The sequence below is a fragment of the Burkholderia sp. 9775_39 genome, assembly GCF_015712225.1.
Lineage (GTDB): Bacteria > Pseudomonadota > Gammaproteobacteria > Burkholderiales > Burkholderiaceae > Burkholderia > Burkholderia cenocepacia.
The window spans coordinates 57672-112121 of sequence record NZ_JACCQC010000024.1; the positions used below are offsets into that span (position 1 = coordinate 57672).

Here is a 54450-nt window from a genome sequence, read left to right on the forward strand (position 1 = left end):
CGACGTCGCACGCCGAGAATTCGGCTTGCGCGTACCGGACGACCTGCGCGTGATCGGCTTCGACGACATCCCCGCCGCCGAGTACGACGCCTATCGGCTGACGACGCTGCGGCAGGACACGCGCGGCCTCGCGCTCGCGGCGATCGACCTGCTCGCGGACCGGCTGCAGACGTTCGACGGCCCGTCGCGCACGCGCGTCGTGCCGGTCATGCAGGTGGTGCGAAACAGCTGCGCGTGACGACGCAGGACCGGGCGCGGTCACCCCGCGCGTCACTTCAATCCGCCCGCGAACCCGCGCAACAGGTAGCGCTGCACGTAACCGGCCACGGCGAGCGTGGGCAGCGACGCCATCAGCCCCGCGCTCATCAGGTCGCCCCAGTCGATCCCGTTCTCCGTCACGTAGCCGGCGATCGCGAGCGGCAGCGTGAAGCGGCTCGGCGTCGACACGAACAGCAGCGCGATCAGGAATTCGTTCCAGGCCGCAATGAACACGAAGATCGCGGTCGCGATCAGCCCCGGCGCGCACAGCGGCAGCACGATCTGCACGAGCCGCCGCGCGAGCCCCGCGCCGTCGATGCACGCCGCCTCTTCGTACTCGATCGGGACGTCGCGCACGAACGCGAGCAGCATCCAGATCGCCATCGGCAATGCATAGATCTGATACGCGAGCATCAGGCCGAGCGTCGAATCGAGCAGGTGCAGCCGCTTCGCGAGCGCGAACAGCGGCACCGCGATCGTGATCGGCGGCATCAGCTTCAACGCCAGCACGAGCACCAGGAACAGCAGGTCGAGCCGCGCCGGAAACCGCAGCCGCACGAGCGCATACGCGGCCGGAAACGCGAGCGCCAGTGCGAGCAGCGTCGTGCCGAAGCCGACCAGCAGCGAATTGAACAGCGGCGCGCCGATACCGTTCGACCACACCGACGCAAAATGCTCGACGGTCGGCGCGGCCGGCCAGATCCGCAACGGATGATCGAGGCGTTCGAGCGTCGGCATGAAGGCCGCGCCGGCCATCCACAGGCACGGCAGCAGCAACAGTGCGAGCGCGACGATGCGCAGCGCCCACGGCACCGTTTGACCGAATGCGGCGCCCGTTCGGGCGCGCGGGATACCCATCGATCGCGTCGTCATGCGCGCCGCTTGCGAACCGTCTGCCATACGTACCCCGAGACCAGCAGCGCGGACGCCGCGAGCATCAGCACCGACGCGGCACTCGCCGGACCGACGTTGAAGAAGCGGAAGCCCGTGTCGTAGATATAGGTCGACAGCGTCTGCGTCGCGTTGCCGGGGCCGCCGCCCGTCAGCGCATAGACCTTGTCGAACAGCTTGAACGTGTCGATCGAGCGCAGCAGCAGCGCGAGGCCGATCTGCGGCGCGGCGAGCGGCAGCGTGATGTCGCGCAGGCACTGCCACTCGCTCGCGCCGTCGGTGCGCGCGGCTTCGTACAGTTCCTGCGGAATCGACTGCAGCCCGGCCAGCACGATCAGGAACGCCATCGGCGTCCACTGCCAGACGTCGACGAGCGCGAGCGACCACAGCGCGAGATGCGGATCGGACAGCCAGCGCACGCCTTCGATGCCGAACGCCGCGAGCAGCGCATTGAGGAAGCCGTCGAAGTTCAGCCAGTTGCGCCAGATCGCCGAGCACACGAGCGTGGACAGCATCATCGGCAGGATCGCGAGCGGCAATGCGATGCGCCGGCCCGGAAACGCGCGCACGAACAACAGCGCGAGACCGAAGCCGAGCGCGACTTCGGCGAGCGACGCGACGATCGTGAAGCGCAACGTGTTGCCGAAGCCGGCCGCGAACGCGTCGTCGCCGAGCACCGCGCGATAGTTCGCGAGCCCCGCGAACGCGCGGCGGCCGGCCGAGTAGTCGACCCGGCAGAACGAGTCGATCAGCACCTGCGCGACCGGATACAGCGCGAGCGCGGCGAGCACCAGCAGCGCGGGCCCGAGCAGCGCGACGAACGGCAGGCTGCGGCCGAACGCTTTCATGCGCGAGCTCCGGCCAGCGGATCGACGTGAGCCGTCACTTGCCAGCCGCGGCCGTCGCCTGCGCGATCTTCTGCTGCGCCTGGCGCAGCGCGGCGTCGGGCGCGGCCTGCCCCGTCAGCGCGAGCTGCAACTGATCGCCGAGAATGCTCTCGACCTGCTGCCAGTCCTTCACACGCGGCCGCGCACGGCCGGCCTCGAGCGCCTTCAGTTGATCGGGATACCAGCGGTACTGGCGCACCAGCGCCGGATCGTTGAACACGCTGCGGCGGGTCGGCGGAATGCCGATGCCGGCGAGGCGCGTCTGCGTGTCGCGCGCGGTGAGGTACGCGAGAAAATCCTGCGCGAGCTTCGCGTGCGGCGCGTCCTTCGGAATGCCCATCTGCCAGATGCCGAGCATCGGCGCCGGGCCCGCGGTCTGCCCCGGCGGCGGCTGCAGCGCGATCTGCCCGACCACGCGCGACTGCTTCGCGTCGTCGAGCGCCGGCACCCACGCCGGCCACACCTCGATCGACTGCGCGGCCGTGCCGCGTTGCAGCGCGTCGCGCACTTCCGCCGCGCCGTACACGTCGACGTCCTTCGGCGCGAACGCCTTCAGCGCGAGGAACGTCTTCAGCGCGGCCTGCGCTTCGCGCGAATCGATCGTCACGTTGCCGGCGTGGTCGAACACGTCGCCGCCGTACGCCCACAGGATCGGCAGGAAGCCCGTGACGACCGGGTTGCCCTTCGTGCCGCGGAACACGACACCCGACACGCTCTTGTCCGCGCCGCCGACGGTCTGCGCGATCTTCAGCACGTCGTCCCAGTTGCGCGGCGGTTGCAGCTTGTACTTCGCGAGCAGGTCCTTGCGGTACGCGAACATCTCGACGTTGCCGACGATCGGCAGCGCGTACAGCGCACCGGCCGCATTGCGGCCGAGCGCGACGGCGGACGGCACGAGATCGGCGTCCGCGAGCGCCGCGGGCAGCGACTTCAGCCAGCCGTTGCCGATGAATTCCGGCGCCCACGTGTCGTCCATCATCACGAGGTCGTACGCGCCGGTGCCTTCGCGCATCGACAGCTTGAGCTTCTGGTACAGGTTCGCGTTCGGCAGCTTGAGCAGCTCGATCTCGGTGCCCGGATGCAGCTTGTTGAAGCCGACGACGGCGTCGGCCAGGCCCTTGCCGTAGATGTCGTCGCGGCCCGCGATGACGAGATCCGCCGCGAAGGCGTGCGTGGCGGCAACGGATAGCGCAACGGCGGCGGACAGCGCGCGCAGGCGGCTCAGCAGGGTCATGTGGTCTCTCTCGATCGGCGTATGGAGCGGAACAATCATGCGTTGCACACGTGTGCAACGCCGGCGACGGGTCAAGTCGCCTGGAGCGTCGCCATTGTTCACGCAGACCGTGAAGGTATTGTGGCAAGCCGCAAGCCGGGCAACCTGACGCGCGGATGCCGTCGATCCGGGTCCATTCAGTCAAGCATACGGACGATTTTTTTCAAGCAAGGCTTTCCATCGATCGCCCGATGCCGCCCCATGCCCGTGAAGACCGCACGGCGGCACGCGACCGGCGTGCCACCGCCCGCCGTTCGAGGTCAAAAGTTCACACGAATCCCTGCCATCACCGCCAGCTGCCGGCTCGAATTGCTGTTCGCGAGCACCGGAATCTGCGCATAGTTGACCGCGTTGCCGCCCGCGTCGGTGCCGAGCCCCGTGCCGCTCGCGACCTGGCCGATCGCAACCGCATAGAGTGCGGTGCGCTTCGACAGGCTGTAGTTCGCGCCGACGTTCACCTGGTGGAACCGCGTCGTGCCGCGCCCGTCCGTATGCGCGGCGTTGAAGATGTACGCGACGCCGCCTTGCAGCGCCGGCGTGAACATGTATGTGACGTTCAGCTCGCCGATGTCGAACGTGAACGCCTGCGTGCGCGGCTGCGCGTCGGTCGAGAAATAGCGGCTGTCGCCGAGCCGCGTGTGCGTGTAGGTCAGCGCGACCGTCGCCGCGCCGAGCGTGACCGACCCGCCTGCGCCGAACGCGCGCATCGAGCCGGCATCCTGCAGCAGGCAGTACATCGCGCCCGGGTTGCTGCACGCGAAATCGCCGATATAGCCGCTCGCGCCGCCGAGCGCCGCGTCGAGCGGCTGGTGCAGGTCGAGGTAGCCGACCGAGAACGCCACCGGCGAGCGCGTGTACGTCGCGGCCACCGCATAGCCGCGCTTCGCGGAAAAATCGCCGGCCTGCCCGCCGAAGCTGAACGTGCCGCCGAACGTGAGGCCGTTGAAATCGGCGCTGGTGAACTTCACCGCGTTGTTGAAGTTGAACGCGGCATTCAGGTTGTCGACGTCGCCGAGATGCGAGCCGTACGGCGTCGCCCAGTTGTTGCTCGATACGTACGCGCCGAGCATGTCGGTGTACGAGTCGTACTGGCGGCCGAGGCCGAGCGTGCCGATTCCGTCCTGGCGCAGCCCGACCCATGCCTGCCGGCTGAATGCGGTGCCGCCCTGCAGCGCCTGCCCGTTCGCGGACAGGAACTGCTGCTCGAGTGTAAACACCGCGTTGAGGCCGCCGCCGAGCGGCTCGGCGCCCTGGAAGCCGAAGCGGGACGGCACGAGGTTGCCGCCGCCCATCTGCCAGGCATGGCCGCCGCCCGTGCTGCCGTCGACGCGTGTGAACTGCTGGTTCGTCGAATAGATGATGCCGGTGTCCACGGTGCCGTACAGCGTCACGCTCCCCGAAGTCTGCGCGTGTGCGTGCAGGCAGCCCAGCATGGCCGCGGCTGCGGTCAGTCGTCGTCCGTTCTTCATGTCCCGCCCCTCTGTGATCATCGATTCGTAGTGCGAACCGATGGTGTTTTCGATATGGGTGACAGGACTTTATCCAGCGAAAATTCCGGACCTCTATCGCAAATCGGCAAACGGTGGGGGGTGCGACCCGCGACGACGCCGGGCGGCGCCGTCGCGATGCGCGTGCGTCATTCGGGACGCGTGGTCTGGGAAGGCAGCTCGCCGAACAGGTCGCGATACTCGCGCGCGAAATAGCCGAGGTGCGTGAAACCCCAGCTCGCGGCGGCTTCGCCGACGCCGAGTTGCTGCGCCGATGTCGTGCGCAGCAGGCGACGCACCGCGTTCAGCCGGATCGTGCGCAGGTAGCCAACCGGCGTGACGTCGGCCACGCGCTGGAAGCTCGTTTGCAGCGTGCGGCGGCTGCAGCGCAGCGCGCGACACAGTTCGAGCACGGTGACGGGTTCTTCGGGCCGGTCGCGCAGATGCTTCTCGCAGCGGCTGACGATATCGCTGTAGGTGGCGTGCGTGATGTCGCGGCGCTCGACGCCGATACCCTGTTCGAGCGCATCGAGGAACATGCCGAGCATCGCGTCGCGAAACATCTTGCGGGTCGCCGCGTATTCGAGGCAGCCCGGGTTGCGCTGGGCCTCGTCGATCAGCGCCGACAGCCGCACGCCGAGCGCGACGCCCTGCGCGTCGGACAGCCGCGTCACGTGCCGCAGCCGGCGCGCGCCGGCCGCGCCGAATTCGGCTTCGCACAGCTCGTCGACCATGTCGGACGCCGCGCTGATCCCGACGAGCCCCATCCCTTCCGGCGTGTGGAATTCGAAATCCTCGCCGGCGCGCAGCGCGAGCAGCGCATAGCCGTCGACCGGCTGGCCCTGGAACGTGCCCGCGAGCGGCACGGACAGCGGCACCGCGAGCGACGTGCGCGCGACCGGTGCGAGCCCGGTTTGCGCGACGCGCCGGTTGGTCGTTTCGCGGAAGAAGTGGAAATCGTCGTACAGCACCTGCGTGACGGTGCCCTTGAAGCGGCCCGGCGTCATCTGACGGTAAACCTGATGCCAGCCCGCGATCGCGAGCCCGTGATCGTGCACGTCTTCGTGTGAGCGTGACTGGAACAGCATCGGCATCTCCGGTAAAACCCTGATTCCTGGATGCGGCCGCCGGGTTTGCGCGGCACGCATCGCCACAGCTTACCCTCGCAAAATCCCGTGTAGTGCGGTTTCGAACGCAAGACAGGCCGCCGACAGCGCGGCGGCCTGCTCGTCGATCAGCCTGACGTAGCGGCGAAACGACGGCATCCGGTTCACGATCTCGCTGCCGCCGAACGGCACGATCGCGAGCGTCCAGCGGCCGTCGCGGGCAACGCCGCCGTGTGCGTCGATGACGCAGTCGGTCAGGTGCAGCGGCCGCAGCGCGTCGGCCAGCGACGGCTCGGTGAGCAGCGCGGCCAGCGTGTCGATGAAGACCCGGTCGCATCCGGGTCCGGGCACCGCATCGACGCCCGTGCGGCGCAGCCAGCCGGTCTGCCGCACGCGCGCGCGGCCCTGTGCGGCCGGGCCGTTGGCGGCTATCGTCACCTTCACGCTGACCGTATGCATCAGGAACTGGCGCTCGACGCGCTCGTCGACGCTCACATGCACGCCGTTCGGCAGCCGCGCCGTGGCGCCGCCCACATCCGTATCGCGCACGGCCCGCAGGTCGGCGAGCACGCGCGCGGCGATCGCGCCGGGCCGATGGCCGGGCGGCGGCACATCGGGCGCCGCGCGCCGCGGGGCAAGCGCGGCCTTCACGACGCGACGTGCTCGTTGCGCAGCACGTCCTCGACCGGCACCGGCCTGAACGGATGCCGGCGCTGCACGACGAGCGTCCAGAACAGCGCGTACAGCGCGGTGAGCCCGAGCATCGCGCCGAACGGCACGTAGATGTCGCGCGGGTTCATGCCGGGCGGCGTGATGTACCAGATCGCGAGCACGATGCCGACGCTCGACACGATCTGCGGCAGCGGGAACAGCGGCGAACGGTACGGCCGCGGCAGGTCCGGGCGGCGGATGCGCAGCATCACGACCGACGCGGTGACGAGCAGGTACGCGGTGCCCCACGCGCAGGTCGCGGCGAGCACGAGATGCAGGATGCTGTCGAGATTGCCGTTGATCAGCCACGCATGGAAGATCGGCACGATCGCCGCCGCGACGATGCCGACCACCGGCGTCTTGAAACGCGGATGCAGGTACGCGAAGCAGCGCGGCAACGCGCCGTCGATCGCCATCCCGTACAGGATGCGCGGCAGCCCGGCCATCAGCGTGTTGATCGTCGCGGCGCCCGCGCACAGGAACGCGATGCCGAACCACACGCGGCCGAACGGCCCGAGCACCTGCAGCGCGAACGCGGGAATCGCGCCCGGCGTGTCGAGCAGGTGCGTGAGGCCGTCGGGGCTCACCGGCACGTTCGCGACCTGGCGGCGGATCGCCGCGCCGTACAGGAACATGCAGATCGCGACGCCGACGAGGCCGAGCGCCATCGCGCGCGGAATCGTGCGGCCCGGCGCCTTCATTTCCGGCGCGAGCGGCGTGACGAACTCGCAGCCGACGAACATGAACATCGCCATCCCGACCAGCGACAGCACGGCCGGAATCGACGTGCCGACTTCCGAGCCGCCGAACCAGCCGTCGAGATGCACGGCCGGCGCGGCCGCGAGCCCGAGGATCCCGAAGATCATCAGCGACAGCCACATGCCGGCCGTCAGCACGATCTCGAGCTTGCTGAACACCTTGATGCCGATGATGTTGGTGATCGCGAACGTGACCACGAGGCCGACGCCGACGAGCCACGAGCTGTTGTGCTGCTCGAACGCGGCGTTCAGCGATTCGAAATTCACGAGCGCCATGATGCCGCTCAGGATCGTCTCCGCCGTGCCGGCGAACACGTGCACGAGGAAATACGCGGAAATCGTGCCGGTGATCGCCCAGAAGCGGCCGAGCCCGCACGACAGGTAATCGTAAACCGAGCCGGCCGTCGGCAGCATCGCGGCGGCTTCGGAGAACGTGGTGGCCTGCGCCTGCATCATCACGAACGCGATGATCATCGCGACCGCGAACGCCCAGCCGCCCATCCCGAAGCCCGACGTCGCGGTGAGGATCACCGGGCTCGCCATGATGAGCCCGACGGCGCTCGCCAGCGCGGTCGGAAAACCGACCGCCCCCGCCTTCAACGCGGTGCCGCCGCCCGCTTCAGCCGGCGAGCCGCCAGGCGTATCGCCCGCGGCGCCGGTCACTCCTGACCATCCCGACATCGTTGTCTCCTTCGTAGGTTGGCCCGAACCGGCGCTTCGTCAGCTGCCGGGGGCCAGATGCTCTGCGGTCGGCCCCGGTCGGCGCTTCAGCGCTTCGATCCCGGGCCCCTGTCGATCACGGCGTGATCCGATGTCGAAAAAATACGCAGGCAAAATAATCCGGTCATAGCGCAAATCGGCAAACCCGCGACGGCGTTCCCCCTTCCGCCGCGGATTGGCCGTCATGCGATCACGCCGTTACGCGAACGGCACGGCCTCGAAGCCGGCCGCGAGCGCGTCGACGATCCGGTCGAGCTGTTCGCGCTGGATCACGAGCGGCGGCGACAGGATGATCTTCGTGCCGACCGGGCGCACCAGCACGCCGTTCTCGCGCGCGACTTCCGCGACCGCGTTCGCATAGCCCGACAGCGGATCGATCGGCTCGCGCGTGTCCTTGTTCGCGACGAGGTCGAGCGCGAGCATCAGCCCCTTGCCGCGCACCTCGCCGACCGCCGCGAAGCGCTCCGCGAACGGCTGCAGCGCTTCGAGCAGATACGCACCCTGCTTCGCCGCATTTGCCGGCAGGTCCTCCTTCACGACGATGTCGAGGCTCGCGATCGCGGCCGCGCATGCGACCGGATGGCCGGCGTACGTGTAGCCGTGCATGATCGCCCCGCCGAAATCGGCATTCGCGGCGAACGCATCCTCGATCCGCGCGTTCACGACCGTCGCGCCGAGCGGCACGTAGCCCGACGAAATGCCCTTCGCCAGACACATGATGTCCGGGCGCACGCCCCAGCCGCGACTGCCGAACAGGCAGCCGCTGCGGCCGAAGCCGGTCACCACTTCGTCGGCGATCAGCAGCACGCCGTAGCGGTCGCACACCTCGCGCACCAGCGGCCAGTAATTGGCCGGCGGCACGATCACGCCGCCCGCGCCCTGAATCGGCTCCGCGATGAACGCGGCGACCGTGTCGGGGCTCTGGAACTGAATCTCGCGCTCCAGCATTTCCGCGCAGATCCGGCCGAGTTCCTCCGGGTCCTGCGTGAACGGGTTGCGGTACAGCCACGGCGTCTCGACGTGGAAGCAGCCGGGCAGGTTCGGTTCGTAGTTGCGGCGGAACACCGTGTTGCCGTTCACCGACGCGCCGCCGAAGTGCGTGCCGTGATAACCCTGTTTCAGCGAGATGAACTTCGTGCGATCGGCCTGGCCGCGCACCTTCCAGTACTGGCGCGCGATCTTCAGCGCGGTCTCGATCGCATCGGAGCCGCCCGAGCTGTACAGCACGCGGCGCATCCCTTCCGGTTCGAGCAGGTCGATCACCTTCTTCGACAACTCCTCGGCGCGCGGATGCGAAATGCCGTCGAACAGCTGGAAGTATTCGAGTTCGTCGAGCTGGCGCACGATCGCGTCCTTCACTTCCTGGCGGTTGTGACCGACGTTCACGTTCCACAGGCCCGCGACGCCGTCGACGAGCTTGCGCCCCGCCTCGTCGAACACGTAGCAGCCGTCGCCGCGCACGATGCGGATCGGCTTGCGCTGTTTCATCTCGTTCGGGTGCAGCATCGGGTGCCAGAATTTCGCTTCGTTGTAGCTCATTGCAGTCTCCACTGTCGGATCGTTGAATCGGGTTCGTTCGGGTTCGAGCGTCGCGCGTCAGTGCGCGATGCAGACGGATTTGGTTTCGGTGAAGCCTTCGATCGCGTACTGGCCGAATTCGCGACCGATGCCCGATTGCTTGTAGCCGCCGAACGGCATCGACGGATCGAGCGGAATATGGCAGTTCACCCACACCGTGCCGGCCTCGATCTGCGGCACGAGGTTCATCACACGTTTCAGGTCGTTGCTCCAGACGCTCGCGGCGAGGCCGTACGGCGACGCGTTCGCGAGGCGCACCGCGTCGGCCGCGTCGTCGAACGGCACGACCACGATCACCGGGCCGAACACCTCGTCGCGCACGATCGCGCTGTCCGGATGCGGATCGGCGATCACGGCCGGCTTCACGTAATAGCCGGGCAGATCGTCGGCCGGCGTGCCGCCCGCGAGGAACGTGAGGCCCGCGCGGCGCGCGCCTTCGATGTGCTGGACGACCTTGTCGCGATGGTGCGCGGACACGAGCGGGTTGATCTGCGCGGTGGTGTCGAGGCCCGCGCCGAGCTTCATCGACCGCGCGACGCCCGCGAGGCCGTCCGCGAGTTGCGCGAACTTGCTGCGATGCACATAGATGCGCGACGCGGCCGCGCACACCTGCCCCTGGTTGAAGAACGCGCCGGCGGCGACGCCGTCGAGCGCCTGCGCGACGTCGACGTCGTCGAGCATCACGATCGGGTTCTTGCCGCCGAGCTCCAGCGAGAAGCGCGTCATGTTCTGCACGGCCGCCGCGCCGACCAGCTTGCCGGTCGCGGTCGAGCCCGTGAACGAGATCTTCGCGATCGACGGGTGGCTGGCGAGCGCCGCGCCGCAGACGCGGCCGCCCGTGACGACGTTGAACACGCCGGGCGGCACGCCGGCCTCGCGCGCGAGTTCGGCGAGGCGCAACGCGGTGAGCGGCGTTTCCGGCGACGGCTTCAGCACGATCGTGCAGCCGGCCGCGAGCGCGGGAACCAGCTTCCACACCGCGATCATCAGCGGGAAATTCCACGGCACGATCGCGGCGACCACGCCGACCGGCTCCTTGCGCGTATAGGCCGTATAGCGCGCGCCGGGCGGAAACGGGATCGACACGTCGAGCGTCTGGCCGGTGATCTTGGTCGCCCAGCCGGCCATGTAGCGCACGTATTCGACGCTCGCGCCGACTTCGATCGCACGCGACACGTGAATCGACTTGCCCTGGTTCAGCGTTTCGAGCTGCGCGAGCGTTTCGGCGTCGGCTTCGATCAGGTCCGCGAGTTTCAGCAGGATGCGTTCGCGGTCGGCCGGCCGCAGCCCGCTCCACACGCGCGCGTCGAACGCATGTCTGGCGCTGGCGACCGCGCGGTCGACGTCGTGTGCGTCGGCGTCCGCGACGGTGGCGAGCCGCTCGCCCGTCGCGGGGTCGTACACGTCGAGCCGCGCGGCCGCGTGCGCGGGCTGCATGGCGCCGTCGATGAAGAGGCCGAAATCGCGCGCAACGAAGGTGCGCACGGTGTCGCTGACGGCGACGAAGTTCGTGTTGCTCATGGGCGTCTCGTTGATTGTCGTGGCTGGACCGCGTGCGGGCGAGGCACGCGGGCGTCGGACCACTGTATCGACGAGGGATCACGCCCGGTGAGCGCAAATTGGCAGCGCGTGGCGCGCGGTAGCGGGTTCGAGCCCGCGACGCGGCCCGCGGGCGACGTGCGCGATCCGCCGGGGGCTGCCGTGGTTTGGATGCCGGACCGGGGTCCGGTCATTGAATCGTCAGTTTCTGAAACCGTGCGCCATCGACGCGAGGAAGTCGTACGCCTGGTAGTCCAGCCAATACACGCCGAGCGCAAGCGGGATCAGGAAGTACAGCGAGTCGTAGGTTCCGCTTCTGACCGTCCTGACGATGAAGATCGGCAGCGCGACGCTCAACGCGATGACCAAAATCGAAGCGGCAATGATCGCGACGCCCATGTTCCCGGCCCTTTTCTTGAATTGTTATCGATACGACGAGCGCGCATGGTACTGCACGATCTCGCGGGCCAGCTTGCAGAACGATTACAGGAACAGCGCGCCGACCAGCTCCGTGCGATTCGACACGCCGAGCTTGCGGTACATGCGCATCAGGTGGGTCTTGATCGTCGGTTGTCCGAGCGCGAGATCGCGCGCGATTTCCTTGTTCGAGCAACCGTCGCGCACGAGCCGCGCGATCTGCTCCTCGCGGTAGGTCAGCCGTTCCTCGCAACCGATCCGGTGGATCCCGCGCCCGGCGCGCAGCAGCGGGCCCAGCGCGGCTTCGGCGACAGGCTGCAGCCGCGCGAGTGCGTCGATCTCGCCGGGTGCGAAGCGTCCTGCCGTACCGTTGCCGGTGCGATTCGCGTCGCCCATGCCGAAGCGCAGCAGCGAAAACGCGCCGACCGTGCGGCCCGCGTCGCGCAGCCAGATCTCGACGACGTCGGCCACGTCGTGCCGCCGCAGAAAACGGGTCCAGTACGCGGATGCGTCACGTCGCTCGTCCGGCAATTGGGACGCGAGCGTGACGACCGCGCGGTCGCCCGCCGCGCAGCGCGACGGGTGCAGCGGATCGAGCATCCGGTAGCGGGCGACATAGGTGCGGTGCATCGATTCCGGCATCCCGAACAGCTCGAAATCGGCCGGTTCGCCGCTCTGGTCGAGCCGGTAGAACACGATCGCCGACGGGCTCGCGAACGCATCGAACGCGTCCACGCACGCGCGCAGCGCGCGTGGCCAGTCGGCGGGAGCGTGGTCGGCGGGAACGGATGAGGTCGGCATCGGAAATCGGCTGGGTGGCGAACGCGTCGAATTTCAACGTCCGGGCCAGCCTACCGGCGCCGAAAAGCGCCGGTGAGCACAAATCGGCAAATCGTCCCGGGCCGGCCAGGTGGCCTGTTCAGCCTGTTCAGCCGGGACGATGCCGGCGCGCGACGGTGCGCGCGCCTGGCTTCAGCGTGCGTTCGCGGCGAACGTGTCGCAGGCGCTCACCTCGCCCGACTCCATCCCGCGCCGCAGCCAGTACACGCGCTGCTCGCTGGTGCCGTGCGTGAAGCTTTCGGGCACGACGTAGCCCTGCCCTTGCTGCTGCAGCCGGTCGTCGCCGATCGCCGCGGCGGCCTTCAGTCCCTGCTCGAAGTCGCCGGGTTCCATCAACCGCTGGTTCGCGCGCTGCGCGTTGTTCGCCCACACGCCGGCAAAGCAGTCGGCCTGCAGCTCCATCCGCACCGACAGCGCATTCGCGCGCGCCTGGCTCGAGCGCCGGCGCGCGGCGTCGACCTTGTCGGCAATACCGAGCAGGTTCTGCACGTGATGGCCGACTTCGTGCGCGATCACGTAGGCCTGCGCAAAGTCGCCGCCGGCGCCGAAACGCTTGCGCAGTTCGTCGTAGAAGCCGAGATCGATGTACACGTTGCGGTCGCCCGGGCAGTAGAACGGCCCCATCGCGGTCTGGCCGGTGCCGCACGCGGTCGGCGTCGAGTTCGTGAACATCACGAGCTTCGGCGGTTCGTACTGCGCATGCAGCTGCGTGTTGAACACGCCCGTCCACGTGCGTTCGATGTTGCCGAGCACCTTGCGCGTGAACACCGCGCCGGCGTCGTTCGCCGGTGCGCCCTGGTGCTGGGTCGGCGCGGGCTGCGCCTGCTGCTGGCGGCCCTGCAGCGCCGATGCACCTTCGAGCACGACGCGCGGGTCGATTCCGAAGAAATACGAGGCAGCCAGCGCGATCACGATCGTGCCGATGCCGATCGTCGCGCGCCCGCCGCCGAACCCGCCGGCGCCGCGTCGATCCTCGACGTTCGTGCTTTCCCTTTCGTCGTCCAGCCTCATTGCCGGCCCCTCCCTGTTCTTTTGTCGATGGTCCGATCGCGCCAGCGCGCAACCGGGCGATACGCCGTGGCGACACGCTCCGTCGGCAGACGCGATACCTGCGCATCGAACGCCTGCTCGCGCCATTGCCGGCCGCGCCATTCGTACGACGGAATCGCGGCCGACGCGCCGCCCGTCGCTGCGCGCCCGCCCGCGCTATTTTGCCGGGCTTTCGTGGCTTATCGCAAAAATGTGGAGGATAGAGCGATTCGGCGTCGGACATCGTCAGCCTTTGCAAAATGGGCCAAGGCCACCGTGCCCGCCACGCCCGGCCGTTCGGGCGACCCGCGTTCATCCTTTCGGTGGATACCGGCGCGCGCCGGCGCCGCCTAAAGTGGCCGGAACGCCCCCCTTTCCGGAGAACGACATGACGCACCCGCCCCCCCGCACGATCGCCATTACCGGCGCCGGCACCGGCATCGGCGCCGCCTGCGCGCGCCGCTTCGCCCGCCGCGGCGACCGCGTCGTGCTGATCGGGCGCCGCCAGGCGCCGCTCGACGCGCTGGCTGCCGAAACGGGGGGCCTCGCGCTGGCCGGCGACGCCGCGAGCGCCGCCGACTGGGCCGGCTTCCTGCCGCGCATCGCCGCACGCTTCGGCCGCGTCGATGCGCTTGTCGCCTGCGCGGGCGGCCACGGCATCGGCCGCGCGGACGAAACCGACGACGCGCAGTGGCGCGCTGCGATGCATGCGAACCTCGACACCGCATTCGTCAGCGCGCGCGCGTGCCTGCCCGACCTGATCGCGCAGCGCGGCAATATCGTGCTGGTCGCGTCGATCGCGGCGCTCGCGGCCGGGCCCGGCGTATGCGGCTACACGGTCGGCAAGCACGCGCTGCTCGGCCTGGCGCGATCGCTCGCGCGCGACTACGGTCCGCACGGCGTGCGGGCGAACGCCGTCTGCCCGGGCTGGGTCCGCACGCCGATGGCCGACGCGGAAATGGAGCCGCTGATGGCCGCGCACGGCGATTCGCTCGACGGTGCGTACGCCCGCGTCAGCGCCGACGTGCCGCTGCGGCGCGCGGCCGATCCCGACGAGATCGCGGCCGTCTGCGCGTTCCTGGCGTCGCCGGACGCGTCGTTCGTGACCGGCGCGACGCTCGTCGCGGACGGCGGCGCGATGGTCGTCGACGTGCCGACGCTCGCGTTCGACCGGCTTTGACGCCACCCGAACGTGCGGCGCGTGCGTGCGCGCTTCCGAATCCGTTAACATCGTCCCGATCCGCCGCCTGGCGCGGCACCGCCTCACCGTTCGGAATTCGATGAACATCCGGTTTCTGGAAACCTTCGTCTGGCTCGCGAAGCTGGAAAACTTCCGGCTCACGGCCGAGAAACTGCATACGACGCAGGCTGCCGTGTCGAGCCGCATCGCATCGCTCGAGGAAGCGTTCGACGTGCGCCTGTTCGACCGCAACACGCGCTCGGCCACGCTCACGCCGGCGGGCCGGCGCATGCTGGCCTACGCGGAGCGGATCGTGCGGCTCGATGGGGAAATGCGGCGCGACATCGACGCGGCCAGCGATGCGGGCCTGATCCGGATCGGCGTGATCGAATCGATCGTGCACAGCTGGTTTCCCGCGCTGATGGCGCAACTGCGCGAGCGCTATCCGCGCCTCGACGTCGAGATCACGAGCGACACGACGCTGCATCTGATTCGCCTGCTCAGCACCGACGGCGTCGACCTGATCCTGCAGACCGACCCGGTGCCGGGCCCGGACTTCACGAACCTGCCGCTGTGCGAATTCCCGGTGCGCTGGGCCGCGAGCCCGCGCCTCGGGCTCGGCGGCCAGCCGCTCGACGTCGCGCGGCTGGCCGGTTTTCCGATCATCAGCTTCTCGCGCCATTCGGGGCCGCACGCGACGATCGAGCGGCTGTTCGCGGCGGTCGAACGGCCGGCCAGCATCAACTGCATCACGTCGGTCGCGGCGATGATCCGCCTCGTCGCCGACGGCTTCGGCGTGGCCGCGCTGCCGCCGGCGATCATCGGGCGCGAGCTGCACGAAGGTACGCTCGAACTGCTCGACGTCGCGCCCGAATTCCCGCCGCTGCCGCTCGTCGCGACTTACCGCAGCCAGGGGCTGCCGGTCGCCGCGCGCATCGCGGAACTCGCGAGCGAAGTGGCGCGCGCGATGGCGGCTGCCGGGAATCTCACGAAGCCGGCCGCCGAGCGCGTCGACGCAACGCTCGTCGATGCAACGCCCCCGCGCAAGGCGACCACGACAAAGACGAACGCACCGACGACAACGAAGCGCACGACGAAGGGGGCTCCGCCTGCCGCGCCCGCCGCAAAACGACGCCCACGCCGCTCATAAGAAAACCTGTTCACCGCGAATTTGTTTTCTTGTTGGACGGCCGCGCCCCGTCTTCGGGACACTGCAGTTCCTGCCCCACCGCGTCACGAGGAACCCCGCAATGACCCGCCTTTCCCTTCCGCACGGCCAGCTTTGCGTCTGGACGGATATCGACCCCGCGCACGAAGCCGATTTCAACGCGTGGTACGACCGCGAGCACATGCAGGAGCGTGTCGCGATTCCCGGCTTCACGCATGCACGACGGTTTCGTGCGACCGACGGCGGCCCGCGCCGATACCTCGCGCTGTACGTGACGGACGCGCTCGACGTGTTCCGCGGCGATGCGTACCGGCGCGCGTTCACGCAGCAGACCGCGTGGTCGCTCGCGAACTTCGAGCGCATGACGGGTACGCAGCGGCGCGTCGGCGAGCTGACGATCGAGGCCGGCGACGGCGAAGGCGCCCATCTCGCGCTGTTCGTGCTGCCGCCGGACCGCATCGACGTGCCGCACCTGCGCGCACGCTTCGACGCCGCACTGCAGGAACCCGGCATCCACGCCGCGCGGCTCTTCCGTACGTCACCGGACCTGTCCGCACCGATCGGCGCCGCTGCCGCCGCCCGCCCGGCCGCCGATGCGCTGGTGCTGATCGAAGGCAGCGACGCAACGGCCACGCGCCGCGTCGCCGCCACGCTCGCCGGACACGACGACGTGCGCACCTTCGACCTGCTGTGGCGCGCCGCCGCGCCGCTGCCGGCCCAGCGATGCGACGTCGAAGCCGAAACGGCCGCCGCCGCGACCGCTGCCGCCCTGCCTGCCTGAACGCTCGACGCCGCCGCCCACGCCGGCCCGCGCTTCATCCCGTCACCCGTCCCGACCTGCCCGATACCATGAGCACTCTCGTCCAGCCCGCCGCCCACGCGCCCCGCCGTGTCCGCAACAGCCGACTCGCGACCGCGAGCATGATCGGCACGTCGCTCGAGTGGTACGACTTCACGATCTACAACACGCTCGCCGCGCTCGTTTTCAACCATCTGTTTTTCCCGTCGGTCGATCCGCTGGCCGGCACGATCCTCGCGTTCTCGACCTATGCGGTCGGCTACGTGTCGCGCCCGCTCGGCGGCTTCGTATTCGGCAACCTCGGCGACCGCATCGGCCGCCGCGCGGTGCTGATGCTCACGCTCGTGCTGATGGGCGTGACGACCGCGCTGATGGGCGCGCTGCCGACCTACGCGCAGGCCGGCATCCTGAGCCCGATCCTGCTCGTCGCGCTGCGCTTCGTGCAGGGCGTCGCGCTCGGCGGCGAATGGGCCGGCGCGGTATTGCTGTCGGTCGAGCATGGCGACCAGAAACGGCGCGGGCTGTCCGCGTCGTGGACGCAGATCGGCCCGTCGTTCGGCACGCTGCTCGGCACCGGCTGCATCGCGCTCGTCACGCTGTCGACCACGTCCGACACCTTCCTGTCGTGGGGCTGGCGCGTGCCGTTCGCGGCCAGCGCGCTGCTCGTCGTGTTCGGCTTCTGGCTGCGGCGCGGCGTCGACGAAACGCCGCAGTTCGAGCAGCTCGCCGAATCGCATGCGACCGCCGACGTGCCTGTCGCCGACGTGCTGAAGTACCACTGGAAGCGCCTGCTGATCGCGGGCGGCTCGCGCATCGGTTCGGACGTGCTGTATGCGCTGATCGTCGTGTTCACGCTCACCTATGTGACGACCGTGCTGCACCTGTCGCGCCCGGTCGCGCTGACGGCCGTGATGATCGGCACGGCCTGCAATGCGCTCGCGGTGCCGTTCTTCGGCGCGTTGTCGGACCGCTTCGGCCGCCGGCCCGTGTATCTCGCCGGCGCGCTCGCCGGCATCGTGTGGGCGTTCGTGTTCTTCGCGCTGCTCGATTCCGCGCGCCCCGCGGCGATCGTCGCGGCCGTCGCGATCGGCCTCGTGATCCATGCGGTGATGTACGGCCCGCAGGGCGCGTTCGTGACCGAACAGTTCCCGACGCGCGTGCGCTACGCGGGCTCGTCGCTCGCGTACACGCTCGCCGGCATCGTCGGCGGCGGCTTCGCGCCGCTCGTGATCGCCGCGCTGTTCCGGCAGACAGGCACGACGACGGCCGTGTCGCTGTACGTCACCGCCGCGCTCGTCGTCACGTCGATCGCGCTCGTCGCCGCGCGCGAGACCGCGCACCGGCCGCTCGACGACTGAGCGCCGCCACCCGCCGACCATTCCTTCGCACTTCAAACGGATAGCCGCATGCCAACCCTGTCGTTCAACGTGATTTCCCTGCAACGCGCGCCGGCCGCCGTCGACGTCGACGTCGACGTCGAACGCGTCGTGATCGCCGGCTGGGCCGGCCGCGACCCGGCCGCGATCCAGGCGCACATCGACGAACTCGCGGCGCTCGGCGTCGCGCCGCCGTCGACCACGCCGTGCTTCTATCGCGTGTCGTCCGCGCTGCTCACGCAGGCGCCGTCGATCGGCGTGCTCGGCGCGCGCTCGGGCGGCGAGATCGAATGCGTGCTGGTCGACAGCCCGGCCGGCACGCTGGTCACGGTCGGCTCCGATCACACGGATCGCGAAGTCGAAGCGTACGGCGTCGCCGTGTCGAAGCAGGTGTGTGCGAAGCCGCTCGGCCGTGACGCGTGGCGTTATGCGGATGTCGCCGATCACTGGGATGCGCTCGAGATGCGTTCGTGGCTGATTGCGCGCGATGGCGACCGGGTGGCGTACCAGCACGGCGCGGTCAGCGGCCTGCTCGCGCCCGACGTGCTGTGGCAGCGTTTCGACGACCGCCGCACGATGCCCGCGCGCTGCGCGATGTATGGCGGGACCGTCGCCGTGCACGGTGCGATCGCGGCGATGGACGACGGCGACGCATTCGAGATGGAGCTGCACGATCCGGTGCTCGGGCGCAGTCTCACGCATCGCTATGCGGTCGAGGTGTTGCCGGTCGTGGCTTGACGGGAACGGGAAACTGCACGGCATACGGAGGCGACGGCGTTCAGTCGCCGTGCCAGCCCTACCGGTACGGCTGAAAGCAGTGATAGTCCGGAAAGTTGAACTGCGAGTTGTCGCAATACAGCACGCCGGCCAGATCCGTACACCCGCTCAATGCGAACATGATTGCGCCCGCAACCGACGCTTTCCATCCGAAATGCACCATCTCGCCCCCGTTTTCGCCCTATCGGTGTTGACCGACATGATGCGCATCCGACGCACGCGGGTATGTGGAGAATTGTGGTCCGGGGGCTTCATCGGTTCGCCGTGATGCGTTTCCATGCCCGGGCGCTGCCCGTGCTACCCACCGTTGCTCACCCGAGACACCCGAGCCCCGCCAGCGTCGCCTCCACCGCCGTATCGAGCGGCGTCACCGGCTCGCGGCCGAGCACCGCGGTCACGCGCGCGTTGTCCATCCGGATCGGTTCGCGCCACAGGTAACGCATCTCGAGCAATTCGCGCAGTGTCGTGACGAACGGCGCGGCCGCCCACACGAGCCACCACGGGAAATCGCGCAGCGCCGGCCGCATGCCGTGCCGCTGCGCGACGCGTTGCACGGCCTGCGCCATCTGCAGGCCGTCTTCATCCCAATGCCCGCCCAGATGAAAGCGCGCGAACGGCTCCAGCATCTCGCGCCGCTCGATCAGCTCGACCATCACGCGCGCCACGTCCGGCACATACGACCATTGGTGACCGACGCCGCGGCCCGGCACGCTGATGGCCGCGACGGGCCGCCCCGGCTTGATCAACCCCTGCGAAAACCAGCTGTTGCCGAGCTGCGGCCCGAAAAAATCGCCGGCGCGCACGACGATCGCCCGCACGCCGTGCACACTGGCGTCCTGCAGCCGCCGCTCCAGTTCGACGCGGATCGCGCCCTTGCGGGTCGCCGGATGCTGCGGCGCGTCTTCCCGCAGCACCGGAAACGCATCGGCGCCGAAGTTGTAGACCGTGCCCGGCAGCACGACGGTCGCCTGCGCGGCCCGGGCCGCCGCGATCGTGTTGTCCATCATCGGCAGCACCTGCGTGGCCCAGTTCCGGTATCCGGGCGGGTTCACCGCATGCACGATCACGCTGCAGTCGCGTGCGGCGCGCACCACCGCGTCGCGATCCAGCGCGTCGCCGCGCACCCAGGCAATGCCGTCGCGCTCCGCGATTTCGGCATCGAGCCCGCGCTTGAGCGCGCGCACCTGCCAGCCCGCATCGCGCAACTGCCGCGCGACTTCCCCGCCAATCCCGCCGCTCGCGCCGAGCACGAGTGCCAGTCGTTGCGTCCCGCCTGCGTCCGTCGTCATTGCCGCCCTCCTTGAATGGAACCGTCACGACACGCATTCTGGCGCGCCGATCACCATCAAGGAATTGCTGAACCCAGCAGATCAGCTATACATTTATGTATGACCACCGATCTGAACTGGGAACGCTACCGCACTTTCCTCGCGGTGCTGACGGAAGGCTCGCTGTCCGGCGCAGCACGGGCCCTCGGCATCACCCAGCCGACGGCCGGCCGCCATGTCGCGGCGCTCGAGGCCGCATTCGGCCAGACGCTGTTCACGCGCTCGCCGTCGGGCCTGCTGCCGACCGAAGCCGCGCTCGCGCTGCGCGGCCATGCGGAGGCGTTGCGCAGCGCGGCGGCCGCGTTCGAGCGCGCGGCGGCCAGCCACGGTGCCGGCGTGCGCGGCATCGTGCGGATCTCGGCCAGCGACGTGATCGCCGTCGAGGTGCTGCCGCCGATGCTCGCGCAATTGCGGCGCGACCATCCGGGGCTCGTGATCGAACTGGTGCCGACCGACCGCGTCCAGGACGTGCTCAAGCGCGAGGCCGACATCGCGGTCCGGATGGCGCCGCCTGCGCAGGACGCGCTCGTCGCGCGGCGCGTCGGCGCAATCGAGGTCGGGCTGTATGCGCGCGACGATTACCTGGCGCACCACGGCGCGCCGGCGACAACCGACGCGCTCGCGCATCACGCGCTGATCGGCTTCGATACGGTCACGCCGTTCATCCGCTCGGCGGGGCGCGGCATGCCGCTATGGAAACGCGACGCGTTCGCGCTGCGCACCGACAGCAACCTCGCGCAGCTCGCGATGATCCGCGCCGGCTACGGGATCGGCTTCTGCCAGACGGCGCTCGCGAAACGCGACGCGCGGCTCGTGCGCGTGCTGCCGGACGGGCCCGCGATTCGGCTGGAAACCTGGGTCGTGATGCATGAGGACTTGCGGGCGAGCCCGCGCTGTCGGGCCGTGTTCGATGCGCTGGCCAACGGGCTGCGTGCGTATGCGGACGGCGAAGTCGCCGAGTAGAAAGCGGCGTGCGTGAATCCGCGGGCCGCGCTATTCGTAGATTTTGCCGGCGAACAGGATGTCCGCGATGCGCCGCCACGGGTTGTCGGGCACATCGTAGAAACGCAGCCCTTCTTCCGACGCCTCCGCCCAGTCGATCATCGCTTCCAGGTACTCGCCGATCGACCGGTTTTCCCAGCCGAGCGCCGCGCGGGCGTACGGCGACAGCGGCGCGTCGGCCTCGAGTTGCCGCTCCGTGTGCCAGTCATGGCCGAGCACGCGCAGGAAGTGGATCAGCGAACGCTCGTCGACCACGCGCTCCAGCGCGTGCTGCAGCTTCGCGGCCATCTGGTTCTTCAGTTCGTCGTCGTTCATGCCTGTGGCCCCCTGGCGCGCCGCTTGGCGACGCGCCGCCGCATGTCGCGCGGCATGGTTTTACATCAGCAGTTGACGCGACAGCACCTCGCGCGCCTGGGTGACGGTCTCGCGTTCGCCCGGCAGCGGCGGCGTCAGCGAAAACACCGCGTCGGGCAGCGGCGGCAGCCGGTATTTCGTGCCGAGCCGCATCAGGCCGTCGCCGATCGCCGACGCGCACAGGCAACCGACCCCGAGCCCCGCCGCGAGCATCGACTGCAACCCGGCGACGCCCGACGCGCTATGCACGAGCACGTACGGCGTGTGCTGCTCGTCGAGCGAGCGCACCGCGACCTGATGCATCATGCAGTCGTCCGGCAGCAACACCAGCGGCAGCGGCTCCGGCAACTGCTCGGCGAGCTTGGGCGACGCGACCCACGACAGCGGTTCGCGCCGCAGCACCCAGCGCGTGTCGGCCGACGCCGGCCGGAACGGCCCGCTCGACATGTTCATCACGACGCCGAGATCGATCTGCCCGCGTGCGTGCGCCGCCTCGATCTCCACGCTCTTCATCGCGCTCACGTGCAGGCTCAGTTGCGGATAGCACTCGCGCAGCCGCGCCAGCATGCCGGCCACTTCATTCGTCCGGTAATAGTCGGTGATCGCGACGCGCAGCTCGCCCTTGATCGCCTGTCCGCGCAGCTCGTCGAACGCGGCCTCGTTCAGCGCGACGATGCGCCGCGCATGCTGCAGCAGCCGCGAGCCGGCGGGCGTCGGTTCGACGCCGCGCTTGCTGCGCACGAACAGCGGCACGCCGGCGCGCGATTCGAGCTTGCGCACCTGCTCGCTGACCGTCGATTGCGACAGGTGCAGCAGCGGCGCGGCGGCCGTCAGGCTGCCGGCGTCCGCGACCGCCGCGAACGTGCGCAACTGGTCCAGATCGAAACCGCGCATCGTCATTCCTTATCCATCGATTAACCCGATGGATGCTACCACTCTTTCCCGCTTTTCCGAAACATGAGCGATCCCCAGAATACGGGGTCAACGGCCTGCATCCGTCGATCGACTATCGGGCCCTAATTTTTTTGGATCCTGCTTTCATGACGAACAACACCCTCGCTCCCTGCGCGCCGGCCGGCGCGGCTGCCGCGGCGACGCCGCGCAGCCACCGCGGCTGGGCGCTCGTGGTCCTGCTGGTCGGCGCCATTCTGCCGCCGCTCGACTACTTCATCGTGAACCTCGCGCTGCCGGCCATTCGCGACGGCATCGGCGCGCGCCAGACCGAGCTGCAGCTCGTCGTGTCGGCCTATGCGTGCGCGAACGCGGTGGTCCAGATCACCGGCGGGCGTCTCGGCGACCTGTACGGACGCAAGCGCATGTTCATGATCGGCATGGCCGGCTTCGTGCTCGCGTCGACGCTGTGCGGGCTCGCCGGCAACGGCACGGTGCTGGTCGGCGGCCGCGTGCTGCAAGGCCTGTTCGCCGCGATCCTCGCGCCGCAGGTGCTCGCGACGATCCGCAGCGTGTTCAGCCCGCAGGAGCAAGTGCGCGTGATGGGCTTCTACGGGTTCGCGTTCGGCCTCGCGGCCGTGATCGGCCAACTCGGCGGCGGCGCGCTGATCAGCCTGCATCCGTTCGGGCTCGGCTGGCGCGCGATCTTTCTCGTCAATCTGCCGATCGGCATCCTGGCGCTGCTCGGCAGCTGGCGCTTCATCCCGGAAAACCGCCCGCCGCGCGGCCAGCGCATCGACGTGCCGGGCACGGTGCTGATGTCTCTGTTCCTGCTGATGCTCGTGTACCCGCTCACGCACGGTCGCGAAGCCGGCTGGCCGCTGTGGATGATCGCGTGCGGGGTCGGCGCGCTGCCGATGCTCGGCGCGTTGCTGGCAGTGGAAGCGCGCCGGCTCGCGCGCGGCCACGATCCGCTGCTCGACGTGCGCCTGTTCCGCAACCCGGTCGTCGCGCTCGGGCTCCTGCTCGCGTTCCTGTTCTACACGCTGAGCGCGTTCTTCCTGAGCTACGGGATCTATCTGCAGGGCTGCCTGAACTGGTCGCCGCTCGCGTCCGGGTTCGCGATCCTGCCGCTCGGGCTCGGCTTCCTCGCGAGCCCGCTGCTGATGCCGCGCCTCGTCGCCCGGTTCGGCGGCTATCGCGTGCTCACGCTCGGCTTCGCGATGCTCGCGGCGGGCGTCGCGATCGCCGCCGCGCTCGCCCGCGACGGCGCGCCGGGCCCCGGCTTCTACGCGGGCATCGCGGCGATCGGCGTCGGGCAAGGGCTCGTGCTGCCGTCGGTCGTGCGGATCGTGCTCGCGGAAGTCGATGCGGCCCGCGCGGGGGTCGCGTCGGGGATGGTCAGCGCGATGCTGCAGATCGGCGCGGCCGTCGGCGCCGCGACGATCGGCGGCGTGTTCTTCACGCGGCTCGGCGTGCATCCGGTCGCGCTCGATTACGTGCAGGGATTCAGGGCGTCGATGTTCACGCTGACGGTCGTGTTGCTGGCCTGCATCGCGCTGTCGATGGCGCTCGGCCCGCTGCATCGGCGGCTGCATGCGGATGCGTGACGCGCGACACGCGACGGAATCCGCACCGTCAGTGGAGGCGCGTGACACGGACACGGCGCATGCGCGGCGCGGCGAGACGGCTCGTCGGCCTCCGGTTCATCGGTGAGGCTCGCGCTGCGCCTGCCGCGCCTCCCATTCGGCCAGCTCGACGCGATAGCGCGCGAGCGCTTCGTCGTACAGGTCGAAGACGCACGGCGAGCAGCCGCTGTTGCAGCAGTCTTCCAGTTCGGGTTGGACAGGCGGGGTCGGACGGGGATCGTCGACGGACGGATCTCCGGAAACTTGGTTCGGCACGGCGTGGTCCGGTAAGGTGGAGTGGTCAGTATAGGGCGATCCGGGCCGCCGCCGCTTTCGGCAGGGCGGGCGGATCGACGATGAACGCGTCCATCATGGTGCGATCGTCGGGCGCCGCATGCCGCTGCGTTCGTCCTGTTTCCGTTCCATAGGAGCTGCGCGATGGCCGAAGCCGTGAATCCCCCGGAAGTCTGGGCGCCGTTCGGCGCGTTCTCGATGGCCATGATCCAGGGCGACGGCCGGATCGTGCATCTGAAGGGGCAAGTCGCGCTCGACCGCGACGGGCAGGTAGTCGGCGCCGGCGACATGCGCGCGCAGGTTCGCCAGACACTCGGCAATCTCCGCGACGTGCTGGCCGCACTGGGCGGGCAGATGCGCGACGTGATCTCGCTCGTCCATTACGCGACCGACATCGACGCATTCATGCAGGCCGGCGACATCCGCAACACGTACTTCGCCGCCCCCTATCCGGTGACGACGACCGTCCAGGTCGAGCGTCTCTACCATCCCGACCTGCTGATCGAGATCGCGGCCATCGCCGAGATTCCGCGGGCGCGGTTCCGTCGTCCCGAGACGGCTGCGTGAAACGCATCGGGCTCGCATGAAAGCGCGCGCCGGTCGCGGCATTCCCGGCCGGCGCGCGCACTTGCCTGCAGCCCGCCGGCTTACTTCGCCGGCGCGCCCGGCTTCATGGCCGTCGGCTTGTCGGCCAGCGGCTGCCACGCCGCGCCGAGCGAATACCAGTCGACGCGGCGCGTGAGCGTCATGATGCCGGCGAGAATCGCGAACAGCAGCAGCGAGCCGAGCATCAGTGCATTGTCCTCCGACAGCAGCAGCCCGTAGAGCGCCGCGTACAGCATCGCGAGCAGCGCGGTGAACGTCGCGCCGCGCTTCACGCTGTGCAGCACGAACGACAGGTAGAAGCCGAGCAGCCCGATGCAGGCGCCGCTCGCCGCGAGATACGCATAGCCGAACGCAATGTGTTCGGACAGGCTCAGCAGCAGCAGGAAAAACAGCGCGAGCGACAGGCCGACCAGCGTGTACTGGATCGGGTGAATGCGCAGCCGCTTCACGAGCTCGTACATGAAGAAGCTCGCGAACGTCAGCATCACGAACAGCGCACCGTATTTCGTCGCGCGCTCGGCCTGCAGATAGACGTTCACGGGTTCGATCACCGACACCGACGCCATCTCGATCCCGCCGTCGCCGTTGCCGTTGCCGGACGCCACCTGCTCGCGCGCCTTCGTGTTGAACGACGTCACGTGCCAGTTGCTGACGAAGCCGCGCGCGTCGATCGTGCGCTCGGCCGGCAGGAACTCGCCGCCGAAGCTCGGATGCGGCCACGTCGATTTCAGCGAGAAGTCGTTCTGGTCGCCCACCGGCGCGAACGCGACCGATTCCGCGCCGGCCAGCGGCAGGCCGATGCTGAACGGCACGACCGTCGCCCCGGCGTTTGCCTCCGCCAGCGCCGCGAGATCGACGTTCGCATGCACGCCCTGGCGCAGGCTCTCGAGCCGCGTGCCCTGCTCAACGTCGATCCGCTTGCCGCCGATGCGCAGGTCGGGCTGCGCCTTCAGCCCGCGCAGGTCGCCGATGCCGAGCGCGACGACCGCGCTGTCGATCTTGAAGCTCACGTGGCCGTCGGCCTGCGGCAGCTTCTTCAGGTCCGGCAGCGGCAGCGTGCCCGTCATCCGGCTGTCGAGCCCGTACACGAGCGCCTTGTGGATGCCGCGATAGCGCGTGCTGACCGACAGCGTGCCGTCGACGTTCAGCGTCTTCGGGAACACGAGCAGCCGTTTCGCCTCGCTTTTCAGGACGGTTTTCGCCTTGCCGCCGGCCCGCACGTCGTCGCTCGCGCGCGTGACTTCCGTGTAACGGACGACGAGCACCGGCCCCGTCACCGTCTGCGGCCCCGCATAGCTCGCCCAGATGCTCTGCAGCGCGCTCTGCCGATAGTCGGCGCGTTCCCGCACGATGCTCTGGACCATCTGCAGCGGGATCAGGATCGCCAGCGCGAGCAACGCGGTGATCATGGACTTGAACAACAGGACTCGATTCATTGCTGGGAGGTACCGGAGTGGAAGGTACGGTCAGCATGAGCGGCCCCGGTGAAGGGCGATTGAAGCCGGCGTGAAGCGAATGTGTGGCGGGCGTGAAGCGCGGTCAGCCCGCCGACGGCAGCGTGAGCGTCGCGCACGCGCCGCCTTCCGCGCGGTTCGCGAGCGCGACCTGGCCGCGGTGCAGCATCGCGACTTCGCGGACGAAACACAGCCCGAGGCCCGTGCTGCGATCCTGCCCGTCGGGGCGCGGCAGCGAATAGAAGCGTTCGAACACGCGCGAGAGCGCATAGTCGGGCACGCCGGGGCCGTCGTCGGCGACGCGCACGACCGCGACGTGCGCCCTGCCCGCCGGCTGCCGTTCGAGCGCGATCCGGATCGTGCTGCCCCGCGGCGCGAAATCCAGCGCGTTGTCGAGCAGGTTGCCGAGCGCCTGCCGCAGCAGGAACGGATCGCCGTCGACGACCGCCGGCTCGGCCGCGTCGTTCGCATCGATCCGCAGGCTCACGCCGCGCTGCCGCGCGCGCGGCTCGATATCGTCGACGAGCTGTTCGAGCACCGGCCGCAGCGCGACCGGCTCGTGCACCGACAGGCGCTGCTTCTGCTCGACCTCGGCCAGCGCGAGCAGCTTGCGGATCATCTGTTCGAGGCGGCCGGCCTGGCGGCGGATGTTCTCGGTGAAGCGCCGGCGGTTCGCGACCGGCATGTCTTCCTGCAACAGCTCGGCCGCGCCGCTGATCGCGGCCAGCGGGCTCTTCATCTCGTGCGTGAGCGTGTGGATGTAGGTTTCGACGTACTGCCGGTCCTCCAGCCGCTGATGCATGCTTTCCACCGCGCGCCCGAGCTCGGCCAGCTCGTTCGCGCCCTGCAGCGGCATCGACGCGCGCTCGCCGGCCGCGATCGCGCGCGCATAGCGCTGCAGGCGCCGCAGCCCGAGCACCAGCCACCACGTGCACGCGGCGCCGATCAGGATCGCGCCGCCCATCAGCAACGCGCCGTACAACATGATCTTGCGCTGGCTGCGCGCGATGAACGGCGCGACCGTCTGGTTCGGTTTCGCGATCGTCAGCACGCCGATGATCTCGTCGCCGCGCCGGATCGGCGCAGCGACGTGCATCACGGTACTGCTGTCGTCGTTCGGATCGCTGCGCGTGCTGCGCGCGCCGTATTCGCCGCGCAGCGTCCGGTACACGTCGTTCCAGCGCGAATAATCCTGCCCGACCGCGCTGCCGGACGAGTCGTAGCGAACGATGCCGTGCGCGTCGGTGATGTAGAGGCGGTAGCCGATCGCGTTCTTCTGGATGCCCCACACGTTCGCGCTGACCGGCCGCTCGTGCAGTTTCCCGAGTTGCCGCGCGAAGGCGCCGTCGGCGATATGGCCGTTCGCCATGTCGTCGGCGGCCAGCGTCGCCAGCACCTGCGCGGTGTCGACGAGCGTGTCCTCCATCGCTTCGCGCACGCCGGGCTTCACCTCCTGCACGAACACGCGCAGCGTGATCAGCGCGGCCAGACCGACGATCAGGAAAAAACCGAAGAAGATGCGCAGGCCGATATGCATGGGTGGTGCCGGTCGTTACGGTTGCAGCGAATAACCCATCCCGCGATGCGTGCGGATCGGGTCGCGCTCGGGATCGATCGCGCGCAGCTTGGCGCGCAGCGTCTTGATGTGCGTGTCGACCGTGCGGTCGGCCGAGTCGAGCGCCTCGTGCCAGACGAGATCCATCAACTGTTCGCGCGAGTAGATGCGCCCCGGATGCCGGACCAGCAGCGCCAGCAGCCCGAATTCGTAGCGCGTGAGGTCCAGCGCGTGGCCGAGCCACGACACGCGCGCGCCGTCGGTGTCGAGCGTGAAGCCGGACGCGACCGGTGCCGGCGCATCGGCCGGCGCGGTTGCGGGTGTCGGTTCCGGCGCGGCCGTCCGATGGAAGCGGCGCAGGATCACGCGCACCCGCGCCGCCAGCTCGCGCGGCGAAAACGGCTTGACGACGTAGTCGTCAGCGCCGATCTCGAGCCCGACGATCCGGTCGATCTCGTCGTGCCGCGCGGTCAGGAAGATCACCGGAACATCGGTGAACGTGCGCAGCCGCCGGCATACCTCGAAGCCGCTGAGGTCCGGCAGGCCGACGTCGAGCACCACGAGATCGACACGCGTGTCGCGCAGGCAGTCGAGCGCCGCCTGCCCGAGCGTGCAGTGGACGGTCTGCATGCCGTCGGTGCCGAGGGCGTAGACGATCGTATCCGCGATCGCCTGTTCGTCTTCGACGATCAGGATGGTGGGCTGAGTCATGGGTTCGGGTCGCGCAATCCGGTGCGACATTGTACGCACGCCCGGACCCGACGAGCCCGCCCTCGGCGCACTACGCCACGCGGCCGCTCACCGGAATCGACGCACCGGTGATCGCCTGCGCGTCGGCCGACAGCAGGAAGCCGATCGTCGCCGCGAGCTGTTCGGGCCGGACCCAGCGCGAGAAGTCGGCGTCGGGCATGTCCTTGCGGTTCGGCGGCGTGTCGATGATGCTCGGCAACAGCGCGTTCACGGTCACGCCGCGATCGAGCAACTCGGCCGCCAACGCCTCGGTGAGCCGCGCGACGCCGGCCTTCGCGGCCGCATACGCGCCCATCCCCGCGCCGGCCTTGAACGCCGCGCCCGCGCCGATGTTGACGATGCGGCCGGCCTGGCTCGCGATCAGGTACGGCAGCGCGGCCTTCGACGCGTTCAGCGCCGTCTTCACGTTCAGTTCGTACATGCGATCCCACGTGGCGGCATCGCCGTCGGCGATCGTCTGCCACACGAATGCGCCGGCGATGTTCAAGAGCGCGTCGACCCGGCCGAATTCGCGGTTGACCGTTTCGAGCGCCTGCGCGGCGGCCTGCGGGTCGACGAGATCGATGCCGCCGATGCGCAGCGCATCGGCCGGCACGCCGGGCAGCGCCTGCGCCGCCGGGGCCGCGCCGCGGCCGATCAGCGCGACGCGCGCGCCGCGCGCGCCGAGCCACGCGGCCGTCGCGACGCCCAGATGACCGAAGCCGCCGGTGATCGCGACTGCCTTGCCGTTCAGGTCGTGTTCCATCGATGTGTTCTCCTGGATCGAGGGTGATGGGATGAAATGCCGACAGCGTAGCGCCGTTCACGCGTTCGTGCGAACGGGATGACGGTGGGCCAGCGCAGTTCCGCTGTCGTTTCGCCGTGGCTATCGGGCGCCAAGCGCGGTTGGCGGCATCGCGAGATGGATCGCGATCCATGCGGCGCGGGGCGCCGCGACGTCGCGGACGCGGCTCGACGAGCGCGCGGTCGCACGGCCGGGCATAATGCGCGATGCCACGCCAGGCGTGGCGCGCGGCACGACAGTCGGACCAGCGTGGCCCGCCCGACGGCCTGCGCCACTGCGGACGCGCATCCCGAACCTCAACCCGTCCATCCCATGCAAGTACTCGTCATCGGAACCGGCAAGCTCGCCAACGAGTTGCTCGGCTCGCACCGGCTCGACCCGGCCACCTGTCGCGTGATGCCGTGGTCGGACGCCACGCGAACCGACGCCCGGTCGATCGTCGTCCATGCCGGTTCCGGCCGCGAACTCGCCGCGGCGATCGCGTTCTGCCAGGCCACCGCATCGCCGCTCGTCGAGTTGTCGACCGGCTCCGACCTCGAAACCGGGACATACGGCTTTCCGGTCGTGCTGTGTCCGAACACGAACATCCTGATGCTCAAGTTCATGAGCATGCTGGAAACCAGCGGCCACCTGTTCCGCGACTGCGACATCAGCGTGACCGAGTCGCATCAGGCCGGCAAGACGTCCGTCCCCGGCACGGCCGTCGGCATCGCCGAGTCGCTCGGCGTGCGGCCGGCAGACATTCGCTCCGTACGCGACCCGGCCGTGCAGCGCGGCGAATTCGGCATCCGCGACGATCAGCTCGGCCGCCATGCGCTTCACCGGATACGCATCGACGACGGCGCATGCAGCCTGCAGTTCGAATCGCGCGTGTCCGGCGATACGCCCTATGCGGATGGCGTATCGCGCATCGTCGAGGCCGTCCGCCGGCACGATCTCGAGCATCGTCGCTATTCGATCGTCGAGTTCATCCGCAACGGCTGGCTGTAGTCGCGGCGGGCGCGTGTAGCGCGGCCCTCCATGGCGTGGGTCGCACGCCTACGCCGACACGGCCTCGACGCTTCCCCCCTCGCGGGCTTACCGCTACCCGTCCGCCAGCACCGCCCCGCTTTCCGGCAACGTCGCTCCGCCGTCGACGACGATCGTCTGCCCGGTGATGTACGCCGCGTCGGCCGACGCGAGAAACAGCATCGCGTTCGCGATGTCCTCCGGCTCGCCCATTCGTGCCAGCGGAATGTCGCGTGCGATCTGCGCCGCGACCGATGCGTCGCCGAGATTGCCGGCCGCCGGCGTGCGGATCATCCCCGGCTCGACGCCGTTGACCGTCACGTGGCGGCGCGCCAGTTCCAGCGCCGCTGCGCGAATGAAGCCGTTCACGCCGGCCTTCGACGCCGCGTAATGCGCGAGCCCCGGATAGACGACGCGCGGCCCGGTCACCGACGACGTGACGAGCAGCCGCCCGGCCCCCGCGCGCTCGAATGCCGGCAACGCAGCCTGCGCGAGCCAGAACAGCGCCGACAGGTTGACCGACAGCGTCCGGTCGAGCGTCGGCGCGTCGATCTGCTCGAACGGCGTCAGCGGAAAATACGCGGCATTGTGGACGACGACATCGAGCCGGCCGCCGTCGCGCTCGACTGCCGCCACGAGCGCATCCAGTTCGTCCCGGCTCGCGGCGTCGACCTGATACGCGCGTGCCTCGCCGCCCGCGCTGGCCAGCGCCTCGGCCTGCTCGGCGGCTGCTTCGCGGTTCAGGTCGGCCACCGCGACGAATGCGTCGGATTCCGCGAAACGGCGCGCGATCGCCGCGCCGATCCCTTGCGCAGCGCCCGTGACGAGCACGACGCGTCCGCCGAAATCCGCACGCAGGCGGCCGCTGCCCAGCACGGCAGTCATCGTTGCGCCTCGCCGCCGAGCGGATGCACGGTTTCGTTCAGCACCTGCGCGTAAGCGCCGATCTGGAAATTCGACAGCGTGCCGAAATCGCCGCCCTGGTAGCCGAAGATCTTGCCGTCGGTCTTGCGCTGCGCGAGGTCGATCAGCACGACGCCGAGCGTCGGCACCACCTTTTCGCGCCACACGAACAGATACAGCTCATCGGCCATCTTGAAGTAATGACAGCGGTCGACGTCGGCCAGCCCGCCTTCCACGCCCTGCAGGCACTGCCACGCGTAGAAGTTCTCGTTCAGGTAGATATGCTCGTAGCATTCGGTCGGGCTGTAGCGGTACATCGTCCGCTTGCCGATCAGCTCGCGCGTGGGCGCATGCAGCGGCCCCGGCCGGGCGTGGCCGCCGAGCGTGCCGTGCCGGAATTGCGCGTCGACGGCCGTCAGCGGCAGCCCGCGCGCGACGCGCGTGAACGCATCGATGCGCGTGTCGGCTTCCGTCGGCAGCGTACCGACGACCGACGTCCACACGCCGTTGTCGAGATCGATCACGAGGCTGACCGACGTCGCGCGGGCAGTGGTATCGATGTAGTCGACGAAGTACAGACCGTCGCGCAGCCGCGTCACGCGGCACGGCGCGCGGCCGCCCGTATCGGTCGCCGCATCGCGCCACTGCAACGCGCCCGGCTCGAACGTATGGACGCGCCATGCGCCCGATGCGTCTTCGAGCGCCAGCGTCCGCCCGACGAGCGCGTCGACGGGCGCGAGGGTGTTCGCCTCCGGCGCGAAGCCGTCCGCGAGCGCGCCCACCTGAATGAATACCGGATCCTGTCGTTCCACCTGCCGTCTCCCGCGCAGCTTCAGGCCCGGCGGGCCGTGTACGCTGCAGATGTGCACATGGTGCGGGCTGCGCGCGCCGCGCGGTATCCGCCAAAAGGATGAAGGGCGCACGGCGCCGGAACGCGCTAAAGTGCACGTGATCCGCGCCGCGACCGGCGCGAGGAGCGCACATGCACCGTGTCACCCACTACCGACGCACCGGCGAAGGCATCGAGGCGATCAGCCTCGAATCCGATCGCGCGTTTCCGCGCCACGCGCACGACGAATTCGGGGTCGGCGTGATCGTCAGCGGTGCGCACCGGTCGTGGAGCGGCCGCGGGCAGGTCGACGCGCTGGCCGGCGACGCGATCATGGTCAACCCGGGCGAAATGCACGACGGCTCGCCGCTCGAGGCCGGCACCGGCCGTCGCTGGCGGATGCTGTACCTCGCGCCGGCGCTGGTCGCGGGCGTCGCGGCGGAAGAAGGCCTCGGCGGCGTCGAGCTTGCGCACCCGGCCGTGCGCGACGCGCGGCTCGCGGCCGCCGTCGGCCGGCTGCATGCACGCATCGTCGCAGGCGAAACCCAGCCGCTGGCTCGCGACGAAGCGCTCGTGATGCTCGTCGCAGGGTTGCTCGCCCGGCACGCCAACCGCACGCTGCCGGCGGCCGGTGTCGCGCCGGCGGTCCGCGTCGCCCGGGAGCGGCTCGACGCAGCGCCGGCCGTACCCGTATCGCTCGCCGAGCTGGCAGACCTGAGCGGCGTGAGCCGCTTCCAGTTGCTGCGCGGCTTTGCGCGCGAGCTCGGCATCACGCCGCACGCCTATCTGGTTCAGTCGCGCACGCGGCTGGCGCGCGCGTTGCTGGCCGGCGGCCTGCCGATCGCCGAGGCCGCGGCCGAGGCCGGCTTCGCCGATCAGAGCCACCTGACGCGCGCGTTCGCGCGCCAGTTCGGGATCACGCCGGGGCGGTTCACGCAGGCGGATCAATAGCGCTGTCGGTGCGCGGTGCGCGGACCGCCGCGCGCATTGCATTCGACGGCGGTTGCCGCCTAGACGTCAGCCGTGACCTCTTGCGTCGGTGCATGTCGACGGCGCACCACATTCGACGCCCGCCCCGCTGCAATTTCGTTCAAGACGCCCCCCACCGCCGTACGCGACGATGCGGCGCATGAAGACACGACTGATCGGCTATCTCTATCTCGCCGCCGCGATGGCGGGCGTCGGCAGCACCGTCATCGCGAGCCGTCTCGCGGCCGGCGGCCTGCCGCCGTTCGCGGCCACCGCGCTGCGTTTCCTGATCGCGACGCCGCTGCTGTTCGCGCTGATGCGTGCGCAGCGCATGCGCTGGCCGCGCATTGCCGCACGCGACGCCGTGCTGCTCGTCATCCAGGCCGCGGCGGGCGGCGTCGGCTATACGGTGCTGCTGATCAGCGGCACGAAACTGTCGTCGCCGCTCGATGCCGGCGTGATGCTCGGCACGCTGCCGGCCATGTCGACGCTGATCGCGGCCGTCGTGCTGCGCGAGCGGCAGACGCCGCGCGACTGGCTGGCCGCCGCGCTCGCCACGGCCGGCGTGCTGTTCGTCACGTTCGCGCCGGGCCACGCGATGCCGTCGCTCCGGACGCTTGCCGGCGATGCGCTGGTGCTGGCGGCCGTCGCCTGCGAAGCGGTCTTCATCCTGCTCAACCGGCGGCTTGCCGCGCCGTTGCCGCCGCTGGCGCTTTCCACCGCGATGTCGGGCCTCGGCTTCGTGCTCGCACTCGTGCCGGCCGCGTTCGAATCGCGCGCGGTGGCGAGCGGCTGGACCGTCGGCGCCGTGTCGGCGATCGTCTACTACGCGTTGATTCCGACCGTGCTCGGCTACCTGTGCTGGTATGCGGGCTCGGCGCGCACGAGCGGCACCGAGGCCGCCCTGTTCACGGCGGTCGCGCCGGTTTCGGCCGTGCTGTTCGCGGTCGCGTTGTTCGGCGAAACGCTGACCGGCACGCGTGTCGCGGGCATCGCGCTCGTCGTCGCCGGCATGCTCGTCGGCGCGACGCGGCGGCGCGAGCCGCCCGTCGAATCACCCGCCACGCTCGCCGCGCGGACCGCCACCGATTGACTCGCGTTCCTTGGTCCCGCCGAAAACGATGGCGGCGCCTTCCCGTCGCACCGCCTTCGACCGCCGCCTTCCGGCCATGCAGCCAACGACTGTAGGAATGTGTCCGCGCCCCGCAAAACCGTTGCGCACGACTGCGCAAGATGCAATATTCGCGTGGCCGGACCCTTTGACAACCATCGAACAACAATCCGCCAGATCAAGCAATGAACAGGAAGGAAGCCAAAACAAGAATCGCGGTGCTGCTGTCCGCGGGAACGAGGAAGGCCGACGCACTGGCCGAGCTGTCCGGACAGGGGCTCAAGGCTCGCGTGCTCGCGCATCTGATCGCGTCGCGCCCGGACCCCGAACGCTGCCGCAAGAACAAGGTGCACATCCGGATCCTGATCGCGCTCGGCATCGCGCAGCTGGTCATCAGCCTGATGCTCGCGTACTACTTCTTCGCGTCCGGCGCCGGCGGCGTGCTGGTCACCGTGTTCCTCGCGTTGACCGTGCCGCTGTCGCTGCTGTTCATCTGGGGTTTTGCGACCCATCGTGTCGGCGCGTATCACGCGTTCATTCTGCTGTCGCTGCTGCAGGTACCGAAGACCGTCGCCGATCTCGGGCGCGATCCGTCGGCCGCGCTGCCGAGCCTTGCGATCACGGTCGTGCTGGTCGGCTACGTATGGTTCGTCCGCAACCGGGTGTTCCCCGACTACGGCTGGTTCACGCCGCGCAAGGTCGACGGCCGCTACGCATTCGTCGAGCGCGCCTGACGCCGCCGGCGTCGAGTCGGGCGCAAAAAAAGGCGCCGCGCCTCCCCGCAACCGCGGGAAGGCCGGCGCCTTCTGCATGCCGGAACCGGTCGGCTTACTTGGCCTTTTCAGCCGAATCGCTGATCGCCTGGCCGCCCTTCGAAATGTCCTGGCCCACGCCGGCGACCGTATTGCACCCGGCGAGCGCCGCCGTCACCACCAGCAGCATTGCAGCAATCGTACGCGTCATTCTCATTCTCCTTCGAATCAACATGCCCGATCGGGCGAATCGTGTGCGGCTGGCGCCCGGCACGCTGCCGGACACGGGGCCTGACCTGATTATACGGAGACGCACGCCGCGCGCCAGTACGGCCCCGCCGAGTGTCATGCGCGCCACACCCCGCTTGCACGCAGATTTTTCTTGACTTCATTGCGCCAGGAACTAATATACGCACCGCGTATATTTTCCGCCCAGGAGCCGCCGATGACCGTTCCCCAGCAAGCCTTCCTCCGCGACGCGATGCGCCGCCTCAACATGACCCGCGAGGCGTTCGCGAATCGCATCGGCGTCAGCCGGCGCGCGCTGGATACCTGGCTACTTCCCGACGATTCGCAGGAATCGCGCGGGATGCCCGAGATCGTCGAGCGCTTCGTGTCGGAGATCGTCGAGCGCTCGGCGCCGGATGGCGAGAACTATACGCAAAGCGTAGACAAACAAGGGCTCGCGAAGCAGTTCCTGTTCGAAGGCAAGCCGCAATTGATCTCGGTCGACCAGTTCTCGCGGGATTCGGTCGAGGCGCTGTTCCGCGTGGCCGACGTCATGCAGCCGATCGCGCGACGCCACAAGATTTCGCGCGTGCTCGAAGGCGCCGTGCTCGGCAACCTGTTCTTCGAGGCCAGCACGCGTACACGCGTGTCGTTCGGCGCGGCCTTCTGCCGGCTCGGCGGCTCGGTGTGCGACACGACGGGCTTCACGTTCTCGTCGATGGCCAAGGGCGAATCGATCTACGACACGAGCCGCGTGATGGCCGGCTACGTCGACGCGCTCGTGATCCGCCATCCCGAAAAAGGCTCGGTGGCCGAATTCGCGCGCGCGACCAACCTGCCGGTGATCAACGGCGGCGACGGCCCCGGCGAGCACCCGAGCCAGGCGCTGCTCGACCTCTATACGATCCAGCGCGAGTTCTCGCGGCTCGGCAAGATCGTCGACGGCGCGCACATCGCGCTGGTCGGCGACCTGAAGTACGGCCGCACCGTGCACTCGCTCGTCAAGCTGCTCGCGCTGTACCGCGGGCTGAAGTTCACGCTCGTATCGCCGCCGACGCTCGAGATGCCGGCGTACATCGTCGACCAGATCGCGACGAACGGCCACGTGGTCGAGCAGACGAACGACCTCGCGGCCGGGCTGCGCGGCGCGGATGTCGTCTACGCGACGCGAATTCAGAAGGAGCGCTTCACCGACGAGTCGTTCGAAGGCTACACGCCGGATTTCCAGATCAATCAGGCGCTCGTCGACTCGGTATGCAAGCCGGACACGCTGATCATGCACCCGCTGCCGCGCGACAGCCGGCCCGGCGCGAACGACCTGTCGGTCGACCTGAACCGCGACCCGCGTCTCGCGATCTTCCGGCAGACCGACAACGGCATTCCGGTGCGGATGGCGATCTTCGCGGTGCTGCTCGGTGTCGAGAATCTCGTCCAGCATTCGATGCGCGACGCGACGTGGCGTCCGCCGGCGTACCTCGGCCCGGAAGACGCGGTGTTTCACGGGATCGATTGACGCCACTGCGAAACGCTCGCGCCCTGCCGCCGTTGCGTCAGGGAACGAGCCTGATGGTTCGATTCAAAACGCGCCGCCACGCACGGCGCGTTTTGCATTTCGGCACGCCAAAAGAACCGGCGATCGCGAACCGGACGGCCCATGGATCGATGATGCGCAGCCCCAACGCCTGGAACGGCGCGACGTCGCGTGTGGCCACGATCGAGCCGTTTGCCTCGGCCGTCGCGGCGATGTAGCCATCGGCGACCGCGATCGCGTTGCCCGCGGCACGCGTCCGCGCGCAAAGGCTCGCACGCCCTGCTCGCCGCGTCGTCGAACGGCAGGATCCGACCGCGAAACAGCGGCAGCACACGCTGCCCGATACTCTGCTGCGGCCAATCCCGCCTGCGCCCTTCCGGCAATGCAGCCACGCCGAACCGCAATTCCGCGAGACTGATCGCCGCGAGATACAGCGTCTCGACGTTCTGCGCATCGAGCCACTCGATCACCGCCGCGTTCGGCTCACGCCGCAGCGGTTCGGGCATGACGTTCGTATCGACAGGGATCATTCAAAGCTCATCGGACCGGTTGGCATCTCGTCGCACAGCACGCCGATATCGACATCGCCCGCTTCCCGCCCGATTTCCGCGAGCAGCGTTCCGAGCTCGAGCCGCCCGCCCGGCAGAACGGCCTGCTCCAGGATGTCGCGCACCTCCGCTTCCGTACTGCGCCCGTGTCGGGCCGCACGGATCCGAAGCGCGCGGCGCACTTCATCGGGCAAATTTCGAACGGTGATCACCGGCATGACGCGCCCCCTACTATCACTTTGCTGTCATGGCGAGCGTCGCGACACAACCAATCCAATCCGACCTGCCGGTCCGTCATATCCAGCCATTCGGCCATGCTTGCGCCTCCTGGGCCGCCTCGCGACCACCCCGTCACATTCGTCAACAATTCCCACACAAACGCGAACAAGAACGCTTCTCATTTAACGGGAAATTACATAGAATGCCGCCTGAAAACAAATCGTAATAATTCCCGTCGGCGTGCACATTTCCGCAGCGCACTGCCCCGGGGCCACACCGCGAGGTCGAAGCGCACCATGAAGTCCCGTCCCGACGAGCTGAAGCTCGGCAAGTTCACCACCCTCTGCAGCGTGCTCGCCGCCAGCCCCGCGTTCGCCGACGGCACGCCGCCCGCGGCGCCCGCCAGCACCGAAGGCCATCTCGCGCCGATCGAGATCCAGGGCAAGACCGAGCACAGCTACAAGGCCGACTTTTCCGCTTCCGCGAAATTCACCGCGCCGCTCGTCGACACGCCGAAATCCGTCACCGTGATCCCGCAGGAACTGATCCAGAGCAGCGGCGCGGCGACGCTGACCGAAGCGCTGCGCACCGTGCCCGGCATCACGTTCGGCGCCGGCGAAGGCGGCAACCCGCTCGGCGACCGTCCGTTCATCCGCGGCTACGACACGCAGGGCAGCATGTTCGTCGACGGCATGCGCGACACCGGCGCCACCACGCGCGAGATCTTCAACACCGAGCGCGTCGAGATCACCAAGGGTTCCGACGGCGCGTACGGCGGCCGCGGCGGCGCCGGCGGCAGCATCAACCTGATCACGAAGGCCCCGCATCTCGGCACGACGGCCGCCGCGAGCGCGGGCCTCGGCACCGACCGCTATCGCCGCTTCACCGCCGACGGCAACTGGCAGTTCGCCGATCACGCCGCGTTCCGCCTGAACCTGATGAGCCACAACAACGACGTCGCCGGCCGCGACGCCGTCAACAACGAGCGCTGGGGCGTCGCGCCGTCGATCGCGTTCGGCCTCGGCACGTCGACGCGCGTGACCGCGAGCTACTACCACCTGCAAACGGACGACATGCCCGACGGCGGCATCCCGTACTTCTACACGACGTCGAACAAGCCCGCGAACGTCGACACGATCTATCCGGCGCCCGTCGATCGCCACAACTTCTACGGCCTGATCGACCGCGACTTCCGCAAGACCACGTCGGACATCAGCACGATCAAGATCGAGCACGACATCACGCCCAACCTCACGGTGCGCAACACCACGCGCTACACGGAATCGACGCAGGACTACATCTGGACGCAGCCGGACGACAGCCAGGGCAACGTGGTGAACGGCAAGGTCTGGCGCCGCAACAACAACCGCAACAGCTCGATCAACAGCCTCGCGAACCTGACCGAGCTGTTCGGCGAATTCCGCACGGGCCCGTTCAAGCACAGCTTCACGACCGGCATCGAACTGTCGCGCGAATGGGGCAAGCGCGATTCGTACACGGTCGCGACAGACAAGGGCACGATCTGCCAGAAAGGCATCGGCGCGCCGTCGGGCTACAACTGCACGAGCCTGTGGTCGCCGAACCCGAACGATCCGTGGGCCGGCTCGATCACGCGCAACAACGACTATGCGCATGCGCGCACCACGACGAAGTCGATCTACGGCTTCGACACGATCGAGATCACGCCGCGCTGGCAGGTCAACGCCGGCGTGCGCGTCGACGACTACTCGACCCGCTTCACCGATACCAAGGCGAATGGCGGCAAGACGTACACGCGCGACGACACGCTCTTCAACTGGCAGGCAGGCCTCGTGTTCAAGCCCGCGCAGAACGGCAGCATCTATGCGTCGTATGCGACGTCGTCGACGCCTGCCGGCATGCTGCTCGGCGAAGGCAGCGAAACGCAGTCGCTCACGCCGGGCCGCGGCGGCGTCGGCCCGAACGCCGATCAGCTTTCGCCGGAAAAGAACCGCAGCATCGAACTCGGCACGAAGTGGAACGTGCTGAACGACAAGCTGTCGCTGACGGCCGCGCTGTTCCAGATCGACACGACGAACGCACGCGTGACGCTGCCGAACAACCAGTACGCGATGGTCGGCAACAAACGCGTGCAGGGTCTCGAGCTCGGCCTCGCCGGCCAGATCACGAAGCAGTGGCAGGTGTTCGGCGGCTACACGTACATGAAGAGCGAACTGCGCGACAACGGCAAGGACACCGCGAACAACGGCAACCGCTTCCCGAATACGCCGAAGCACAGCCTCACGATGTGGTCGAACTACGACGTCACGCCGAAATTCACGGTCGGCGGCGGCGCGTTCTACATGTCGGAAGTGTTCGGCGATCCCGCGAACCTGCGCGCCGTACCGTCGTACTGGCGCTTCGACGCGATGGCGCAGTACCGGATCAACAAGAAGCTCGACCTGCAGCTGAACGTGAACAACCTGTTCAACCGCACCTACTTCGATCAGGCGTATCCGGCGCACTATGCGTCGATCGCGCCGGGCCGTTCGGCGTTCGTCACGCTGAACGCGCGCTACTGATCGATGGAGGCCGTATCGCTGAAGGCGCTCGCGTCGGTATCGCCGCGCGAGTTCGCCGACATCCTGGCCGGGCCGCCGGAGCGCGCCGCCGCGTGGGTCGCGGCGGCGGCCGAGCACGGCATCGTCGATGCGCAGGCCGTCTACGGGCAATACCTGCTCGACGGGCACGGCGTCGCACGCGATCCGGCCGCCGCGTTCAACTGGTTCCGGCACGCGGCGCGAGCCGGCCACCCGATGGCGATGAACATGCTCGGACGCTGCTACGAGTTCGGCTGGGGCACGGCCGCCTGCGCGCCGGTCGCCGTGTACTGGTACCGGCTGGCCGCGCAGGCGGGCCTCGACTGGGGCATGTACAACTACGCGACCGCACTCGCTCTCGGCAACGGCGTCGACGAGAACCGCACCGACGCGCTCGACTGGTTCCGCCGCGCGGCCGCGCTCGGCCATGCGAAATCGATCAACCTGATCGGCGGTTTCTACGAGGACGGATGGGTCGTCGCGGTCGACACCGACGCCGCGTTCGACCACTATCGCCGCGCGGCCGTCGCCGGCGACTTCCGCGGCCAGTTCAACTATGCGCGGCTGCTCGCCGAACGCGGGCGCGTCGACGAGGCGCTCGTCTGGCTCGCGCGGGTGCCGGCCACCGCGACCCCCGCGTTCATCGCGAAAATGCGCGCGTATCTCGTGTCGTCGCCGCTCGATGCTTTTCGTTCGGCGGCCATGCAACTCGCGCCGCACGCAATGGAATCCGCATCATGATGCTTCACATCCCCGGCGTACTGACCCAAGCGCAAGTCGCGCAATGCCGCGAACTGCTCGATGCCGCCGAATGGGTCGACGGCAACGCAACGTCCGGCGCGCAGTCGGCGCTCGCGAAACGCAACCGGCAATTGCCGGAAGGCTCGCCGGTCGCACGCACCGTTGGCGACGCGATCCAGGATGCGCTCGCGCGCCATCCGCTGTTCTTTTCGGCGGCGCTGCCGCTCAAGGTGTTTCCGCCGCTGTTCAATCGTTATGAAGGCGGCGAAACGTTCGGCACGCACGTCGACAACGCGATCCGGCTGCTGCGCGGCACGGATTTCCGCGTGCGCAGCGATCTGTCGGCGACGCTGTTCCTCGAGAAACCCGATGCGTACGACGGCGGCGAGCTGTGCGTCGAGGACACGTATGGCGTGCATCGCGCGAAGCTGCCGGCAGGCGACCTCGTGCTGTATCCGGCGTCGAGCCTGCATCATGTGACGCCGGTCACGCGCGGCGAGCGCGTGGCGTCGTTCTTCTGGATTCAGAGCATGGTGCGCGACGACGGCGATCGCACGCTGCTGTTTCAGCTCGATACGCAGATTCAGGCGCTTTCCGCGGAAAAAGGGGCGAGGGATCCGATGGTCATTTCGCTCACCGGGATTTATCACAACCTGTTGAGGAAGTGGGCGGATGCGTAGCATGAGTCAGTCGCGCCGCGTCGAAAGACGGGTCCAAAACGATCTCGTCAAATGACCCTGCTCATATCGTGATGCCGCACACTCCCGTATCGAAATCCGAATTCAAGGCGCGCGCACTCGAATACTTCCGGCTCGTCGAAGTGTCGGGCGAGGGATTGATCGTCACCGACCACGGCAAACCGACGTTCGAGATTCGGCCGTATCGCTCGCGCGAAGCTCAGCCGTTGGACATATTGCGCGGTTCGGTCATGCGCTACGACAATCCTCTCGATCCGATTGCGAAAGAGGATTGGGAGACGTCGCGGTGATCGTGCTGGATACGCATGCATCGGTGTGGTGGGCAGTACGCGACTCGGCGCTCAGCTGACACCCGCGACGAAAAAATCCGCGCGTACGCGCACATCATGACGCTCTGGTAAGCGTCGCCGGCCCCGCCGGCCGAACCGAGGCGCATCTTCCACCAGACTCTGGCATATCGGCGATTCATCTGACCAAAACGACCGCGGCCGCCGAACTCGACATGGGCTGCATATTCGACGCCACCGACCACGAATCATCCGGCGCCTGCTACACACATAACCCGTTCATCAGCCGCCCGGCCGCACGAAACCGCCAGTTCCTGATCGACGCACTGACCCGCGCCGGCCTCACGAATTACCCGTCTGAATGGTGGCATTGGTCATACGGCGACCGCTATTGGGCCGTCATGCAGAACGAATCGCACGCAATTTGCGGTCCCGTCGACGAAAGCCTGCTCGACGAAACGTCGCGATGACGGTTTTCCCGATCCGACACGCGTGACTCGGTAACATCCTCACTTGCCGATCCCCGCGGGCTCCCGCACAATCGCAGCACCTGTCTCCCTCCCCCCGCGCCGATGTCCTATGCGTCACTCGCCACCGGCGTCCTGCTCGCCGGCGGCCTTGGTCAACGCTTCGACCCGAGCGGCCTGCACAGCAAGCTGCTCGCCCGGCTTCCCGACGGCACGCCGGTGGCGGTCGCCGCCGCGCGCCGTCTCGCGGCCGCCACCGCCGACGTGATCGCCGTCGTGCGTCCCGGCGCCGAAAAGCTTGCGATTCTGCTGAATGAAGCCGGCTGTCAGGTCGTCTATGCCCCCGATGCGTTGCGCGGGATGGGCGCCAGCCTCGCGGCCGGCGTCCGCACCACGCCCGATTCGAACGGCTGGCTCGTCGCGCTCGGCGACATGCCGTGGATCGCCGCTTCCACCTACGAAACCGTCACCCGCGCGCTCGAAGCCGACAACGCGTCGATCGTCGCGCCCGCGCATCGCGGCGTGCGCGGCCATCCGGTCGGCTTCGCCGCGCACCATTTCGATGCGCTCGCCGCCCTCGACGGCGACACGGGCGCCCGTGCGCTGTTCGCCAGCGTGCCGGTGACCCTGCTCGATGTCGACGATCCCGGCATCCTGCGCGACGTCGATACGCCGGCGGATTTGCGCTGACTTCGATGGTGCGGTTCTGCACGATCCCGCACGAACACCGTCAATGGACGAATTTCGCCGACGATCGTCCACCGGTCGCAAGAATCGCGCTGCAAACACGCGCCCGATTGGCTATAACGGAGACGAGGCGCATCCGCCGCGCCACCGCCGTCACGCACCGCGCGAGTTCTCCATGAGCGATCACACGACCCCGACGCCCGAGCCACCGGCCGACCCGAACCGCGATCCGGAAGACGATCCGTTCGCGTCGCCGCCCGGTCATCACGACAATCCGCAGCAACCGGACGGGCCGCCGAGCAAGGACCCGGTCTAGCCGCGCGCCGGCCGCGCCGCGACTTCAGTCCGCGACTTCCGTGACGCGATCTAGCGCGCCGTATACCCGCCGTCGATCGGCAACGACACGCCGCTGATCATCGACGCCGCATCGCTCAGCAAAAACAGGATCGGTTCGACGACCTCCTCCGGCTCCGCGAACCGGCCGAGCGGAATCGCGGCCAGCATCGGCGCCCGCTTTTCCGGTTCGCTCCACGCGAACTGCGCCATCGGCGTGAGCGTGACGGTGGGGTTCACGCTGTTCACACGAATGCCGTGCGGCCCGAGTTCGATGCACAGCACGCGCGTGATCGCGTCCATCGCCGCCTTCGACGCGCAATAGCTCAAATGCGCGGGCAGCCCGACGAGCGCGGCCTGGCTCGACACGTTGACGATGCTGCCCCGTGCGTGCGCCGCGCCGCGTCCGTCGCGCTCGATCATCCTGCGCGCCACGGCCCGCGCGACGAGCGCCGCGCCGCGCGCATTGACGGCCATCACACGATCGAACTGCGCGGCGCCGACCTCGAGCGCCGGTTCGAGCGACGCGATCCCCGCGCAATTGACGAGGCCGTCGAACGCCTCGTACGCGGCGAGTGCGGCATCGATCGATTGCTCGTCACCGCCGACGTCCAGGCGCAACGTATCGCACGCAATCTCGCCGGCGAGCGTGTCGAGCGCGACCATGTCGCGCCCCGCCGCGACGACGCGCGCGCCCGCTTGCGCCAGCGCGACCGCGCAGGCGCGGCCGATTCCGCTCGACGCGCCCGTGACGAGCACCGTTGCCCCGCTGAAATCGAATCGTGTGTTCATGATGAGGTGCCCAGCCTGTGCATGATCGGCTTGAGTGCCGGATACAACGCCGTATAGAGCGAAAAACGCGCGTCGTACGTGTTCGCACGCTCGGCATCGGGCCGTGCGCGCTCGACGAGCGTGACCCAGCCGCCCTGCGCGTCATCGTCCGACACGAGCCCTGCGCCGACGCCCGCAAGCAGCGCGGCGCCCATCGCGGCTTCGACGTCCTGCTCGATCGTCCACACCGGAAAACCCGTCACGTCCGCGATGATCTGCATCCACAGCGCCGAATGCGCGGCGCCGCCGACGACGATCAACCGATCGTCCAGCGCCGCCGCGCCCCGGCGGCCGGCCTCGATGTTGTGGCGCAACGCGAACGCGACGCCTTCGAGCACCGCTCGATAAAGATGCGCACGCGTGTGCGCGAGACTCAGCCCGACGAACGCGCCGCTCGCCTTCGCATCCCACACCGGGCTGCGCTCGCCCATCAGATACGGCAGGAACAGCACGCCGTCGGCGCCGGCCGGCACACGCCCGGCCGCCTCCTCGAGCAGCACGTGCGGATCGCCGTGCGGCAGCAGGCGCGCCGCGTCGGTTTCCGCGTGGCAGAACTGGTCGCGAAACCACGCGACGGATGCGCCGGCCGCGATCGCACCGCCGAACACGTACAGGTCGCGCTGCCCGTTGAACACGTGCGGCATGCTGACGAGGCCGTGCCGCGCATCGACGTGCCGGTTCACGTAGCCCCAGCACATGCTGGTGCCGATCATCGCGACGTGCTGCCCGGTGCGCGTCGCGCCGGCGGCGAAGGTCGCCACCGCCGCATCGACGCCGCCCGCGACGACCGGCGTGCCGGCCGGCAGCCCGAGTTGCGCGGTCCATTGCGACAGCAGGCCGCCGACGACGTCCGTCGAATCGACCAGCCGCTCGGGCATCATCGTCGCCGGAATGCCGAGCATGTCGAGCGCGTCGTCGGACCACTCGCGGCGCGCGACGTCGTACACGCCGCCGATATTGCCGGCCGAACTGTGATCGACCGCGACTTCACCGGTCAGCAGATAGATCACATACGCGTTCGGCGGCAGGAAATAGCGCACGTTCGCCCACACGTCCGGCCGCTGGTCGCGCAGCCACAGCATCTTGGTGAAGCCGTAGTAGCTGTCGACGCCGTTGCCGGTGATCACGCGCAGCCGCTCGACGTTCACGTGTTCGTCGACCCAGTCGACTTGCGCGGTCGCGCGCCGGTCCATCCAGATCAGGCACGGATGCAGCGGCCGCATGTCGCTGTCGACCGGGATGCCCGAGCCGCCGTACAGGCTGCTCACGCACACCGCCCGGATCGCGTCGGCCGGCACGCCCTGCGCGCGCGCGTCGCTCACGCAGCCGCCGATGCAGTCGAGCACCGCGTCGAACCACACCTGCGGCCACTGCTCGGCCCACAGCGGGCGCGGCGTATCGGGCTGGTAGCCGGCCGAGCGCCGCGCGACGATCGTGCCGTGCCGGTCGACCAGCAGCGCCTTGGTGCTCTGCGTGCCGATGTCGACGCCTATGACGTATTCCATGATGTCTCCGGTGAGGCGCACGCCGGCCGTCAGCGGGCCGGCTTCAGCAGCACCTTGATCGATTCGGGCGATTTCGCGACGCGGATCGCGTCGTCCCAGTCCTCGAGCGCGAAACCGTGCGTGACGATGCCTTTCGACGTGACGAGCCCGCGCGCGAGCAGGTCGATCGCGACCGGATAGCAGTATGGCCCGAGGTGCGCGCCGCGTACGTCGAGCTCCTTGCGGTCGCCGATGATCGACCAGTCGACGGTCGCATCCTCGCCGAACACGCTGAACTCGACGAAGCGGCCGAGCTTGCGGATCAGGTCGAGCCCCTGGTTCACGCCGACCGGCGCGCCGGTCGTCTCGATGTACACGTCGCAGCCATAGCCGTCGGTGAGCGCGCGGACGATCTCGCGCGCGTCGTCGCGCTTCGGGTTGATCGTCACGTCGGCGCCATACTGCCGCGCGAGCTCGAGCCGTTCGTCGATCAGGTCGATCACGACGAGCTTCTTCGGCGTCTTCAGGTGCGCGACCTGCGTCATCATCAGCCCGAGCGGGCCCGCGCCCGCGATCACGACGACGTCGTCGAGCTGCACGTCGCCGCGGTTCACCGTGTGGATCGCGCACGACAGCGGCTCGATGATCGCCGCATCCTCGAGCGATACGCCGAGCGGAATCCTGTGGACGATCGCGGTCGGCGGAATGCGCATGTACTCGGCCATCCCGCCGTCGGCCACCTCGCGCTGAAAGCCGAAGATGTTGTGCACTTCGCACATCCAGTACTGGCCCGACTTGCAGTAGCGGCACTTGCCGCACGGCACGATCTGCTCGGCGATCACGCGGTCGCCCAGCGCGACGCCGAAATGCTCGGCCGCGCCGTCGCCGAGCGCTTCGACGTAGCCGAAGAATTCATGGCCGGGAATCACCGGCGCCTTCACCCACGGGCTGGGGCCGCCCCAGAACATCTTGGCGCCGGTGTAGCACTTGCAGTCGCTCGCGCAGATCCCGCACGCGGCGATGCGGATCACGAGCTCGTTCACGCCGGGATTCGGCTTCGCGACCTGTTCGACGCGATAGTCCTCGGGGCCGTGGCAGACGACCGCGGTCATGCGCGGCTGGGCTTCGGGTGTCGTCATGAGTTGTCTCTTTCCTGAGTGATTCGGATAACCGATGATTTTTTCATTACCGCGATCGTTCGCGGCTGATGTAGATCGCGAGCAGGATGATTCCACCCTTGATCACGTTCTGCACATACGGGTTCACGCCGATCATGTTGAGCCCGTTGTTGAGCACGCCGAGCAGCAGCGCGCCGACCAGCGTGCCGAGGATCGCGCCGCGCCCGCCGGAGATCGACGTGCCACCCATCACGACCGCCGCGATCGCGTCGAGCTCGAAACCCACACCCGCGTTCGGCTGCCCGCTCATCAGGCGCCCGGTCAGCACGATCGCGGCGAGCGCCGACGTGACGCCGGCCAGCGTGTAGACGATCAGTTTCACGCGCGCGACCCGCACGCCGGTGAGCCGCGTCGCCTGCTCGTTACCGCCGATCGCGTACACGTAGCGGCCGAACGGCATCCGGTCGAGCAGCAGCCACGCGATCGCATAGACCACCAGCATGATCAGCACCGGCGCCTGGATGCCGAGCACCTTGCCGCTGCCGAAGAACGCGACCCAGTCGGGCAGCCCGTCGATCGGATAGCCGCCCGTGTAGATCAGCGCGAGGCCGCGCGCGATGCCCATCGTCGCGAGCGTGACGATGATCGGCGGCATTCCCGCGAACGCGACGAACACGCCGTTCAGGAAGCCGAAGCCGAGGCCGACCGCGATGCCGATCGCCAGCGCGGCGACCGCGTTGACGCCCGCGACCATCAGCCCGGCCGCGAGCGTGCCCGACAGCGCCATCACCGAGCCGACCGACAGGTCGATCCCGCCCGTCAGGATCACGCAGGTCATGCCAACCGCGATGATCGCGTTGATCGACACCTGGCGCAGCACGTTCTCGAGGTTCGCGGCGGACAGGAAGCTCGGGCTCGCGATCATCATCGCGATGCACACGACGATCAGGCCGACGAGCGGATAGAACAGCGTCGAGCGGCGCAGCTGCGCCCACATCGCGCGCGGCGGCGGCGCGTCGCCGGCGGTGGCCGCGAGCGTCGTGGAGGGCGTGGAAGAAGAGTCAGGCAGGTTCATGGATCGCTCCTCGCGTGCCGGCCGTGGCATAGGTCATGACCGTGTCGGGATCGATCTCGTCGCCGGCGAGCGTCGCCTCGATGCGGCCCTGCCGGAACACGGCGACGCGATCGCACATGCCGACGATTTCCGGCAACTCGGACGAGATCATGATGATGGCGTAGCCGCGCGCGGTGAGTTCGCGCATCAGCCCGTAGATTTCGGCTTTCGCGCCGACGTCGATGCCGCGCGTCGGCTCGTCGAAGATCAGCACCGACGTGTGATGGTTCAGCCAGCGCGCGATCACGACCTTCTGCTGGTTGCCGCCGGACAGCGTCGCGACCTCGGTGTGGATCGACGGCGCCTTCACGCCGACGCGCCGCATCACGTCGTGCGTGGTGCGCGCCTCGCCGCGCCGGTCGATCAGCCAGCGCATCGACCGGTACTTGCCGAGGTTGTTCAGCGAGATGTTGTCGCGAATCGAGAACGACGTGACGAGCCCTTCCGTCTTGCGGCTTTCCGGCAGGATGCCGATGCCCGCGCGCAGCGCGTCGGCCGGATCGGCGAGCTTCGCCGCCGCGCCGCGTACGCGCAACTCCTTGCGATGCGCACGCGTCGCGCCGATCACCGCGAGCGCGGTTTCCGTGCGGCCCGAACCGACCAGGCCGGCAAAGCCGAGGATCTCGCCGGCCCGCAGCGCGAAGCGGTTCACCGGGCCGTCGCGCTCAATCTGCAGCGCGTCGACCTCGAGCACGGCCGGCGCGTCGGCCGGCAGCGCAGGTTTCGGCGGAAAGCTGCTTTCGATCCGGCGGCCGACCATCATCCGCACCAGTTGCTCGACGTCGGTGCGCGCGACCTCGGTCGTCGCGACGTACTGGCCGTCACGCAGCACCGTGATGCGGTCGCACACCGCGAAGATCTCGTCGAGGTGATGCGAGATGAAGATCATCGCGACGCCCTGCCGCTTCAGCTCGCGCATGATCGCGAACAGGTGTTCGGCCTCGGCCGGCGTCAGCGTGGCGGTCGGTTCGTCGAGGATCAGGATGCGCGCATCGAGCGACAGCGCCTTGCCGATCTCGACGAACTGCTGCTGCGCGACCGACAGCGTGCGGATCGGCGCGTCGAGATCGATCGCCACGCCCAGGCGCGCGAAGATGGCCGCGGCCGCCGCGCGCATCCGCTTGCGGTCGCGCGCGCCCCAGCGGTTGCGCAGCTCGCGGCCGAGGAACAGGTTGTCGACGGCATCGAGATGCGGAATCAGGCTGAATTCCTGGAATACGATGCCGACGCCGGCCGCGACCGCGTCGTGATAGTCCGCGAAATGGCGCGCGGCGCCGTCGATCTCGATCGTGCCGGCATCCGGCTGGTGGATGCCGCACAGGATCTTCATCAGCGTCGACTTGCCCGCGCCGTTCTCGCCGAGCAGCGCATGGATCTCGCCGCGCGCGATCTGCAGATCGATGTCGGACAGCGCCTTCACGCCGGGAAAGCTTTTCGTGATGTGGCTGAGCCTGAGTATCGTGTCCATCGGCTTCTCCGTGCGAAGGGCGTCGGCCGCGCCGCCGCCCTTCGCGTCGCGTCGCACGTCGTTCACCAGCTGAAACCCTTCGCGTTGCCGCGATCGACGACCTTCACGTCGACGGGAATCGCCTTCGGCACCGTCGCGCCCCACTTGCGCGCAATCGCGATGCCGAGCGCGATGCGCACCTGGTCGGCCGGAAACTGCGCGGTCGTCTCGATGAACTTCGAGTTCGGCTTCTGGATCGCGGCGATCGCCTCGGGCGCGCCGTCGACGCTCGTCAGCTTGATGTCCTTGCCGGAGCCCTCGATCGCGGCGAGCGCGCCCATCGAGCCGCCGTCGTTCACGCTGAAGAGGCCCTTCAGGTTCGGATGCGCGGAGATCATGTTCTCGGTGACCGACAGCGCGGTCGCACGCTCCTGCTTGCCGTTCTGCGTGTCGACGAGCTTCACGTTCGGGAATTTCGCGAGCCCGGCCTTGCAGCCGCGCACGCGCTCGAGAATCGGCACGACCGGAATGCCGTCGAGGATCGCGACCTCGCCGCTGCCGCCGATCGCCTTCGCGAGGTATTCGCACGACATCACGCCCGCGTCGTAATTCTTCGAGCCGACGAACGAATCGACCGGGCCGTTCGCGTTCGCATCGACTGCCACGACGACCGCGCCGGCCTTCTTCGCCTGCGTGATCGCCGACTGGATGCCGGTCGAATCGGTCGGGTTCACGAGCAGGATGTCGATCTTCTTCTGCAGCATGTCCTCGACGTCGCTCACCTGCTTGCTGACGTCGTGATGCGCGTCGGTGACGACGACCTGCGCGCCGATCGATGCGGCCGCGTCGTTCAGCGCCTTCTGCATCGTCACGAAATACGGGTTGTTCAGTTCCTGGAACGTCATGCCGATCCGCAGCGGCGCGGCATGCGCGGCGGCGGGCAACAGGGCCGCGACGGCGAGCGCGGCAACGGCCGCCAGGCGGGCGGCGCGACGGGGGGATGAAGCGGGCGATGCGTGCGTCATGACGGTGTCTCCTGAATTGTGTGCAGCTTTTTCGTGGGTGAATGCGCCCCTCGCGACGTGAACGGCGCGATCGGCGGGGTGGAACGGTTAGGAAAACTCAGGCGGGCAACGGCCCGGCGATCATCCGGGCTGCGGCACGAGCTCCGGGGCGCCGCGCGTCAGCACGCGCGGCGGCAGCGGATTGCCGGTCGGCGCCGCATGCAGCGCCAGCTCGCGGCTGCGCGCGTTCAGGCGCTGCAGCGCGCGGAATTCGGACGGCGCCATCCCCTTCACCGCGCGGAACTGGCGGTTGAAGTTCGACACGTTGTTGAAGCCGGCCTGGAAGCAGATATCGGTGATGCTCGCGTCGTCGGCGAGCAGCATCTGGCACGCGGATTCGATCCGCAGACGATTCACGTACTGGACGAACGGCATGCCGGTGTGGCGATGGAACGCGCGCGAGAACGCGCTGACGCTCTGCCCGGTCAGTTGCGCGAGATCGGATTCGCGCAGCTCGGACGCGAGGTTCTTGCCGATATACGACAGCGCATGACTGAGCCGCGTCGGCGTGACGTCGGCCTGGTCGTACGCGGGGCTCGCGAGCAACGTGCGTTCGGCCGCGCCGCACAGCCGTTCGAGAATCGTCATGAACAGCGCGATGCGGCGCATCCCGCGCGCGGTCAGCAACGCATCGAACAGCGGGGCGATCGCGGCGCTCGTCGCCGCGTCGAAGCCGACCCCGCGCCGCGCATCGTCGAGCAGCGCCTGCGCGTCGCGGCATTCGGGGAACGCGTCCATGCAGCGGCGCACGAACGACGGATCGAACTGGATCACGAGATTGCGGCGCTCGACGGTTTCGCCTTCGGCCATGTCGCTGACCCAGTTGTGCGGCAGGTTCGGACCGAGCAGCACGAGATGGCCGGGGCCGAACGAGCCGATGTGATCGCCGACGAAATACTTGCCGTGCGTAGCGACGATCAGGTGCAGCTCGAATTCGGGATGGAAATGCCAGCGGATCGTGCGATACGGATAGCCATGCGACCAGACCTTGAACGACTCGTCGCGTCGCACTTCGACCACTTCGAGATCGGGGTGCATCATGTTGGCGTCTCCATTCCCATGGTTCGCTGGCCGGCCTGTTCGGCGGTGCGCGCATCGCCGCGTGTCTCGCGCGGCGATGCGACCGGTCGCATGGGAAGCAATGTAGGTCGATCGAGCGCGCGGCTCCACCAACTTTACGCCTGATTTCCGATACTTTTTTGCGCAATCCGGCCATAAACGGTGCCGGACGGCAAATTTGTTGCAGCGCGGAACGGCGCGGACGGCCGCCCGCGCCGGCTTACGCCGCCGCGTGCTCGCGCGCCGTGCGCACCTCGTACGTCTTCAGGTGGTTGTACGCGATCCGCAGCAGCGACAGCGTATCGGCCGCCTGCGGGTCGCGCCGCGCGAGCAGGTCGCCGATCACGTGATCGGCTTCGACGCGCGCATGGTTCTCGACGTCGCGCAGCATCGACGCGGTCAGCGGCGACGGCGTCAGCACCATCCGCTGCATCCGCTCGCTGGCCGCGGGGTCGGGCCGGTGGCCGTTGTATTCGGCGATCGCGCTGCATTCCGCGAGCATCGTTTCGAGCAGGCGGCGGCCGTCCGGCGCGGCGAGGATGTCGCCGATCGACCCGCGAAACAGCGACGTGCTCGCGGCGAGCGTCGCGAGGAACACCCACTTCTCCCACATCCGCGCGGCGATATCGTCGCTGAGCGTGGCATCGAAGCCCGCGCCGCCGAGCACGTCGGCCACCGCGCGCACGCGCGGCGATTCGCCGCCGGCCAGCTCGCCGAACGACACGCCGTGCGTGTCGTTCAGGTGCACGATGCGCTGCTCGCGATCGAGCGTCGCCGCGATCACGCACAACCCGCCGAGCACCTGCGCGGCGCCGAAGCGCTCGCGCAGCACGTCGAGGTGGCGCATCCCGTTGAGCATCGGCAGGATCAGCGTCTGCGGCCCGACGAACGGCGCGAACGACGCAATCGCGTCGTCGAGGCTGTACGCCTTGCAGCTCAGCAGCACGAGGTCGAACGGCGCGACGCCAGCGCCCGCGTCGCCCGCGCGCACGGTCTGCACGTTCGCGAGCGTCAGGTCGCCGCGCGGGCTGCGGATCAGCAAGCCATCGCGGGCGAGCGCCGCGGCGCGGCCGTCGCGCACCAGGAACGTCACGTCGCGCCCCGCCGCGGCCAGCCGGCCGCCGAAGTATCCGCCGACCGCGCCGGCCCCTACCACCAGAATCCGCATCGTTGCCTCCTTTCGGTTTGGTTCGGCGTCGCGCCGCCCGTGCGGGCGCGGCGCGCACGCCATCGCCCGACAGTATAGCGGCCGCTGTTATGCATATGCATAGATGCCCGCGCTTGCGTCCTGGGCATGCGGAAATGGCCGCCTCTAAGGGATTTCCCGTCTACGGCGACGCACATGGCGCGCCGTCAAGAGACTTATCCCGTCACGCCGACCCGGCGAGCTTCCACGACTGACCGACCTCCTACCATGCGCACTCTCTCCCTGAATCAGAAACTCGCCTCGATGATCGTCATCCTGTGGCTCGGCCTGCTCGTGATCGCCGGGCTGGGCGCATGGCAGACCCGTACCTCGATGATCGCGGATCGCCGCGATCAGCTCGCGTCGCTGGTCGCGCAGGCCGCGAGCGTGACCGATCACTACTACAAGCTGTCGCAGCAGAACGCGCTGCCGGAAGCCGAAGCGAAACAGAAGGCGCTCGAGGCGATCGCCGCGATGCGCTACGGTGCAGACGGCTATATCTCGATCAACGATTCGAAGCCGGTGATCGTGATGCATCCGATCAAGTCCGATCTCAACGGCAAGGACGTGTCGAATTTCACCGATCCGAACGGCCAGCACCTGTTCGTCGAGATCGTGAAGGCCGGCAACGCGGAGGGCGGCAAGGGTTTCGTCGAATATCTGTGGCCGAAGCCTGGCGCGGACAAGCCGCAGGACAAGACCAGCGCCGTGCAACGCTTCGCGCCGTGGGACTGGTATCTCGTGACCGGCATGTACATGAACGACGTGCGCTCGGCGGTGCTCGCGAGCGTCGGCCGCTGGCTGGCGATGACGGCCGTGCTCGGTGCGATCGCGACCGCCGTGATGGTGCTGGTGCTGAAAAGCGTGCGCGCGAACCTCGGCGGCGAGCTGGAAGTGGCGCTCGACGCCGCGCAGCGCATCGCGCAGGGCGACCTGACCGCGCGCGTGACCGTGAAGCACGACGATCGCGGCAGCCTGCTGCATGCGCTGCATACGATGCAGGGCGGGCTGATCGACATGGTGTCGCGTGTCCGGATGGGCACCGAGAACATCAACGTCGGCGCGAGCGAGATCGCCTCCGGCAACACGGACCTGTCGCAGCGCACCGAGGAACAGGCGGCCGCGCTCGTGCAGACCGCATCGAGCATGGATGAAATGACCGCGAACGTGAAGCAGAACGCGGACAGCGCCGCGCAGGCCGCGTCGCTCGCCGGCCAGGCCGCGCAGGTCGCGACGCGCGGCAGCGCGGTGGTCGACGACGTCGTGCGCACGATGAACGAGATCACCGACCGCTCGCACAAGATCGGCGACATCATCGGCGTGATCGACGGGATCGCGTTCCAGACCAACATCCTCGCGCTGAACGCGGCCGTCGAAGCGGCCCGCGCGGGCGAACAGGGCCGCGGCTTCGCGGTGGTCGCGGCCGAAGTGCGCTCGCTCGCGCAACGCTCGGCGACGGCGGCCAAGGAGATCAAGTCGCTGATCGTATCGTCGAACGAGACGGTCCAGCACGGCGCGACGCTCGTCACGCATGCAGGCGAGACGATGGCCGAGATCGTGCAGTCGGTGCGGCGCGTGAACGAAATCCTCGACGAAATCAGCCACGCGTCCCGCGAGCAAAGCGCCGGGATCGAGCAGGTCAACCGCGCGGTGGGCGAAATGGACCAGGTCACGCAGCAGAACGCCGCGCTCGTCGAACAGGCCGCGGCGGCCGCGCATTCGCTGCGCGATCAGGCCGAGGCGCTGCGCGACGCGGTGACGCGGTTCGCGTTGCCGGCCTGACGGCGTCCCGCCCGGCCCCTCACGCCGCGCTGCCCGCCCGCCGCGCGGCGTGAGGG

General features: G+C 68.7%; 55 protein-coding genes and 1 pseudogene (1 of these 56 cut by a window edge). 22 read left to right on the forward strand and 34 right to left on the reverse strand.

The features are described 5' to 3' along the window. Nucleotides 1-238, forward strand: partial view of a LacI family DNA-binding transcriptional regulator gene (locus H0X90_RS27100; protein WP_058903277.1) — the 3' portion only. The gene continues 785 nt to the left of window position 1, outside the view; the window shows 238 of its 1023 coding nt (coding positions 786-1023); the start codon falls outside the window, past its left edge; its stop codon occupies nt 236-238. A 32-nt stretch (nt 239-270) separates the two neighbouring features. On the opposite strand, the gene H0X90_RS27105 is transcribed toward H0X90_RS27100, so the two are convergent. The 13 genes from H0X90_RS27105 to H0X90_RS27165 form a co-directional block, all read right to left on the reverse strand. After that, nucleotides 271-1131, reverse strand: a complete 861-nt coding sequence (locus tag H0X90_RS27105) for a carbohydrate ABC transporter permease (protein ID WP_020979708.1) — start codon at nt 1129-1131, stop codon at nt 271-273. Continuing rightward, nucleotides 1128-1997, reverse strand: coding sequence for a carbohydrate ABC transporter permease (locus H0X90_RS27110; protein WP_006480925.1), 870 nt, complete (start codon nt 1995-1997; stop codon nt 1128-1130). The genes H0X90_RS27105 and H0X90_RS27110 overlap by 4 nt, the downstream gene beginning before the upstream one ends. A 34-nt stretch (nt 1998-2031) precedes the next feature. Next, nucleotides 2032-3270 carry an ABC transporter substrate-binding protein gene (locus H0X90_RS27115; RefSeq protein ID WP_077189318.1) on the reverse strand — a complete coding sequence of 413 codons (1239 nt, stop codon included), beginning with the start codon at nt 3268-3270 and terminating at the stop codon, nt 2032-2034. Between the two features lie 299 nt (nt 3271-3569). After that, nucleotides 3570-4778 (reverse strand): porin, encoded by a 1209-nt coding sequence (locus H0X90_RS27120; RefSeq protein WP_077189317.1) that lies wholly within the window; start codon nt 4776-4778, stop codon nt 3570-3572. A 167-nt stretch (nt 4779-4945) separates the two neighbouring features. Further along, nucleotides 4946-5884, reverse strand: a complete 939-nt coding sequence (locus H0X90_RS27125) for a helix-turn-helix domain-containing protein (RefSeq protein WP_006485599.1) — start codon at nt 5882-5884, stop codon at nt 4946-4948. Between the two features lie 69 nt (nt 5885-5953). Continuing rightward, nucleotides 5954-6553: a DUF3156 family protein gene (locus H0X90_RS27130; protein WP_077189316.1), complete on the reverse strand. Its 600-nt coding sequence runs from the start codon at nt 6551-6553 to the stop codon at nt 5954-5956. After that, nucleotides 6550-8052 carry an APC family permease gene (locus H0X90_RS27135; protein WP_006493968.1) on the reverse strand — a complete coding sequence of 501 codons (1503 nt, stop codon included), beginning with the start codon at nt 8050-8052 and terminating at the stop codon, nt 6550-6552. The genes H0X90_RS27130 and H0X90_RS27135 overlap by 4 nt, the downstream gene beginning before the upstream one ends. Before the next feature lie 39 nt (nt 8053-8091). Then, nucleotides 8092-8277 carry a hypothetical protein gene (locus tag H0X90_RS27140; RefSeq protein WP_124675239.1) on the reverse strand — a complete coding sequence of 62 codons (186 nt, stop codon included), beginning with the start codon at nt 8275-8277 and terminating at the stop codon, nt 8092-8094. 12 nt (nt 8278-8289) lie between these two features. Beyond that, nucleotides 8290-9630: an aspartate aminotransferase family protein gene (locus H0X90_RS27145; RefSeq protein ID WP_006483976.1), complete on the reverse strand. Its 1341-nt coding sequence runs from the start codon at nt 9628-9630 to the stop codon at nt 8290-8292. Nucleotides 9631-9687: 57 nt separating this feature from the next. Further along, nucleotides 9688-11190, reverse strand: coding sequence for an aldehyde dehydrogenase family protein (locus H0X90_RS27150; RefSeq protein ID WP_006496861.1), 1503 nt, complete (start codon nt 11188-11190; stop codon nt 9688-9690). A gap of 219 nt (nt 11191-11409) precedes the next feature. After that, the gene (locus tag H0X90_RS27155) at nt 11410-11607 is read right to left on the reverse strand and encodes a hypothetical protein (RefSeq protein ID WP_077189315.1); all 198 of its coding nucleotides are present in this window, start codon (nt 11605-11607) and stop codon (nt 11410-11412) included. Nucleotides 11608-11691: 84 nt separating this feature from the next. After that, nucleotides 11692-12426, reverse strand: coding sequence for a LuxR C-terminal-related transcriptional regulator (locus tag H0X90_RS27160; RefSeq protein WP_077189314.1), 735 nt, complete (start codon nt 12424-12426; stop codon nt 11692-11694). A gap of 171 nt (nt 12427-12597) precedes the next feature. After that, complete coding sequence (locus H0X90_RS27165) at nt 12598-13476, reverse strand: neutral zinc metallopeptidase (protein WP_006483975.1); 879 nt, start codon at nt 13474-13476, stop codon at nt 12598-12600. A gap of 406 nt (nt 13477-13882) precedes the next feature. On the opposite strand from H0X90_RS27165, the gene H0X90_RS27170 reads away from it, so the two are divergent. From H0X90_RS27170 to H0X90_RS27190, 5 genes are all read left to right on the forward strand, one after another. Then, a complete protein-coding gene (locus tag H0X90_RS27170) occupies nt 13883-14674 on the forward strand; it encodes an SDR family NAD(P)-dependent oxidoreductase (RefSeq protein WP_006496856.1) in 792 nt (263 codons plus the stop codon). A 100-nt stretch (nt 14675-14774) separates the two neighbouring features. Continuing rightward, a complete protein-coding gene (locus H0X90_RS27175; protein ID WP_077189313.1) occupies nt 14775-15824 on the forward strand; it encodes a LysR family transcriptional regulator in 1050 nt (349 codons plus the stop codon). Between the two features lie 100 nt (nt 15825-15924). Beyond that, a complete protein-coding gene (locus tag H0X90_RS27180) occupies nt 15925-16623 on the forward strand; it encodes a DUF4286 family protein (protein ID WP_077189312.1) in 699 nt (232 codons plus the stop codon). Nucleotides 16624-16679: 56 nt separating this feature from the next. Then, nucleotides 16680-17999, forward strand: a complete 1320-nt coding sequence (locus tag H0X90_RS27185) for an MFS transporter (protein ID WP_034178639.1) — start codon at nt 16680-16682, stop codon at nt 17997-17999. A 48-nt stretch (nt 18000-18047) separates the two neighbouring features. Continuing rightward, a complete protein-coding gene (locus tag H0X90_RS27190) occupies nt 18048-18755 on the forward strand; it encodes a DUF2848 domain-containing protein (protein ID WP_077189311.1) in 708 nt (235 codons plus the stop codon). A 350-nt stretch (nt 18756-19105) separates the two neighbouring features. Here the strand turns inward: H0X90_RS27190 and H0X90_RS27195 are convergent, their stop codons facing one another. Next, the gene (locus tag H0X90_RS27195; protein ID WP_077189310.1) at nt 19106-20083 is read right to left on the reverse strand and encodes an NAD-dependent epimerase/dehydratase family protein; all 978 of its coding nucleotides are present in this window, start codon (nt 20081-20083) and stop codon (nt 19106-19108) included. Nucleotides 20084-20182: 99 nt separating this feature from the next. On the opposite strand from H0X90_RS27195, the gene H0X90_RS27200 reads away from it, so the two are divergent. Continuing rightward, the gene (locus H0X90_RS27200; RefSeq protein ID WP_034202142.1) at nt 20183-21085 is read left to right on the forward strand and encodes a LysR family transcriptional regulator; all 903 of its coding nucleotides are present in this window, start codon (nt 20183-20185) and stop codon (nt 21083-21085) included. A gap of 30 nt (nt 21086-21115) precedes the next feature. On the opposite strand, the gene H0X90_RS27205 is transcribed toward H0X90_RS27200, so the two are convergent. Both H0X90_RS27205 and H0X90_RS27210 read right to left on the reverse strand, forming a co-directional pair. Beyond that, nucleotides 21116-21439 (reverse strand): hypothetical protein, encoded by a 324-nt coding sequence (locus tag H0X90_RS27205; protein WP_006496845.1) that lies wholly within the window; start codon nt 21437-21439, stop codon nt 21116-21118. A gap of 60 nt (nt 21440-21499) precedes the next feature. After that, nucleotides 21500-22372, reverse strand: coding sequence for a LysR family transcriptional regulator (locus H0X90_RS27210; RefSeq protein ID WP_034203325.1), 873 nt, complete (start codon nt 22370-22372; stop codon nt 21500-21502). 146 nt (nt 22373-22518) lie between these two features. On the opposite strand from H0X90_RS27210, the gene H0X90_RS27215 reads away from it, so the two are divergent. Then, a complete protein-coding gene (locus H0X90_RS27215) occupies nt 22519-23979 on the forward strand; it encodes an MFS transporter (protein WP_077189309.1) in 1461 nt (486 codons plus the stop codon). A gap of 96 nt (nt 23980-24075) precedes the next feature. On the opposite strand, the gene H0X90_RS27220 is transcribed toward H0X90_RS27215, so the two are convergent. Further along, nucleotides 24076-24273: an oxidoreductase-like domain-containing protein gene (locus H0X90_RS27220; protein ID WP_006492647.1), complete on the reverse strand. Its 198-nt coding sequence runs from the start codon at nt 24271-24273 to the stop codon at nt 24076-24078. Nucleotides 24274-24435: 162 nt separating this feature from the next. On the opposite strand from H0X90_RS27220, the gene H0X90_RS27225 reads away from it, so the two are divergent. After that, a complete protein-coding gene (locus H0X90_RS27225) occupies nt 24436-24858 on the forward strand; it encodes a RidA family protein (RefSeq protein ID WP_058903285.1) in 423 nt (140 codons plus the stop codon). Nucleotides 24859-24938: 80 nt separating this feature from the next. Here the strand turns inward: H0X90_RS27225 and creD are convergent, their stop codons facing one another. The 4 genes from creD to H0X90_RS27245 all read right to left on the reverse strand — a co-directional run bounded on the left by creD (nt 24939) and on the right by H0X90_RS27245 (nt 29401). After that, entirely contained in the window at nt 24939-26333 is a 1395-nt protein-coding gene (creD, locus tag H0X90_RS27230; protein WP_006485665.1) for a cell envelope integrity protein CreD, read from the reverse strand. Between the two features lie 103 nt (nt 26334-26436). Beyond that, nucleotides 26437-27888 carry a two-component system sensor histidine kinase CreC gene (gene creC / locus H0X90_RS27235; protein ID WP_006485670.1) on the reverse strand — a complete coding sequence of 484 codons (1452 nt, stop codon included), beginning with the start codon at nt 27886-27888 and terminating at the stop codon, nt 26437-26439. Nucleotides 27889-27903: 15 nt separating this feature from the next. Beyond that, nucleotides 27904-28617, reverse strand: coding sequence for a two-component system response regulator CreB (creB, locus tag H0X90_RS27240; RefSeq protein WP_077189308.1), 714 nt, complete (start codon nt 28615-28617; stop codon nt 27904-27906). Nucleotides 28618-28687: 70 nt separating this feature from the next. Continuing rightward, nucleotides 28688-29401, reverse strand: coding sequence for an SDR family NAD(P)-dependent oxidoreductase (locus H0X90_RS27245; RefSeq protein WP_012493456.1), 714 nt, complete (start codon nt 29399-29401; stop codon nt 28688-28690). Between the two features lie 351 nt (nt 29402-29752). Between H0X90_RS27245 and H0X90_RS27250 the strand changes: the two genes are divergently transcribed. Next, nucleotides 29753-30430 (forward strand): dihydrodipicolinate reductase C-terminal domain-containing protein, encoded by a 678-nt coding sequence (locus H0X90_RS27250; protein WP_006496184.1) that lies wholly within the window; start codon nt 29753-29755, stop codon nt 30428-30430. Between the two features lie 93 nt (nt 30431-30523). On the opposite strand, the gene H0X90_RS27255 is transcribed toward H0X90_RS27250, so the two are convergent. Further along, entirely contained in the window at nt 30524-31333 is an 810-nt protein-coding gene (locus H0X90_RS27255; RefSeq protein WP_077189307.1) for an SDR family oxidoreductase, read from the reverse strand. Next, complete coding sequence (locus H0X90_RS27260) at nt 31330-32163, reverse strand: molybdenum cofactor biosynthesis F family protein (RefSeq protein WP_006493836.1); 834 nt, start codon at nt 32161-32163, stop codon at nt 31330-31332. The genes H0X90_RS27255 and H0X90_RS27260 overlap by 4 nt, the downstream gene beginning before the upstream one ends. 170 nt (nt 32164-32333) lie before the next feature. On the opposite strand from H0X90_RS27260, the gene H0X90_RS27265 reads away from it, so the two are divergent. From H0X90_RS27265 to H0X90_RS27275, 3 genes are all read left to right on the forward strand, one after another. Next, nucleotides 32334-33131 carry an AraC family transcriptional regulator gene (locus H0X90_RS27265; protein ID WP_077189306.1) on the forward strand — a complete coding sequence of 266 codons (798 nt, stop codon included), beginning with the start codon at nt 32334-32336 and terminating at the stop codon, nt 33129-33131. Nucleotides 33132-33309: 178 nt separating this feature from the next. After that, nucleotides 33310-34242, forward strand: coding sequence for a DMT family transporter (locus tag H0X90_RS27270; RefSeq protein ID WP_077189305.1), 933 nt, complete (start codon nt 33310-33312; stop codon nt 34240-34242). Nucleotides 34243-34445: 203 nt separating this feature from the next. After that, nucleotides 34446-34994, forward strand: a complete 549-nt coding sequence (locus H0X90_RS27275; RefSeq protein ID WP_077189304.1) for a permease — start codon at nt 34446-34448, stop codon at nt 34992-34994. A gap of 94 nt (nt 34995-35088) precedes the next feature. On the opposite strand, the gene H0X90_RS27280 is transcribed toward H0X90_RS27275, so the two are convergent. After that, complete coding sequence (locus H0X90_RS27280; RefSeq protein ID WP_006485835.1) at nt 35089-35223, reverse strand: entericidin A/B family lipoprotein; 135 nt, start codon at nt 35221-35223, stop codon at nt 35089-35091. A 234-nt stretch (nt 35224-35457) separates the two neighbouring features. On the opposite strand from H0X90_RS27280, the gene H0X90_RS27285 reads away from it, so the two are divergent. After that, the gene (locus H0X90_RS27285) at nt 35458-36753 is read left to right on the forward strand and encodes an aspartate carbamoyltransferase (protein WP_059780605.1); all 1296 of its coding nucleotides are present in this window, start codon (nt 35458-35460) and stop codon (nt 36751-36753) included. Between the two features lie 136 nt (nt 36754-36889). Here the strand turns inward: H0X90_RS27285 and H0X90_RS27290 are convergent. Then, nucleotides 36890-37301: pseudogene (locus H0X90_RS27290) on the reverse strand (type II toxin-antitoxin system VapC family toxin); the annotation flags it as partial. Beyond that, nucleotides 37298-37537 carry an Arc family DNA-binding protein gene (locus tag H0X90_RS27295; protein ID WP_077189303.1) on the reverse strand — a complete coding sequence of 80 codons (240 nt, stop codon included), beginning with the start codon at nt 37535-37537 and terminating at the stop codon, nt 37298-37300. The pseudogene H0X90_RS27290 and the gene H0X90_RS27295, both read right to left, overlap by 4 nt. A gap of 297 nt (nt 37538-37834) precedes the next feature. Here H0X90_RS27295 and H0X90_RS27300 point away from each other — a divergent pair, with 297 nt between their 5' ends. The 7 genes from H0X90_RS27300 (at nt 37835) to H0X90_RS27330 (ending at nt 43292) form a co-directional block, all read left to right on the forward strand. After that, a complete protein-coding gene (locus H0X90_RS27300; protein WP_058903292.1) occupies nt 37835-40078 on the forward strand; it encodes a TonB-dependent siderophore receptor in 2244 nt (747 codons plus the stop codon). A 3-nt stretch (nt 40079-40081) separates the two neighbouring features. Further along, complete coding sequence (locus H0X90_RS27305) at nt 40082-40837, forward strand: tetratricopeptide repeat protein (RefSeq protein ID WP_006485843.1); 756 nt, start codon at nt 40082-40084, stop codon at nt 40835-40837. After that, nucleotides 40834-41517, forward strand: coding sequence for a Fe2+-dependent dioxygenase (locus H0X90_RS27310; protein ID WP_077189302.1), 684 nt, complete (start codon nt 40834-40836; stop codon nt 41515-41517). The genes H0X90_RS27305 and H0X90_RS27310 overlap by 4 nt, the downstream gene beginning before the upstream one ends. Nucleotides 41518-41585: 68 nt before the next feature. Beyond that, nucleotides 41586-41825 (forward strand): type II toxin-antitoxin system Phd/YefM family antitoxin, encoded by a 240-nt coding sequence (locus H0X90_RS27315; protein WP_077189301.1) that lies wholly within the window; start codon nt 41586-41588, stop codon nt 41823-41825. 179 nt (nt 41826-42004) lie between these two features. Then, nucleotides 42005-42292: a M15 family metallopeptidase gene (locus H0X90_RS27320; RefSeq protein WP_227745564.1), complete on the forward strand. Its 288-nt coding sequence runs from the start codon at nt 42005-42007 to the stop codon at nt 42290-42292. Nucleotides 42293-42394: 102 nt separating this feature from the next. Beyond that, a complete protein-coding gene (locus tag H0X90_RS27325) occupies nt 42395-42979 on the forward strand; it encodes an NTP transferase domain-containing protein (RefSeq protein WP_006485855.1) in 585 nt (194 codons plus the stop codon). Nucleotides 42980-43151: 172 nt separating this feature from the next. Then, nucleotides 43152-43292 (forward strand): hypothetical protein, encoded by a 141-nt coding sequence (locus H0X90_RS27330; protein ID WP_162838543.1) that lies wholly within the window; start codon nt 43152-43154, stop codon nt 43290-43292. Nucleotides 43293-43342: 50 nt separating this feature from the next. On the opposite strand, the gene H0X90_RS27335 is transcribed toward H0X90_RS27330, so the two are convergent. The 8 genes from H0X90_RS27335 to panE all read right to left on the reverse strand — a co-directional run bounded on the left by H0X90_RS27335 (nt 43343) and on the right by panE (nt 52594). After that, nucleotides 43343-44101: an SDR family oxidoreductase gene (locus H0X90_RS27335; protein WP_006496171.1), complete on the reverse strand. Its 759-nt coding sequence runs from the start codon at nt 44099-44101 to the stop codon at nt 43343-43345. After that, on the reverse strand, nt 44098-45645 hold the full coding sequence (locus H0X90_RS27340) for an FGGY-family carbohydrate kinase (RefSeq protein ID WP_034202127.1): 1548 nt from the start codon (nt 45643-45645) through the stop codon (nt 44098-44100). Before H0X90_RS27340 ends, H0X90_RS27335 begins: the two co-directional genes overlap by 4 nt. Nucleotides 45646-45674: 29 nt before the next feature. Further along, on the reverse strand, nt 45675-46763 hold the full coding sequence (locus H0X90_RS27345; protein WP_006485836.1) for an erythritol/L-threitol dehydrogenase: 1089 nt from the start codon (nt 46761-46763) through the stop codon (nt 45675-45677). Between the two features lie 46 nt (nt 46764-46809). Next, nucleotides 46810-47817: an ABC transporter permease gene (locus H0X90_RS27350; protein WP_006485854.1), complete on the reverse strand. Its 1008-nt coding sequence runs from the start codon at nt 47815-47817 to the stop codon at nt 46810-46812. Continuing rightward, nucleotides 47804-49324 (reverse strand): sugar ABC transporter ATP-binding protein, encoded by a 1521-nt coding sequence (locus tag H0X90_RS27355; RefSeq protein WP_060210901.1) that lies wholly within the window; start codon nt 49322-49324, stop codon nt 47804-47806. The genes H0X90_RS27350 and H0X90_RS27355 overlap by 14 nt, the downstream gene beginning before the upstream one ends. A 62-nt stretch (nt 49325-49386) precedes the next feature. Continuing rightward, on the reverse strand, nt 49387-50328 hold the full coding sequence (locus H0X90_RS27360; protein ID WP_006485848.1) for a substrate-binding domain-containing protein: 942 nt from the start codon (nt 50326-50328) through the stop codon (nt 49387-49389). A gap of 120 nt (nt 50329-50448) precedes the next feature. After that, nucleotides 50449-51408, reverse strand: a complete 960-nt coding sequence (locus H0X90_RS27365; RefSeq protein WP_077189299.1) for an AraC family transcriptional regulator — start codon at nt 51406-51408, stop codon at nt 50449-50451. 238 nt (nt 51409-51646) lie between these two features. Beyond that, nucleotides 51647-52594: a 2-dehydropantoate 2-reductase gene (gene panE / locus H0X90_RS27370; RefSeq protein ID WP_060266224.1), complete on the reverse strand. Its 948-nt coding sequence runs from the start codon at nt 52592-52594 to the stop codon at nt 51647-51649. Nucleotides 52595-52840: 246 nt separating this feature from the next. Between panE and H0X90_RS27375 the strand changes: the two genes are divergently transcribed. Continuing rightward, entirely contained in the window at nt 52841-54394 is a 1554-nt protein-coding gene (locus tag H0X90_RS27375) for a methyl-accepting chemotaxis protein (protein ID WP_077189298.1), read from the forward strand. Nucleotides 54395-54450: the final 56 nt, after the last annotated feature.

What these genes read in the sequence shown, in the direction of transcription:
- H0X90_RS27295 (WP_077189303.1), bottom strand. Translation starts at nt 37,537, where the DNA reads ATGCCGGTGATCACCGTTCGAAATTTGCCCGATGAAGTGCGCCGCGCG.
- H0X90_RS27135 (WP_006493968.1), bottom strand. Translation starts at nt 8,052, where the DNA reads ATGTCGGGATGGTCAGGAGTGACCGGCGCCGCGGGCGATACGCCTGGC.
- H0X90_RS27160 (WP_077189314.1), bottom strand. Translation starts at nt 12,426, where the DNA reads ATGCCGACCTCATCCGTTCCCGCCGACCACGCTCCCGCCGACTGGCCA.
- H0X90_RS27255 (WP_077189307.1), bottom strand. Translation starts at nt 31,333, where the DNA reads ATGACTGCCGTGCTGGGCAGCGGCCGCCTGCGTGCGGATTTCGGCGGA.
- H0X90_RS27195 (WP_077189310.1), bottom strand. Translation starts at nt 20,083, where the DNA reads ATGACGACGGACGCAGGCGGGACGCAACGACTGGCACTCGTGCTCGGC.
- H0X90_RS27190 (WP_077189311.1), top strand. Translation starts at nt 18,048, where the DNA reads ATGCCAACCCTGTCGTTCAACGTGATTTCCCTGCAACGCGCGCCGGCC.
- H0X90_RS27215 (WP_077189309.1), top strand. Translation starts at nt 22,519, where the DNA reads ATGACGAACAACACCCTCGCTCCCTGCGCGCCGGCCGGCGCGGCTGCC.
- H0X90_RS27250 (WP_006496184.1), top strand. Translation starts at nt 29,753, where the DNA reads ATGCAAGTACTCGTCATCGGAACCGGCAAGCTCGCCAACGAGTTGCTC.
- H0X90_RS27150 (WP_006496861.1), bottom strand. Translation starts at nt 11,190, where the DNA reads ATGAGCAACACGAACTTCGTCGCCGTCAGCGACACCGTGCGCACCTTC.
- H0X90_RS27345 (WP_006485836.1), bottom strand. Translation starts at nt 46,763, where the DNA reads ATGACGACACCCGAAGCCCAGCCGCGCATGACCGCGGTCGTCTGCCAC.
- H0X90_RS27105 (WP_020979708.1), bottom strand. Translation starts at nt 1,131, where the DNA reads ATGACGACGCGATCGATGGGTATCCCGCGCGCCCGAACGGGCGCCGCA.
- H0X90_RS27335 (WP_006496171.1), bottom strand. Translation starts at nt 44,101, where the DNA reads ATGAACACACGATTCGATTTCAGCGGGGCAACGGTGCTCGTCACGGGC.
- H0X90_RS27265 (WP_077189306.1), top strand. Translation starts at nt 32,334, where the DNA reads ATGCACCGTGTCACCCACTACCGACGCACCGGCGAAGGCATCGAGGCG.
- H0X90_RS27175 (WP_077189313.1), top strand. Translation starts at nt 14,775, where the DNA reads ATGAACATCCGGTTTCTGGAAACCTTCGTCTGGCTCGCGAAGCTGGAA.
- H0X90_RS27140 (WP_124675239.1), bottom strand. Translation starts at nt 8,277, where the DNA reads ATGACGGCCAATCCGCGGCGGAAGGGGGAACGCCGTCGCGGGTTTGCC.
- H0X90_RS27110 (WP_006480925.1), bottom strand. Translation starts at nt 1,997, where the DNA reads ATGAAAGCGTTCGGCCGCAGCCTGCCGTTCGTCGCGCTGCTCGGGCCC.
- H0X90_RS27155 (WP_077189315.1), bottom strand. Translation starts at nt 11,607, where the DNA reads ATGGGCGTCGCGATCATTGCCGCTTCGATTTTGGTCATCGCGTTGAGC.
- H0X90_RS27170 (WP_006496856.1), top strand. Translation starts at nt 13,883, where the DNA reads ATGACGCACCCGCCCCCCCGCACGATCGCCATTACCGGCGCCGGCACC.
- creD (WP_006485665.1), bottom strand. Translation starts at nt 26,333, where the DNA reads ATGAATCGAGTCCTGTTGTTCAAGTCCATGATCACCGCGTTGCTCGCG.
- H0X90_RS27365 (WP_077189299.1), bottom strand. Translation starts at nt 51,408, where the DNA reads ATGATGCACCCCGATCTCGAAGTGGTCGAAGTGCGACGCGACGAGTCG.
- H0X90_RS27305 (WP_006485843.1), top strand. Translation starts at nt 40,082, where the DNA reads ATGGAGGCCGTATCGCTGAAGGCGCTCGCGTCGGTATCGCCGCGCGAG.
- H0X90_RS27120 (WP_077189317.1), bottom strand. Translation starts at nt 4,778, where the DNA reads ATGAAGAACGGACGACGACTGACCGCAGCCGCGGCCATGCTGGGCTGC.
- panE (WP_060266224.1), bottom strand. Translation starts at nt 52,594, where the DNA reads ATGCGGATTCTGGTGGTAGGGGCCGGCGCGGTCGGCGGATACTTCGGC.
- H0X90_RS27275 (WP_077189304.1), top strand. Translation starts at nt 34,446, where the DNA reads ATGAACAGGAAGGAAGCCAAAACAAGAATCGCGGTGCTGCTGTCCGCG.
- H0X90_RS27180 (WP_077189312.1), top strand. Translation starts at nt 15,925, where the DNA reads ATGACCCGCCTTTCCCTTCCGCACGGCCAGCTTTGCGTCTGGACGGAT.
- H0X90_RS27360 (WP_006485848.1), bottom strand. Translation starts at nt 50,328, where the DNA reads ATGACGCACGCATCGCCCGCTTCATCCCCCCGTCGCGCCGCCCGCCTG.
- H0X90_RS27245 (WP_012493456.1), bottom strand. Translation starts at nt 29,401, where the DNA reads ATGGAACACGACCTGAACGGCAAGGCAGTCGCGATCACCGGCGGCTTC.
- H0X90_RS27310 (WP_077189302.1), top strand. Translation starts at nt 40,834, where the DNA reads ATGATGCTTCACATCCCCGGCGTACTGACCCAAGCGCAAGTCGCGCAA.
- H0X90_RS27375 (WP_077189298.1), top strand. Translation starts at nt 52,841, where the DNA reads ATGCGCACTCTCTCCCTGAATCAGAAACTCGCCTCGATGATCGTCATC.
- H0X90_RS27115 (WP_077189318.1), bottom strand. Translation starts at nt 3,270, where the DNA reads ATGACCCTGCTGAGCCGCCTGCGCGCGCTGTCCGCCGCCGTTGCGCTA.
- H0X90_RS27285 (WP_059780605.1), top strand. Translation starts at nt 35,458, where the DNA reads ATGACCGTTCCCCAGCAAGCCTTCCTCCGCGACGCGATGCGCCGCCTC.
- H0X90_RS27325 (WP_006485855.1), top strand. Translation starts at nt 42,395, where the DNA reads ATGTCCTATGCGTCACTCGCCACCGGCGTCCTGCTCGCCGGCGGCCTT.
- H0X90_RS27270 (WP_077189305.1), top strand. Translation starts at nt 33,310, where the DNA reads ATGAAGACACGACTGATCGGCTATCTCTATCTCGCCGCCGCGATGGCG.
- H0X90_RS27225 (WP_058903285.1), top strand. Translation starts at nt 24,436, where the DNA reads ATGGCCGAAGCCGTGAATCCCCCGGAAGTCTGGGCGCCGTTCGGCGCG.
- creC (WP_006485670.1), bottom strand. Translation starts at nt 27,888, where the DNA reads ATGCATATCGGCCTGCGCATCTTCTTCGGTTTTTTCCTGATCGTCGGT.
- H0X90_RS27280 (WP_006485835.1), bottom strand. Translation starts at nt 35,223, where the DNA reads ATGACGCGTACGATTGCTGCAATGCTGCTGGTGGTGACGGCGGCGCTC.
- H0X90_RS27300 (WP_058903292.1), top strand. Translation starts at nt 37,835, where the DNA reads ATGAAGTCCCGTCCCGACGAGCTGAAGCTCGGCAAGTTCACCACCCTC.
- H0X90_RS27145 (WP_006483976.1), bottom strand. Translation starts at nt 9,630, where the DNA reads ATGAGCTACAACGAAGCGAAATTCTGGCACCCGATGCTGCACCCGAAC.
- H0X90_RS27200 (WP_034202142.1), top strand. Translation starts at nt 20,183, where the DNA reads ATGACCACCGATCTGAACTGGGAACGCTACCGCACTTTCCTCGCGGTG.
- creB (WP_077189308.1), bottom strand. Translation starts at nt 28,617, where the DNA reads ATGACTCAGCCCACCATCCTGATCGTCGAAGACGAACAGGCGATCGCG.
- H0X90_RS27205 (WP_006496845.1), bottom strand. Translation starts at nt 21,439, where the DNA reads ATGAACGACGACGAACTGAAGAACCAGATGGCCGCGAAGCTGCAGCAC.
- H0X90_RS27210 (WP_034203325.1), bottom strand. Translation starts at nt 22,372, where the DNA reads ATGCGCGGTTTCGATCTGGACCAGTTGCGCACGTTCGCGGCGGTCGCG.
- H0X90_RS27355 (WP_060210901.1), bottom strand. Translation starts at nt 49,324, where the DNA reads ATGGACACGATACTCAGGCTCAGCCACATCACGAAAAGCTTTCCCGGC.
- H0X90_RS27340 (WP_034202127.1), bottom strand. Translation starts at nt 45,645, where the DNA reads ATGGAATACGTCATAGGCGTCGACATCGGCACGCAGAGCACCAAGGCG.
- H0X90_RS27330 (WP_162838543.1), top strand. Translation starts at nt 43,152, where the DNA reads ATGAGCGATCACACGACCCCGACGCCCGAGCCACCGGCCGACCCGAAC.
- H0X90_RS27350 (WP_006485854.1), bottom strand. Translation starts at nt 47,817, where the DNA reads ATGAACCTGCCTGACTCTTCTTCCACGCCCTCCACGACGCTCGCGGCC.
- H0X90_RS27165 (WP_006483975.1), bottom strand. Translation starts at nt 13,476, where the DNA reads ATGAGGCTGGACGACGAAAGGGAAAGCACGAACGTCGAGGATCGACGC.
- H0X90_RS27125 (WP_006485599.1), bottom strand. Translation starts at nt 5,884, where the DNA reads ATGCTGTTCCAGTCACGCTCACACGAAGACGTGCACGATCACGGGCTC.